The sequence below is a fragment of the Skermanella stibiiresistens SB22 genome (assembly GCF_000576635.1).
Classification (GTDB): domain Bacteria; phylum Pseudomonadota; class Alphaproteobacteria; order Azospirillales; family Azospirillaceae; genus Skermanella; species Skermanella stibiiresistens.
Map to the genome: position 1 here is coordinate 283,080 of NZ_AVFL01000005.1, position 46,238 is coordinate 329,317.

Annotated in this window: 44 protein-coding genes, 1 tRNA gene and 1 riboswitch (1 of these 46 only partly in view); of the genes, 25 read left to right on the forward strand and 20 right to left on the reverse strand. The window is 67.2% G+C overall.

Annotated features, from left to right (window positions below):
• The 4 genes from N825_RS09480 to araD form a co-directional block, all read left to right on the forward strand.
• On the forward strand, positions 1 to 905 hold the 3' end of the coding sequence (locus N825_RS09480; protein WP_051511822.1) for a type I secretion system permease/ATPase. The gene continues 1,270 nt to the left of window position 1, outside the view; only the last 905 of its 2,175 coding nucleotides appear in the window; its start codon lies off the left edge, out of view; its stop codon occupies positions 903 to 905.
• Positions 892 to 2,337 (forward strand): HlyD family type I secretion periplasmic adaptor subunit, encoded by a 1,446-nt coding sequence (locus N825_RS09485; protein WP_037450061.1) that lies wholly within the window; start codon positions 892 to 894, stop codon positions 2,335 to 2,337. The genes N825_RS09480 and N825_RS09485 overlap by 14 nt, the downstream gene beginning before the upstream one ends.
• 116 nt (positions 2,338 to 2,453) lie before the next feature.
• Positions 2,454 to 3,506, forward strand: a complete 1,053-nt coding sequence (locus N825_RS09490; RefSeq protein WP_037450063.1) for a LacI family DNA-binding transcriptional regulator — start codon at positions 2,454 to 2,456, stop codon at positions 3,504 to 3,506.
• 77 nt (positions 3,507 to 3,583) lie between these two features.
• On the forward strand, positions 3,584 to 5,344 hold the full coding sequence (gene araD / locus N825_RS09495) for an L-arabinonate dehydratase (RefSeq protein WP_037450067.1): 1,761 nt from the start codon (positions 3,584 to 3,586) through the stop codon (positions 5,342 to 5,344).
• Positions 5,345 to 5,380: 36 nt separating this feature from the next.
• On the opposite strand, the gene N825_RS09500 is transcribed toward araD, so the two are convergent.
• On the reverse strand, positions 5,381 to 6,283 hold the full coding sequence (locus N825_RS09500) for a LysR family transcriptional regulator (protein ID WP_037450070.1): 903 nt from the start codon (positions 6,281 to 6,283) through the stop codon (positions 5,381 to 5,383).
• A gap of 146 nt (positions 6,284 to 6,429) precedes the next feature.
• Between N825_RS09500 and N825_RS09505 the strand changes: the two genes are divergently transcribed.
• From N825_RS09505 to N825_RS09515, 3 genes are read left to right on the forward strand one after another with little or no spacing between them, the layout of a single operon-like run.
• Positions 6,430 to 7,254 (forward strand): aldo/keto reductase, encoded by an 825-nt coding sequence (locus N825_RS09505; RefSeq protein ID WP_037450072.1) that lies wholly within the window; start codon positions 6,430 to 6,432, stop codon positions 7,252 to 7,254.
• A gap of 35 nt (positions 7,255 to 7,289) precedes the next feature.
• Positions 7,290 to 8,084 (forward strand): SDR family NAD(P)-dependent oxidoreductase, encoded by a 795-nt coding sequence (locus N825_RS09510; RefSeq protein WP_037450075.1) that lies wholly within the window; start codon positions 7,290 to 7,292, stop codon positions 8,082 to 8,084.
• A 10-nt stretch (positions 8,085 to 8,094) separates the two neighbouring features.
• Positions 8,095 to 8,538 (forward strand): PPC domain-containing DNA-binding protein, encoded by a 444-nt coding sequence (locus N825_RS09515; RefSeq protein ID WP_051511824.1) that lies wholly within the window; start codon positions 8,095 to 8,097, stop codon positions 8,536 to 8,538.
• A 17-nt stretch (positions 8,539 to 8,555) separates the two neighbouring features.
• Here the strand turns inward: N825_RS09515 and N825_RS09520 are convergent, their stop codons facing one another.
• Together N825_RS09520 and N825_RS09525 are read right to left on the reverse strand one after the other, a co-directional pair.
• Complete coding sequence (locus tag N825_RS09520; protein WP_198038248.1) at positions 8,556 to 9,194, reverse strand: YitT family protein; 639 nt, start codon at positions 9,192 to 9,194, stop codon at positions 8,556 to 8,558.
• 56 nt (positions 9,195 to 9,250) lie between these two features.
• On the reverse strand, positions 9,251 to 9,463 hold the full coding sequence (locus tag N825_RS09525; RefSeq protein WP_037450078.1) for a hypothetical protein: 213 nt from the start codon (positions 9,461 to 9,463) through the stop codon (positions 9,251 to 9,253).
• Between the two features lie 257 nt (positions 9,464 to 9,720).
• Between N825_RS09525 and N825_RS09530 the strand changes: the two genes are divergently transcribed.
• Complete coding sequence (locus N825_RS09530; protein WP_037450082.1) at positions 9,721 to 10,611, forward strand: LpxL/LpxP family acyltransferase; 891 nt, start codon at positions 9,721 to 9,723, stop codon at positions 10,609 to 10,611.
• Positions 10,612 to 10,814: 203 nt separating this feature from the next.
• Positions 10,815 to 11,582 (forward strand): M48 family metallopeptidase, encoded by a 768-nt coding sequence (locus tag N825_RS09535; RefSeq protein WP_037450085.1) that lies wholly within the window; start codon positions 10,815 to 10,817, stop codon positions 11,580 to 11,582.
• 55 nt (positions 11,583 to 11,637) lie between these two features.
• Here the strand turns inward: N825_RS09535 and N825_RS40765 are convergent, their stop codons facing one another.
• From N825_RS40765 to N825_RS09545, 3 genes are all read right to left on the reverse strand, one after another.
• Positions 11,638 to 11,769, reverse strand: coding sequence for a hypothetical protein (locus tag N825_RS40765; protein WP_281174359.1), 132 nt, complete (start codon positions 11,767 to 11,769; stop codon positions 11,638 to 11,640).
• Positions 11,766 to 11,993, reverse strand: a complete 228-nt coding sequence (locus N825_RS09540) for a hypothetical protein (RefSeq protein ID WP_037450087.1) — start codon at positions 11,991 to 11,993, stop codon at positions 11,766 to 11,768. The genes N825_RS40765 and N825_RS09540 overlap by 4 nt, the downstream gene beginning before the upstream one ends.
• Before the next feature lie 172 nt (positions 11,994 to 12,165).
• A tRNA-Gln gene (locus N825_RS09545) sits at positions 12,166 to 12,240 on the reverse strand.
• A 157-nt stretch (positions 12,241 to 12,397) separates the two neighbouring features.
• Positions 12,398 to 12,473: riboswitch (SAM riboswitch) on the forward strand.
• Positions 12,474 to 12,518: 45 nt separating this feature from the next.
• Here N825_RS09545 and N825_RS09550 point away from each other — a divergent pair.
• From N825_RS09550 to N825_RS09560, 3 genes are read left to right on the forward strand one after another with little or no spacing between them, the layout of a single operon-like run.
• Positions 12,519 to 13,580: a methionine ABC transporter ATP-binding protein gene (locus tag N825_RS09550; RefSeq protein WP_037450089.1), complete on the forward strand. Its 1,062-nt coding sequence runs from the start codon at positions 12,519 to 12,521 to the stop codon at positions 13,578 to 13,580.
• Positions 13,549 to 14,217: a methionine ABC transporter permease gene (locus N825_RS09555; RefSeq protein WP_037450091.1), complete on the forward strand. Its 669-nt coding sequence runs from the start codon at positions 13,549 to 13,551 to the stop codon at positions 14,215 to 14,217. Before N825_RS09550 ends, N825_RS09555 begins: the two co-directional genes overlap by 32 nt.
• Before the next feature lie 53 nt (positions 14,218 to 14,270).
• Complete coding sequence (locus tag N825_RS09560) at positions 14,271 to 15,077, forward strand: MetQ/NlpA family ABC transporter substrate-binding protein (protein WP_037450094.1); 807 nt, start codon at positions 14,271 to 14,273, stop codon at positions 15,075 to 15,077.
• 67 nt (positions 15,078 to 15,144) lie between these two features.
• Here the strand turns inward: N825_RS09560 and N825_RS09565 are convergent, their stop codons facing one another.
• From N825_RS09565 to N825_RS09585, 5 genes are all read right to left on the reverse strand, one after another.
• Positions 15,145 to 15,576, reverse strand: a complete 432-nt coding sequence (locus N825_RS09565; protein ID WP_157619068.1) for a hypothetical protein — start codon at positions 15,574 to 15,576, stop codon at positions 15,145 to 15,147.
• Positions 15,577 to 15,679: 103 nt separating this feature from the next.
• A complete protein-coding gene (locus tag N825_RS09570) occupies positions 15,680 to 16,576 on the reverse strand; it encodes a 4-(cytidine 5'-diphospho)-2-C-methyl-D-erythritol kinase (RefSeq protein WP_037450100.1) in 897 nt (298 codons plus the stop codon).
• A complete protein-coding gene (locus tag N825_RS09575; protein WP_037450103.1) occupies positions 16,573 to 18,321 on the reverse strand; it encodes a tetratricopeptide repeat protein in 1,749 nt (582 codons plus the stop codon). The genes N825_RS09570 and N825_RS09575 overlap by 4 nt, the downstream gene beginning before the upstream one ends.
• 139 nt (positions 18,322 to 18,460) lie before the next feature.
• Positions 18,461 to 19,054, reverse strand: coding sequence for a peptidoglycan L,D-endopeptidase MepK (mepK, locus tag N825_RS09580; RefSeq protein WP_037450106.1), 594 nt, complete (start codon positions 19,052 to 19,054; stop codon positions 18,461 to 18,463).
• A 200-nt stretch (positions 19,055 to 19,254) separates the two neighbouring features.
• A complete protein-coding gene (locus tag N825_RS09585) occupies positions 19,255 to 20,955 on the reverse strand; it encodes a L,D-transpeptidase family protein (protein ID WP_051511827.1) in 1,701 nt (566 codons plus the stop codon).
• Between the two features lie 267 nt (positions 20,956 to 21,222).
• Between N825_RS09585 and N825_RS09590 the strand changes: the two genes are divergently transcribed.
• Positions 21,223 to 22,446: a pentapeptide repeat-containing protein gene (locus tag N825_RS09590; RefSeq protein WP_245613066.1), complete on the forward strand. Its 1,224-nt coding sequence runs from the start codon at positions 21,223 to 21,225 to the stop codon at positions 22,444 to 22,446.
• 149 nt (positions 22,447 to 22,595) lie between these two features.
• Positions 22,596 to 24,575, forward strand: coding sequence for a YjbH domain-containing protein (locus N825_RS09595; protein ID WP_084164590.1), 1,980 nt, complete (start codon positions 22,596 to 22,598; stop codon positions 24,573 to 24,575).
• Positions 24,576 to 24,606: 31 nt separating this feature from the next.
• On the opposite strand, the gene N825_RS09600 is transcribed toward N825_RS09595, so the two are convergent.
• Positions 24,607 to 25,116 (reverse strand): hypothetical protein, encoded by a 510-nt coding sequence (locus tag N825_RS09600; protein ID WP_157619069.1) that lies wholly within the window; start codon positions 25,114 to 25,116, stop codon positions 24,607 to 24,609.
• A 441-nt stretch (positions 25,117 to 25,557) separates the two neighbouring features.
• Between N825_RS09600 and N825_RS09605 the strand changes: the two genes are divergently transcribed.
• The 5 genes from N825_RS09605 to N825_RS09625 all read left to right on the forward strand — a co-directional run bounded on the left by N825_RS09605 (position 25,558) and on the right by N825_RS09625 (position 31,058).
• Positions 25,558 to 25,938, forward strand: coding sequence for a hypothetical protein (locus N825_RS09605; protein WP_037450113.1), 381 nt, complete (start codon positions 25,558 to 25,560; stop codon positions 25,936 to 25,938).
• Positions 25,939 to 26,398: 460 nt separating this feature from the next.
• Positions 26,399 to 27,553, forward strand: a complete 1,155-nt coding sequence (locus N825_RS09610) for an FAD-dependent oxidoreductase (RefSeq protein ID WP_037450405.1) — start codon at positions 26,399 to 26,401, stop codon at positions 27,551 to 27,553.
• A 144-nt stretch (positions 27,554 to 27,697) separates the two neighbouring features.
• Positions 27,698 to 28,588: a transglycosylase SLT domain-containing protein gene (locus N825_RS09615; protein WP_281174360.1), complete on the forward strand. Its 891-nt coding sequence runs from the start codon at positions 27,698 to 27,700 to the stop codon at positions 28,586 to 28,588.
• Positions 28,589 to 28,605: 17 nt separating this feature from the next.
• On the forward strand, positions 28,606 to 29,562 hold the full coding sequence (locus N825_RS09620) for an MBL fold metallo-hydrolase (protein ID WP_037450116.1): 957 nt from the start codon (positions 28,606 to 28,608) through the stop codon (positions 29,560 to 29,562).
• Positions 29,563 to 29,627: 65 nt separating this feature from the next.
• The gene (locus N825_RS09625) at positions 29,628 to 31,058 is read left to right on the forward strand and encodes a M28 family peptidase (RefSeq protein ID WP_198038250.1); all 1,431 of its coding nucleotides are present in this window, start codon (positions 29,628 to 29,630) and stop codon (positions 31,056 to 31,058) included.
• Between the two features lies 1 nt (position 31,059).
• Here the strand turns inward: N825_RS09625 and N825_RS09630 are convergent, their stop codons facing one another.
• Positions 31,060 to 32,118 carry a MaoC family dehydratase gene (locus tag N825_RS09630; protein ID WP_037450415.1) on the reverse strand — a complete coding sequence of 353 codons (1,059 nt, stop codon included), beginning with the start codon at positions 32,116 to 32,118 and terminating at the stop codon, positions 31,060 to 31,062.
• Between the two features lie 56 nt (positions 32,119 to 32,174).
• Entirely contained in the window at positions 32,175 to 33,065 is an 891-nt protein-coding gene (locus N825_RS09635; RefSeq protein ID WP_037450120.1) for an HpcH/HpaI aldolase/citrate lyase family protein, read from the reverse strand.
• Between the two features lie 271 nt (positions 33,066 to 33,336).
• On the opposite strand from N825_RS09635, the gene N825_RS09640 reads away from it, so the two are divergent.
• Together N825_RS09640 and pdxY are read left to right on the forward strand one after the other, a co-directional pair.
• Complete coding sequence (locus N825_RS09640) at positions 33,337 to 34,656, forward strand: GGDEF domain-containing response regulator (RefSeq protein WP_051511834.1); 1,320 nt, start codon at positions 33,337 to 33,339, stop codon at positions 34,654 to 34,656.
• A gap of 70 nt (positions 34,657 to 34,726) precedes the next feature.
• Entirely contained in the window at positions 34,727 to 35,587 is an 861-nt protein-coding gene (pdxY, locus tag N825_RS09645; protein ID WP_037450123.1) for a pyridoxal kinase PdxY, read from the forward strand.
• Between the two features lie 17 nt (positions 35,588 to 35,604).
• Here pdxY and N825_RS09650 read toward each other — a convergent pair whose 3' ends face one another.
• Positions 35,605 to 36,624, reverse strand: coding sequence for an aspartate-semialdehyde dehydrogenase (locus tag N825_RS09650; protein WP_037450428.1), 1,020 nt, complete (start codon positions 36,622 to 36,624; stop codon positions 35,605 to 35,607).
• A gap of 242 nt (positions 36,625 to 36,866) precedes the next feature.
• Here N825_RS09650 and N825_RS09655 point away from each other — a divergent pair, with 242 nt between their 5' ends.
• Positions 36,867 to 37,130, forward strand: coding sequence for a hypothetical protein (locus N825_RS09655; RefSeq protein ID WP_245613063.1), 264 nt, complete (start codon positions 36,867 to 36,869; stop codon positions 37,128 to 37,130).
• Between the two features lie 3 nt (positions 37,131 to 37,133).
• Here the strand turns inward: N825_RS09655 and N825_RS09660 are convergent, their stop codons facing one another.
• From N825_RS09660 to leuC, 4 genes are all read right to left on the reverse strand, one after another.
• On the reverse strand, positions 37,134 to 37,991 hold the full coding sequence (locus tag N825_RS09660) for an RpnC/YadD family protein (RefSeq protein WP_037450126.1): 858 nt from the start codon (positions 37,989 to 37,991) through the stop codon (positions 37,134 to 37,136).
• 125 nt (positions 37,992 to 38,116) lie between these two features.
• Entirely contained in the window at positions 38,117 to 39,232 is a 1,116-nt protein-coding gene (gene leuB, locus N825_RS09665) for a 3-isopropylmalate dehydrogenase (protein WP_037450129.1), read from the reverse strand.
• Positions 39,233 to 39,328: 96 nt separating this feature from the next.
• Positions 39,329 to 39,940, reverse strand: coding sequence for a 3-isopropylmalate dehydratase small subunit (leuD, locus tag N825_RS09670; protein WP_037450132.1), 612 nt, complete (start codon positions 39,938 to 39,940; stop codon positions 39,329 to 39,331).
• Between the two features lie 17 nt (positions 39,941 to 39,957).
• Positions 39,958 to 41,364 (reverse strand): 3-isopropylmalate dehydratase large subunit, encoded by a 1,407-nt coding sequence (leuC, locus tag N825_RS09675; protein ID WP_037450136.1) that lies wholly within the window; start codon positions 41,362 to 41,364, stop codon positions 39,958 to 39,960.
• 247 nt (positions 41,365 to 41,611) lie between these two features.
• On the opposite strand from leuC, the gene N825_RS09680 reads away from it, so the two are divergent.
• Both N825_RS09680 and N825_RS09685 read left to right on the forward strand, forming a co-directional pair.
• Complete coding sequence (locus tag N825_RS09680; RefSeq protein ID WP_051511836.1) at positions 41,612 to 42,001, forward strand: cupin domain-containing protein; 390 nt, start codon at positions 41,612 to 41,614, stop codon at positions 41,999 to 42,001.
• A gap of 103 nt (positions 42,002 to 42,104) precedes the next feature.
• On the forward strand, positions 42,105 to 42,827 hold the full coding sequence (locus N825_RS09685) for a superoxide dismutase (protein ID WP_425423724.1): 723 nt from the start codon (positions 42,105 to 42,107) through the stop codon (positions 42,825 to 42,827).
• A 21-nt stretch (positions 42,828 to 42,848) separates the two neighbouring features.
• Here the strand turns inward: N825_RS09685 and N825_RS09690 are convergent, their stop codons facing one another.
• The gene (locus N825_RS09690) at positions 42,849 to 45,035 is read right to left on the reverse strand and encodes a DNA topoisomerase (protein WP_037450141.1); all 2,187 of its coding nucleotides are present in this window, start codon (positions 45,033 to 45,035) and stop codon (positions 42,849 to 42,851) included.
• Positions 45,036 to 45,230: 195 nt separating this feature from the next.
• On the opposite strand from N825_RS09690, the gene N825_RS09695 reads away from it, so the two are divergent.
• A partial coding sequence (locus tag N825_RS09695) for a hypothetical protein (RefSeq protein ID WP_037450144.1) occupies positions 45,231 to 46,238 on the forward strand: 1,008 nt, incomplete at its 3' end.

Sequence of the window (46,238 nt, forward strand, 5' to 3'; positions counted from 1 at the left end):
TGCTGGCCGGCAGGGTCAGTTCGCCGGTGCTTCGGCTGGCCCAGCTTTGGCAGGATTTCCAGCAGGCCCGCCTGTCGATCGCGCGGCTCGGTGACATCCTGAACACCACGCCGGAGCCGTCGTACAACCCCAGCCGCGCGGCCCTGCCCCCGATCAAGGGCGGCCTGCGCTTCGACCATGTCACCTTCCGCTACCGGATCGACGGGGCTCCCGTGCTGCACGACGTCTCGATCGAGATCCCGGCGGGACAGGTGGTCGGCATCGTCGGTCCATCCGGCTCGGGCAAGAGCACGCTGACCAAGCTGGCGCAACGCCTCCACGTGCCGGAGGGCGGGCGCGTGCTGGTCGACGGCACCGATCTGGCCCTGGTCGATCCGGCGTGGCTGCGCCGCCAGATCGGCGTGGTGCTGCAGGAGAACGTGCTGTTCAACCGCACCATCCGGGACAACATCGCGCTGACCGACCCCGGCATGCCGATGGAGCGGATCATCGAGGCCGCGACCTTGGCGGGAGCCCACGAGTTCATCCTGGAACTGCCGCAAGCCTACGACACCATGGTCGGCGAGCGGGGCAGCACGCTGTCCGGCGGCCAGCGCCAGCGCATCGCCATCGCCCGGGCGCTGGTGACCCAGCCCCGCATCCTGATCCTCGACGAGGCGACCAGCGCGCTGGACTATGAGTCGGAGAGCGCCATCCAGCGCAACATGCGCCGCATCTGCGCCGGCCGCACCGTGCTGATCATCGCCCACCGGCTGGCGGCGGTGCGCGGCGCCGACCGCATCCTGACGATCGAGGCGGGCCGGCTGACCGAGGACGGCAGCCACGCCGACCTGCTGCGGCGGAACGGCCGCTACGCGTCGCTCCATCGCCTTCAAACCGGGGAGGCCCAGCATGCGGCCGGCTGAAGCCCTGACGCGGCCGACGCCCGCTTCCAAGCCAGCCAAATCGGCCAAGCCGTCCAGGCGCAACCGGCACGAGCTGGCGTTCCTGCCGGCGGCGCTGGAGATCGTCGAGACGCCGCCGTCGCCCGCTGGACGCGCCACGGCGCTGGCCCTCTCGGCTTTCGTCGTGGTGGCCCTGGTCTGGGCGTGGTTCGGCCATGTCGATGTCGTGGCGATCGCCGAGGGGAGGATCGTGCCGGACGCGGGCACCCAGCTGATCCAGCCCAAGGAACTAGGCATCGTCCGCGAGATCCGGGTCCGCGATGGCCAGTCCGTGCGGGCCGGCGACGTGCTGATCGAGCTGGACCCGACCGAGAGCGTCGCCGAGCGCGACCGTCTGGCCCGCGAGGTGATGGAGGCCGGGATGGAGGCGGTCCGGCTGCACGCCACGCTGGCCGCCGCCGAGGCCCATGTCACGGCGGCGACCGCCACGCTGGCCGTGCCGGATGGCACCGACCCGACCCTGGCGACGCTCCACCGGGAATTGCTGCGGAGCCGGCTGGGCGAATACCAGTCGAAGATGGCGGCGCTGGGCAACGAATTGGTCCAGCGTCAGGCCGAGCGGTCGGGCATCCTGGCGGAGCAGTCGAAGCTGCGCACCACGCTGCCGCTGATCCGCGAGCGGGTCGAGGCGCTGCAATACCTGGCCCGCAAGGACCTGACGCCCAAGCTGGGGGCCCTGGAACTTCAGCAGCAACTGGTCGAGGCGGAGCAGGACCTGGAGATCCAGAACCACCGCCTGACCCAGGTGGACGCCCAAGTCGTGACGCTCCGCGACAGCCACCGCCAAGCCGAACAGGAGTTCCGCGCCACCACCCTGACCGCCGTGGCCGACGCGGAGCGGAAGCTGGCCGGCTTGCGCCAGGAGTTGATCAAGGCGGAGGACCGACGTCAGCGCCAGCAACTGACGGCGCCGATCGATGGCATCGTGCAGCAGCTCGACGTCCATACCGTCGGCGGCGTGGTCACCCCCGCCCAGAAGCTGATGGTGATCGTGCCGCGCGACGGCAAGCTCCGGATCGAGGCACTGGTGGCGAACCGCGACATCGGCTTCGTCCGCGAGGGCCAGGACGCCGAGATCAAGGTCGAGACCTTCACCTTCACCAAATACGGCCTGCTCCAGGGCAAGGTGCTGCACCTGTCGCGCGACGCGCTCGCCCCGACCCCGTCGGCCAACGCCGCCGATGGCCAGAACCGGCCGCGGGCGCCGGACGGTCCCGTCTATACCGCTTATGTGTCGCTGGAGCGCACCGTCATGATGGTGGATGGCCAGGAGATCCCGCTCGGCCCCGGGATGGCGGTGTCGGTCGAGATCAAGACCGACCAGCGCCGCGTGATCGAATACCTGCTGGCCCCCCTGCTCCGCTACAGGCAGGAGAGCCTGCGCGAACGGTGACGGCGGCCGCGCCGGCTCGGTTGGCTCGGCTGGCGTAATTGGAATGACCGGCTCCGGCTGATACTGTCGGGGCCATCGTCAACCGCCGTCCGTCTTTCCGAGGCCAGCCGCCCGCCGTGTCCCGATCCACCCCCTCCGGCCGCCGCGCGTCCGGCAGCGTCACCCTGAGCGACGTGGCGAAGCTGGCCGGCGTCTCGCCGATTACGGTGTCGCGCGTGCTGAACCGGCCGGAGCTGGTCACCGCCGACACCATCGGGATCGTGCGCGACGCCATCGCCCGCACCGGCTACGTGCCCAACCTGCTGGCGGGCGGGCTGGCGTCGCGCCGCAGCCGGCTGGTCGCCGCGATCTTCCCGACCATCGCCAACTCCATGTTCGCGGAGACGATGGAGGCGCTGGCCGACCGGCTGGGCGAGGCGGGCTATCAGGTGCTGCTGGGCTTGTCGGGCTATCCGGCGGCGCGCGAGGACGATCTGCTGGAGGCGATCCTCAGCCGCCGGCCCGATGGCATCCTGCTGACCGGAATCATCCATTCCCCCGGAACGCGCCAGCGGTTGCTGGCCGCCAAGGTTCCGGTGGTGGAGATCTGGGACTTCACGCCGACACCCATCGACATGCTGGTGGGATTCTCCCACGAGAAGGCCGGAGCCGCCGTGGCGGATCACCTGCACGCCAAGGGCTACCGCCGGTTCGCCATGATCGAGGCCGACGACGACCGCGCGGCGCTGAGGCGGCGGGGGTTTTTGTCGGCCAGCGCGCGACGCGGCGTGACCGGCGTGCCGGTGATCACCGTTCCCGCCCCCGGCCTGTTGCGGACGGGGCGCGAGGCCATGGCACGGCTGCTGGAGCGGTCGCCATTGGACGGGTTTCAACGGCCAGACGCGGTGTTCTGCAGTTCCGACGCGCTGGCGCAGGGCGTCCTGGCCGAGGTCCAGTCGCGCGGCATGGATCTTCCCGGCGATATCGCGGTGATGGGTTTCGGCGACCTGGATTTCGCGGCCCACACCTTTCCCGCCCTGTCCACCGTCCGGATCGACCGCCGCGCGATCGGCACGCTCGCCGCCGACGCCCTGCTGGCGCGGATGGATGGTCTTTCCGGAGCCGGCCCCTCGGCGGGGGGTGGGGTGATCGACATCGGTTTCGAGGTGATCGAGCGCGCCAGCACCTGAGGAAGCGCCGACGGCACCCTTCCCAACGCCTCATGATAGCGCTATCATGATCGGAATGGCGAGGGAGGAAAAACAAGATGACGGACTCGGAAAAGCAGCCCCGGACGCGGAAGAAGCCCGAGGAGCTGCGCAGCCACCGCTGGTACGGGGTCAAGGACCTGCGCTCGTTCGGCCACCGCTCGCGCACCGCGCAGATGGGCTATGACAGGTCGGACTATGCCGGCAAGCCGGTGATCGCGATCGTCAATACCTGGAGCGACATCAACCCCTGCCACACCCACTTCAAGCAGCGGGTCGAGGAGGTCAAGCGCGGTGTCTGGCAGGCGGGCGGCTTCCCGGTCGAGATGCCGGCCATGTCGCTGTCGGAGCCGTTCCAGAAGCCGACCACCATGCTCTACCGCAACTTCCTCGCCATGGAGACGGAGGAGTTGCTGCGGTCGTATCCGGCCGACGGCTGCGTCCTGATGGGCGGCTGCGACAAGACCACGCCGGCCCTGCTGATGGGCGCCTTCTCGATGGACCTGCCGACCGTGTTCATGCCGGCCGGCCCCATGCTGCGGGGCGACTGGGGCGGCGTCGTGCTGGGATCGGGCAGCGACAGCTGGAAATACTGGGCGGAACTGCGCGCCGGCAACATCACCGAGGACGACTGGCAGGGCGTCGAGCAGGGCATCGCCCGCTCCGCCGGCCACTGCATGACGATGGGCACCGCCTCGACCCTGACGGGAGCGGTCGAGGCCCTGGGCTTCACCCTGCCCGGCGCCTCCAGCATCCCGGCCCCGGATTCTCGCCATTCGGCGATGGCGACGCTGACCGGCAAGCTGATCGTCGACATGGTCTGGAACGACATCAAGCCGTCCGACATCGTCAGCCCCGAGGCGTTCGACAACGCGGTGACCACCGTGCTGGCGCTGGGCGGATCGACCAACGCGGTCGTCCACCTGATCGCGATGGCGCGGCGCGCCGGGGTCGACCTGACGCTCGACCGGTTCGACGAACTGGCGCGCCGGACGCCACTGCTCGCCAACATCCGGCCGTCCGGCCAGCACCTGATGGAGGATTTCTACTACGCCGGCGGGCTGCGGGCGATGCTGGCGCGGCTGGGCGACCTGATCCAGCGCGACTGCCTGACCGTCAACGGCTTGACGCTGGGCGCCAACATCGCCGGCTTCAAGGTCTTCGACGACGACGTGATCCGGCCGCTCGACAATCCCGTGGTGGCGTCGGACAGTCTGGCGGTGCTGCGCGGCAACTTGGCGCCCAAGGGCGCCGTGATCAAGCCGCCCGCCGCCGAACCCCACCTGCACCGCCACACGGGCAAGGCCGTGGTGTTCGACGACTACAACGACATGGCGGCCCGGATCGACGATCCCAACCTGGATGTCGACGCCAACTCGGTGCTGGTGCTGCGGAACGCCGGTCCGCTGGGGGCGCCCGGCATGCCGGAATGGGGCCAGTTGCCGATCCCGAAAAAGCTGCTCCAGCAGGGTGTCCGCGACATGCTGCGGATCTCCGACGCGCGGATGAGCGGCACCAGCTATGGCGCCTGCGTCCTGCACGTGGCGCCCGAGGCCTTCGTCGGCGGTCCCTTGGCCCTTGTCAGGGACGGCGACGTGATCGAGTTGGACATTCCCGCCCGCCGGCTGGAGTTGCGCGTCGGCGAGGAGGAACTGGCCCGCCGCCGGGCGGAGTGGAAGGCGCCGCCTCCCCGCTTCGAACGCGGCTACGGCGCCATGTTCTCCCAGTTCGTCAGCCAGGCCGACGAGGGCTGCGACTTCAAGTTCCTGGAGACCGGCGCCACAGCCGCCTCGGCCACCGGCGAGCCGGAAATCCACTGAGCTATCCACGGTGAGCGGGCGACGCCGCGGTCCCGGTCAGGGTCGGAGCGCCGCCCGTAGCCGGGGCGTCATGAAGTCCAGGAAAGCGCGGACACGGGCGGGCGCCCGGTCCCGCCCGACATAGAGCGCGTGGATCTCCTCCTCGTCCGCCACCGCGTCGTCCAGCACCGTCACCAGCGTTCCGGCCCGCAGGTCCTGGGCGACATGGAACTCGGCCAAGCGGGCCAATCCCAGACCGAGCAGCGCCAGATGGCGCACCGACTCGCCATTGTTGGCGATGATCGGGGCGTGGACCTCCCGATCGACCAGCCGCCCGCCCGAGCGCAGCGGCCAGACGGCGGCGGCCCGGCGGAAGTTGAAGCCCAGGCAGTCATGGCGTTCCAGGTCCGCCGGTGTCAGCGGCACGCCGCGCGCCTTCAGATAGTCCGGCGAGGCGACGATCCGCCGCCGCACCGTGCCGAGCCGCACCGCCAGCAATGTCGAATCCTCCAGCCGGCCGACCCGGAAAGCGATATCGACCAGCGCCGCGTGGAGATCGACGACATCGTCGGTGAAGGTCAGGTCCAGCTCGATCCCCGGATACGCGCGCCGGAACTCCGGCACCAATGGCAACAGGCAATGGCGGCCGAACGGCACCGAGACGTTGATCCGCAGCACGCCGGTCGGCTCGGCGGCCCCACCCGAGACCTCCGCGTCCAAGGCATCCAGTTCGGCGAGGATCAATTCGGCCCGGTCGCGGTAGACCTCCCCCTCGCCGGTCAGCCGAAGCCGCCGGGTCGAGCGCTCGATCAGGCGCACGCCCAGCCGCCGCTCGATACGGCTGATCAGCTTGGCGGTGGATGACGGGGTCATGCCAACGGCCCGGCCCGCCGCACTGAAACTGCCCTCCGCCGCCACCCGCAGGAAAACCCGCATCTCCCAGGCGCGCTGATCGCTCATCCCGTTCCCCCTCCGCCGTGACCATCAGCGTCACCTTGTCACCCAATGACAAAGTTTTGTGATTGGAAACGCTATTCCGCGAGGACCGCGGCTCCTCATTTGTGGATTCAGCGAACGCCCCAATCCTCGAGAACTGGACTTCGACAATGAAAACCGTCAGCGCCAATGGCGCCACCATCCCGGCCCTGGGGTTCGGCACGTTCCGGATGCCCGGCGCCGACGTGCTGCGGATGGTGCCGCATGTCCTGGACCTCGGCTACCGGCACATCGACACGGCGCAGATCTATGGCAACGAGACCGAGGTCGGCGACGCCATCGCCGCTTCCGGTGTCGATCGCGGCGACATCTTCCTGACCACCAAGGTCTGGGTCGAAAACTACCGCCGTCCCGCCTTCCTCCGCTCGGTCGATGACAGCCTGACCAAGCTGAGGACCGACCGGGTCGATCTCCTGCTGCTGCATTGGCCCAACGAGGCCGTTCCGCTGGCCGAGCAGATCGGCGCGCTGAACGAGGTCCACGCGGCGGGCAAGGCGCTCCACATCGGCGTCAGCAACTTCAACACCGCCCTGATGGCCGAGGCGATCCGGCTGAGCGACGCGCCGCTCGTGACCAACCAGGTCGAATACCATCCCTATATCGACCAATCCGCCGTGCTGGCCGCCGCGAGGGCCGCCGGGCTCTCCGTCACCGGCTATTACGCCATGGCCGACGGCAAGGTGCTGGCCGATCCCGTCCTGAACGAGATCGCCGGCAACCACGGCAAGACGGTGGCGCAGGTCGTGCTCAACTGGCTGGTCGGGCAGGACGGCGTGATCGCCTTGTCCAAGACGGTCGGCGAGGAGCGGGCCAAAGCGAACATGGAGATCTTCGACTTCGCCCTGACGGAGGACGAGACGAGGGCGGTCCACGCCCTGGCGCGCCCCGATGGCCGGCTGGTCAGCCCCGGCGGCCTGGCCCCCGCCTGGGATTGATCGACCCCATCCAACTTTTCACAGGAGACCGAGACATGGACCTTAAACTGACCGGCAAGACCGCCCTGGTGACCGGCTCGACCGCCGGCATCGGCCTGGAGATCGCCAAGAGCCTCGCCGCCGAGGGAACCAGCGTCGTCATCACCGGACGCTCACAGGCCAAACTGGACGAAGCCGCCGCGATCATCACGCGTGCCGCGCCGGGTGGCGCCATTCGAACCATCCTGGCCGATCCGGTGACGGCGGAAGGTGCGGCGGTCCTGGCGCGCGAGTTGCCGGAGGTGGACATCCTGGTCAACAACCTGGGCATCTACGAATCCAAGGCCTACGCCGACATCACCGACGACGATTGGCGGAAGTTCTTCGAGATCAACGTGCTGAGCGGCGCCAGACTGGCCCGTCAGTATTTTTCCGGCATGCTGGCGCGCGACTGGGGCCGGATCATCTTCATCTCCAGTGAATCCGCCGTGATGATCCCGCCGGACATGATCCATTACGGCATGACCAAGACGGCGCAGCTGGCGATCTCGCGCGGCTTGGCCGCCTTGACCAAGGGAACCGGCGTGACGGTCAACTCGGTCATGCCGGGCACGACGCGGTCGGAAGGCATCGTCGATTTCCTCAAGAGCACCGCCAGCGACCCCAACGCCCCGGCCGCCGAGATCGAGGCCGCGTTCTTCGCCAAGGACCGCCCGACCTCGCTGATCCAGCGGATGATCGAGCCCGAGGAGGTCGCCAGCCTCGTGACCTATCTCGCCAGCCCCCGGTCGGCGGCGACCAATGGCGCGGCGCTGCGCGTCGACGGCGGCATCACCCCGACGGTCGTCTGAGAGGGTGGTCATGACCGACGCCTCCCCGCCGCGCCACATCGAGACACCGACCGGTTATCTGATGGTCCTGCGCCAGGGCGACGACCTGTTCGCCCGCCTGGAGGCGCTGATGCGGGACCGTCAGGTGCCGTCGGCCAGCTTCGTCGGCTTCGGCTTCGCCGGCAAGGTGACCTTCGGGTTCTACGATTTCGATCGCAAGCGGTACGATCCGAAGACCTATCGGAACCTTGAGCTGACCAACATGACCGGGACACTGGCCTGGAAGGACGGCGAACCCTCCGTCCACGCCCATGGCGTGGCGGGCGACAAGACCTTCGCCACGGTCGGCGGCCATCTGCTCGGGCTGACGGTCGGCACCGGATCGCTGGAGATCACGATCACGGTCCACGGTGAAAGGCTGAACCGAGAGGTCGACCCCTCTATCGGGGCCAACGTGCTGTCGCTCTCCCCCTAGGGGAGAGTACTCCCGGCTCAATAGCCGGCGTAGCGGCCGGGCTTGTGGTTGAAGGCCAGGACGAGGTTCATCGTCCCGGCCGTCAGCACCGACAACCCGACCGTGCGGAGGTCGAAGAGGAACAGCGACACCAGCAGGATGACGCAGTCGAACGCCAGTTGGACATAGCCGGCGCGCCAGCCGCGCCGCTCCTGGAGGTACAGGGCCAGGATGCCGATCCCGCCGACGCTGGACCGGTGCCGCGCCAGCGCCAGCAGCCCCATCCCCAGCAGAACGCCGCTGAACAGGGCGCAGAAGATGGGATCGAGCCGCGACAGCGTCATCCACATCGGCAGGAAAGACGCCAGCCAGCCGACCGCCAGCGTCGCGATCAGGGTCTTGACGGCGAAACCCGTGCCCAGCGTGCGCTTGGCGAAATAGAGGAACGGGATGTTGAGCCCGATGAACAGCCATCCCGACGGCAGCGCCGTGACATAGGACAGCAGCAGGGCGACACCCGCCATGCCACCGGTCACCAGCATGCTCTGGCGCAGCAGGTACAATCCGACGCCGCAAAACATCACGCCGATGAACAGCGCGTGCGAGTCGTCCAGCAAGGTGTGCCGGACCTTGTTGTCCGTGATGTCGTTCGTACTGGCATCCATCCGCGCGGCCATGGCGTCTCCTGGTTCGGCACACCTATTGTGCACCGCAACCAAGCGTCCCGCCAGCCTCAACCCTTGGCGGGTTTCTTCCGGGTCCGTCCGCGCCGCCCCTCGGCCTCACCCTCCTTCCGCTGGACGAACAGGCGTCCGGCCTGCATCGCGGCGGCGCGACTAATGTAGTTGCCGCAGTCGAACCGTTGGCCGTCGAACGTCACCACCAGCGTGAACTTCTGGGGACCAGTCTCATCGACCTGGATCGCGGCGGGGGTTTCCGATGGCAAGGGACTTCCTTCCAAAAGCTTAGTCGTCATATGAAACCTGGCTGGTGCCAAGTGGAACCGCACTGACTAATTATAAGGGCACTTTCCTGAGACCGCATTCCCTTCGGGTACGTTGTCCGCACCGAAATGGCGCTTCGCCCCACATCGAAAGCGGCGGCGCACCCTGATGGAGGGAATGGGATGGAGGGAATGGAATGCGTGGTTTGAGAACGATGATCCCCTGCCCCAAACACGAACTTTCGTAGATCGTCACCGTCATGGCGAGAAGAACCGAAACCGCCCGCTGGCTCCGCCGTCACGTGGGTTATCCGCTGGAGGCGATACCGCTCCTCACGATCCACACCCTCTTCAGGCTGCTGCCGCTCGACGTGGCGTCGCGCCTGGGCGGCTGGCTCGGCCGAACCATCGGCCCCCGTCTGGCGGCGTCGCGGAAGGCGCGGCGCAACCTGGAGCGGGCGCTTCCCGAACTGACGCCGGAACGCCGCGAATCGATCCTGGTCGGGATGTGGGATAATCTGGGCCGCGTCTTCGCGGAATACCCGCACCTCGACGAGATCTGGCGCCGCACCGAGGTCGTGGGAGCCGACATCGTCCGCGGCCTCGCCGCCGCCAAGACACCCGCCCTGTTCTTCTCGGCCCATATCGGTAATTGGGAACTGAACCTGATGGGCGCCACGCGGAACGGCCTGCCCGTCACCGCCGTCTACCGCCGCCCCAACAACCCGGCGGCCAGCCGGATGATCGACCGGTCCCGCTCCGTCATTGGAAGCAAGCTGGTGCCGAAGGGCCGCGACGGCGCCAAGGAGGTTCTGGCGACGCTACGGAACCGGGGAGCCGTCTGCATGCTGGTCGACCAGAAGATGAACGACGGCATTCCCGTGCCGTTCTTCGGCCGCGACGCCATGACCGCCCCCGCCATCGCGCAACTGGCCTACCGCTACGATTGCGCGGTCGTGCCGGCGGTCGTGGAGCGGGTCGAGGGCACCCGCTTCCGCCTGACGATCTCACCGCCGCTGGAACTTGGCGGGACCGGCGACAAGGAGGCGGATGTCCGATCTGTGATGTCGCATATCAACGGAATGATCGAGGACTGGGTGCGCGCCCGACCGGAACAGTGGCTCTGGCTACACCGACGCTGGCCGGACTAAGAAAAGGCCATCCAAGATCTGGTGGCGGCTGGAGGCGTCGCTCTCGAAAGGAGCGCGCCGCCTTTCCTTCCGCATATACGCCCGCAGAACATTAACCACTCGACTCGGTAACTTTTATCATGAGATTCGGCTGCGACGCAGGGGCGGTAATGGCGTCGCGCGCACCAATGTACTGAAACTTCCTCGGTTCACGGGAGGATGAAATGCGTTTTCACTGGGTCAATCCCGTGCTCTTGATCTCGGCCGCTGTTCTATTGCCGGCATGCCAAACCGATATGCTAACCAACAGGCTTTCGGATGTGATGAAGATCGGTGACACGGCCGTCAAATCGGCGTCCTTGACCGACAAGGATGTCTCGCGGGAAGCGGCCGCGAGCATCAAGCAAATGGATAAGCAAAACCGCGTCGCCGGCGCCAATGATCCTTATTCGGTCCGCTTGAGGAAGATCACGAAGCCGTTCAAGACGGTCAACGGCGTCCCGCTCGACTTCAAGGTTTACTTGACAGACGATGTCAACGCATTCGCCATGCCTGATGGCAGCGTCCGCGTTTTCAGCGGCCTGATGGACCAGATGGGCGATGACGAACTTCTCTTCGTGATCGGCCATGAAATCGGTCATGTTTACCATGGCCACGCGCTGGAGAAGATGCGCCTAGCCCACGCGACGACCGCCGCGCGCGGTTCACTGACCTTCTTCGAAGGTACGCTTGGCCAACTCGCGGGATCGCAGATGGGGGGCTTGGCCGAGGGATTGATCAACGCCCAATTCTCCCAGGCGGAAGAAAAACAGGCCGATGACTATGGTGCCGAGATGCTGACCAAGACCGGCGCGCCGCGAAGCGCCGCCGTAACCGCCCTGACGAAGCTGAGCAATGGCCAGAGGCTGGGGCCGTTCTCGCAGTTCCTGTCGTCGCACCCGGATCCCTTGGACCGCGCCGAAAGGATAGAGCAAGGGATTGCCGCCAACTGAGGGCCGGATCGATCCGGCGGAGACGGTGGTCCAGCCGGTCTTCCGCCCGTCCGAATCACTCCGCCGACCCAGGGTGCTTGTCGGCGGGGTCGTCGTGATCGAGCCCGTCCCAGCGATAAGCGGCATACCCGAGGGCAACGACGACGATCGGCATCACCACGTAGGCGAAGAACCACATTCCGTTCATTTCATGCCTCCCAGCGTCTTCCGGGCTATCAGGTGAAGCCCCTCCGCCGCCGAGATCCACGCGACACTGCCGAAAGCCAGCGCCAGCCGCGAACCGCTGACTGGGCTTGTACCAAATGGGAAGCCAACGGCGGGGCCGAAAACCCCAACCGTCACGCAGGCGGTCGACGCGCGGTCGAGGGCGTTCGCGATGAGCTTAACCCGCTCATTGTGGATCAGGCTCACGGTCCAACCTGCTATTCGATGGCTTGAAGGCCGCATCGCCGCGCCGTCGCGCGTGGAAGCCTACCCGCTCTATAAAACGCCAAGCAAAAACTTGGCGTTGTGTCGCAACTCTCCTCGACGAGGTGAGTTCCGGAAAAACAACGATTTCCAGGTCCAATTTCATAGGGATAGCTGGTTGGGGCGGGAGGGATCGAACCTCCGAATGGCGGTACCAAAAACCGCTGCCTTACCGCTTGGCGACGCCCCAGCCATGAACGGGGCGGACCATAGCCAGAAATTCCAGTCACCGCAAGCGGTCGGTAAAGCAGATTGTCATGACGCCCTGGCATCGTCCCGTCATGCCTTAACCACATGGGAGACGCGTCGGAGAATCCGTTTGACGCACTGCGGTGTGTTATTATATTGGAATTCACAGCGCCGATTTGAGCACCAGCTTGCGGGCGCTTTATAAATGCGGCTAAAGGCGTGGGGATCCGCCCGGCATGGCTGCTGTTGGCGGGTTTTTTGTTTTTGTGGGGATTGAGGATGATCGAGTTCCAAGGCGTCGAGAAGGTGTTTTCCGGACGGGGCGGCGGACCGGAGGTTCGGGCGCTCGACGGGATCGACCTGTCGATCGGACGCGGCGAGATCTTTGGCATCATCGGCCGCAGCGGTGCCGGCAAGAGCACGCTGATCCGGGTGGTGAACATGCTGGAACGGCCGACCGCCGGAAGCGTCTCCGTCGATGGGGTCGACATGGCGGCCTTGGACGGCGCCGGCCTGCGCGACGCCCGGCGCGCCATTGGCATGATCTTCCAGCACTTCAACCTGCTGTCGTCGCGCACCGTGTACGACAATGTGGCGCTGCCGCTGGAATTGGCCGGGCTGAGGAAATCCGAGATCAAGGCCAAGGTCGAGCCGCTGCTGGAGCTGGTCGGCCTCGGCGACAAGCGTGACCGCTATCCCGCCGAGTTGAGCGGCGGCCAGAAGCAGCGGGTCGGCATCGCCCGCGCCTTGTCGAGCGAGCCCAAGGTGCTGCTGTGCGACGAGGCGACCTCCGCCCTCGACCCGGAGACGACGACCTCGATCCTGCGCCTGCTGGCCGACATCAACGCCAAGCTGGGCCTGACCATCGTGCTGATCACCCACGAGATGGCGGTGATCAAGGAGATCTGCCACCGCGTCGCGGTGATGGAATCCGGCACGATCATCGAGCGCGGCGATGTCTTCGACGTGTTCACGGCGCCGCGCCACGCGACCACCCGGAGCTTCGTCTCCTCCGTCGTCGGGGCGGAACTGCCGGAGACGCTGAGCGAGCGGCTGGTCGCGGAGCCGGTCGCCGGCGGCAACGCGGTGCTGCGCATCACCTTCAAGGGTGCCATGGCCAACACGCCGATCATCAGCCAGCTGACCCGCCGCTTCGGGCTCGACCTCAACATCCTGCACGGCAGGATCGACCACATCCAGGACGCTCCGTTCGGCGTGCTGGTGGTCGAAGCGGTCGGAGCCGCCGACGCTGTGCAGTCCGCCATCTCATTCATCAACGCCAACAACCTATCGGTGGAGGTCCTGGGCCATGTCCCCGCAAATCTTCGAGCTGCTGGTTAACGCCACCGTCGAAACGCTCTACATGGTCGGTCTGGCGGCGCTGCTCGGGACCCTGCTGGGGTTGCCGCTCGGCGTGCTGCTGGCGACCACCGGCCGGGGCGAACTGCTCCAGAACGTCGCGTTCAACCGGATCGCCGGGGTGATCGTCAACGCCACCCGCTCCACCCCGTTCATCATCCTGGTGGTGGCGATCATCCCGTTCACCCGGCTGGTCGCCGGCACCTCGATCGGGACCTCGGCGGCGATCGTGCCGCTGACGGTGGCCGCCATCCCCTTCATCGCCCGGCTGATCGAAGGCGCCATCCGCGAGGTCGACCGCGGCCTGATCGAGGCGGCGGAGGCGATGGGCGCCACGCCGCTCCAGATCATCGCCAAGTTCCTGCTGCCCGAGGCGCTGCCCGGCATCGTGCTGGGCCTGACCTTGGCCGTCGTCAGCCTGATCGGCTACTCGGCCATGGTCGGCGCGGTCGGCGGCGGCGGATTGGGCGATTTGGGCATCCGCTACGGTTATCAGCGCTTCCTGCCGGAAGTCATGGCCGCCGTCGTGCTGGTGCTGATCGTCCTGGTCCAGATCGTCCAAAGCCTGGGCGACCTGATCGCCCGCCGGGTCAACAAGCGCGCCATCGGCGGCCGGTAAGTCCGGCAAATCAATCGCAAGCAGTCAGACCAACCTGAGAGAGTCCGACCATCATGAAGATCCTGTCCACCAAGGCGCTGTCGGCCTTGGCCGCCGCCACGCTGTTCGGCGCCACCCTCGGCGTGTCGGGCGCGGCTTCGGCCGAAACCATCCGGATCGGCGTCTCGGCCGGTCCGCACGCCCAGATCCTGGACGCGGTCAAGCCGATCGCCGCCAAACAGGGACTCGATATCAAGATCATCGAGTTCACCGACTACGTCATCCCCAACGCGGCGCTGGCGGCGGGTGAGATCGAGGCAAACTCGTTCCAGCACCAGCCCTACCTGGATAATCAGGTGCGCGACCGCGGGCTGAAGCTGGTGTCGGTCGGCAAGACCGTGGTGTTCCCGATGGGGATATACTCGAACAAGGTGAAGAGCCTGGCCGAGCTGCCGAACGGCGCCTCCGTCGCGGTCCCGAACGACCCGACCAATGGCGGCCGCGCCCTGCTGCTGCTCCAGGCCGAGGGGCTGATCAAGCTGTCGGACGGCGCCGGGCTCAAGGCGACGCCGATCGACATCGTCGAGAACCCCAGGAAGATCAAGATCGTCGAGCTGGACGCCGCCCAGCTGCCCCGCTCGCTCGGCGACGTGACCGCCGCCGCCGTCAACACCAACTACGCGCTGGAGTCCGGGCTCAACCCGCTGACCGACGCCATCGCCCGCGAGAGCACCGCCTCCCCCTACACCAACATCATCGCGGTGCGCGAGCAGGACAAGGACAAGCCGTGGGTCCAGCAACTGCTGGCCGCGTACCATACGCCCGAGGTCAAGCGGTTCGTCGAGGAGAAGTTCAAGGGGTCCGTCGTCACCAGCTGGTGACGTCTTCAAGCGTCACCAGCTGGTGACGTCTTCAAGCGTCACCAGCTGGTGACCCTGCGATGGGGCGTCAGCTTGGCCGGGTCATGGCCTTGACGATATAGACGGCGTTGATCGCCTTGGCGCCGACCATCTCGCGCAGCAGGGCCAGGATGCTGGCCTTCATCTCGGTCAGGGTCTCGGCGGAAACGCCGCTGCCGCCAGGGATCGGAGCCGGCGTCACCCGCGTCAGGATCTGATCCCGGATGCGGGGAAGCTGCTCCTCGATCTTGGCCACCGCCTCGGCGTCCGCCGCCTGCACCTCCAGCACCAGATCCATGCGCCCGACCATCCGGCGGTCCTCGAGAAGGAGCGGCAGGGTCAGGTTGGTGATCGGCACGCTGAGTGAAACCGGTCCCTCCTTCTTCTCGTTCGCCAGCGAGGGCGTGATGAGGGCGGGAACGGCGGCCATGACGGCGGCCAAAAGCAGCCCCACCTGGAGGATCTTCGGAAATTCGCTCATGGTGTCCTGGATGCGGTGGATGGGAAAAGACTTCGCCATCCATACACCAGCGCCCCCTTACCAACAATGAACACGCCCTAATTAGGTATGTTCGAGGTGACGGCTAGGCCAACAACCGCCCCGCCCTGATCCACCATCCGGGATGCCGGACCGTCAATCCAGCCGCCGCGGTGGTGGCTTCGGCATCGTCGCCATAGAGACCGAAGCAGGTGGCGCCGCTGCCCGACAGCCGGGCCAGCAGACATCCCGGCGTCCCGGCCAGCGCGTCCAGCACGTCGCCAATCCCAGGCACCAGCGCGGTGGCGGCGGCTGTTAGATCGTTGCCCCGGCCCGCCAGCGCCGCCGCCAGATCCGCGGCGGTCGCCAGCGGCGCCCCGTCGAACCGCGCGGCGGTGGAGAAGCCCCCGCTCCGCGCCTTGAACACCGACGGCGTGGACAGTGGCGTGCCTGGATTGACCAGCACGACCGCGCAGGGCGGCAATCGGGGTGCCGGATCGATGATGTCGCCGATACCGCCGAAATAGGCGGCCGTGCTGGTCAGGCAGACCGGCACGTCGGCCCCGAGCCGCGCCGCGAGGGGAAACAGCCGCGGGTCCGCCGGGGAGATCCCCCACAGCCGGGCGAGCGCCCGCAGGCAGGCGGCGGCGTCGGCCGATCCGCCGCCGATCCCAGAGGCGACCGGCAGCCGCTTGGTCAGGGTGATCGCGGCGCCGGCTCCACCCCGTGCCATATCCCTGTCCAAAGCCTCCGCCAGCAGCACGGCGGCGCGGCTGACCAGATTGTCGTCGGAGGGCTCGCCCTCCAGGGCGACGGCGAACGGGCCGTCGAGGGTCAGCGTCAGGCCGTCGGCCGGGCGCGCGGTCACGGTGTCGTGGATGTCCGCGAAGGCGATCAGGCTATCCAGCTCGTGATAGCCATCGGCCCGCCGCCCCAGCACATGAAGATACAGGTTCAGCTTGGCGGGAGCGGACTCCACCACAGTCTGGTCCGGAACGGTCATTTGACGGTGGGCAACCCGGCGGCGGTCTGGTGGCGCGGCAGGCCGGTCTCCAGCTTGGCGCGGATCGTCGCGGCCAAGTCGTCCGCCTCGGCGTGGAGCAGCGCCCGGCGCCACTGGAACCGGGCCTCCACCTCGCGGCCGACCCGCCAATAGGCGTCGCCCAAGTGGTCGTTGATGGTGGGGTCCAGCGGCTTCAGCTCGACCGCGCGTTCCAGGTGGGTGACGGCGCCGGGGTAGTCCTCCATCCGGTAGAGCGCCCAGCCCAGGCTGTCGATGATGTAGCCGTCGGTCGGCCGCAGCTCGACCGCCCGCTGGATCATCGCCTTGCCGCGCTCCAGGTTGATGCCCCGGTCGATCCAGGAATAACCCAGGTAATTGAGCACCAGCGGCTGCTCCGGCGCCAGTTCCAGCGCCCGCTGGAGGTCGCGTTCTGCCTCGTCCCAGCGTTTGAGGTGGTCGAGCGACAGGGCACGCGTGTAGTGGATCAGCCAATGGCGCGGCTGCGGCGGGCCGATCCTCGCCAGCGCCGCGTCATAGGCCGCGATCGCCTGCCCGTGGCGCTCGGCGCCGCGGTGGACGTCGCCAAGCTCGACCAGCGCGTCGATCCGGTCCGGCTGTTCGGCCGCCATGGCGTCGAGCAGCGTCACCGCCTCATCGGCCCGGCCCAGCTTCTCCAGCATGCCGGCGCTTCGGAGGCGCGCGGTCCAGGCCAGCGCGCCGTCGCGTCCGGCGGCGGCGTACTCGTCCAGGGCCGGCTGAAAGCGGGAGCGCTGGGCGAGGATGTCGCCCAGCATCATGTGGGCCAGCCCATGGTCGTCGCGCAGATGGACGGCGACGCGGCCATACATCAGCGCCAGCTCGCCGGCACCTTCCTGTTGCAGGGCGCTGGCGATGTCGAACAGGGCCTCGGCGATGCCCTGGCGGGGAGCCTCCACGATCGCGATCGGCTTTTCGCCGCGCGCCAGCCGGTCCAGCTCGGGTTGCAGCAGCAGCGTGCCGGGATTGTCGTCGCGGAATCGCTGGTAGAGCGCCCGCGCCTCGTCCGCCTTGCCGGTCCGTTCGAAAAAGCCGCCGACCGCCTGGACGATGCGCAGCGGCGCGCCGGCGGTGACGGCCTTGCGGTACCACTCCTCGGCGGTGACGGCGTCGCCGGCGTGATCCGCGATCAGGCCGGCGTGGAAATGGTGCAGCACCGCGAAGCCCTGGGCGTTCGCCAGCGGTTCCAGCGCGGTCCAGGCATCGGCGATATCGTCGCGGGCCACCGCGATCCAGGCCAGCACGATCGGCTCGACATAGCGGGAAAGCCCCTCGTCGGCGCCTCCGGCGTAGCGCGCCCGCGCCTCGTCCAGACGGCCGGCGATGATGTCGTCCGCCAGCAGCAGGGTTTCCGCCAGATGGTTGCCCGGCTCCACCGCAACCAGTCGCCGCGCCAGGGCGGCGGCGTCATCGTACCGGGCGTCGCCAAGCTGAAGCAGGTATGTGCGGCGCAGCAGCGCCAAGTTGTCGGGATCGCTGGCCAGGGCCCTGCCCATGAAGTCGGCGGCGGCCGGCCAGTCGTCGACCTGCTGGGCGTGCCGGCCGGCCAGATAGCTGCCGGTCACCGTGGCGGCCTCGATGATCGCCTCGTCGGCCAGCGGGTCGGGGGCCAGCGGACCGGGAGTCGCCGCCTCAGGGGCGACCGCGGCGGCGGCGAGGATCGTGCCGGCCAGAAGGCCGCGCTTCAGAGCGTCGAAGAGAAAATCCATGCCATCCCATCCTGCCCCGACCAAGCCGGTCCACCGTTCTGGAAAACAATACCGTAGCGGTCAACTCCTTAAACCAACAATAAGCACGTCGCGCCGCAACCACCTTACGCAGCCCGGGCGGCCTCGCGGCCGATTCGGCTCACCAGGTGCGGATCGGGCCGACATCCATGTGGACGAAGTCGCTCGACGGATAGAAGCCGACGCCGCCGGCCCGCAGCCGCAGGGCGGCCCGATGCACCATGCGGGTATCGACGCCCGGAGCCCGGATGTCGATCGCCATGCCGCGCATGTGGAAGCTGCCGCGGGCGACACCGCCGCCGCCGGTTTCCCGCAGCAGCTCGTTCGATGCGGGCGAGCGGTAGCCCGAGATGACGTGCAGCGGCGCCCGCACGCCCAGCTTGACCTGGAGCGCGTGGACGGTGTCCAGCAGTTCGGGGGCGATCGGATGGACCAGATCGGTGCGGTGGTCTCGCAGGACGTTGTCGATCGCGCGTAGCGCGTCCCGCTGATAGCGGCCGCGGCTCCAATATTCCGCCGTCAGGCGCTCGCCGGTGTGGGTGTTGAGGAAGGACACCCTGCGGGGTGGCGCCACGCGCGCCGCCGCCATGGCGTCCAGGGGATCGAACAGGACCGCGGCGGAGACGGCCCCCATGCCGAGCCTCAGGCTGGATCGAAGGAATGAACGGCGCGCCGCCTTAGTCGCATGATGGCTCTCCGCACATTCATCCCGCATCTTCCCGCCCCCTGCGAAAACCAGCAAAAAGTCCCAATGCCACCGGACGACGGTTTTATTATTTCGTCTCGGCGGCCCCAGCATTGCCGGGTCGGGTTAAGCAAAGGTTTACATACACGGGAGAACGTGTTGATACCGCTGTATTCATCGGTCTGGCGGGTGACCTTTTCGAGACATGGGCACCCGCCCCGCGGCGAGGCTCACTCGGCCGCCTGGGCCACCGTCTGCTGGACCGGCAAACGCTTGGCCAGCGCGGCGGTGAAAGCGGCGTCGCGGTCGTAGATGTCCTCGCGGAACTGGACCTTGCCGGCCTCGTCGACGAAGACGGTCTGGTAGGTCAGATGGACCGGGACCGATTGCCGCAGCCACACGGTTTTGGTCTCGCCACCGTCCAGCACCAACTGGCGGCGCTCCACCGGCCAATCCTCCATCCCCGCCATCAGGTAATCGGCGAGGGCGGCGGGGTCGCCGACCCGGACGCAACCGGACGACAAGCCCCGTGCGGTGCGGCTGAACTTGTCGCGCGCCGGCGTGTCGTGCAGGTAGACGTCGAATTCGTTGGGGAACATGAACTTGATCCGCCCCAGCGAGTTCTTCGGGCCGGGGTCCTGCCGCATGCGGTAGCGGGTGATCCGCGACCCGACCGAGCGCCAGTCGATCCGCCGCGCGTCCAGTGTCCTGGCGCCGGCCGCCCAACTGTCGAACAGGGTGATGTCGTGGTCCTTGAGATAGCCCGGATCGCGCAGCAGCTTGGGGAGGATGTCGTTGCGCGCCACCGTCGGCGGGATCGTCCAGGTCGGGTTGAACACCAGATGGGTGATGCGGTGGCTGAACACCGGCGTCGCCCGCTCGGTCGTGCCGACGATGACCGGCATGCGCAGGGGGGCGGCACCCGGCGTCACCGCCTTGAGCGTGTAGCCGGGAATGTTGACCATGACGTGCCGCTCGCCCAGGTCGTCCTCCATCCAGCGCCAGCGCTCCATGTTGGCGATGATCTGGTCGACGCGACCGGCGGCGGGGATGTTGAGCGCCAAGCGGGTGGAAACGCCGACGACGCCGTCGGGACCCAGCCCGGTTTGGGATTGGAACTGCTTGACCGCGACTTCCAGCGGGGCGTCGTAAAGCGTCGAGGAGAGGTCCTTGCCATTATCCTTGACGCTGTATTCGCCGGTCGCCGCCAGCCTGCGGCGCAGCGCCGGCACACCGGCGTCCCGCATGCCGGGCTTCAGCACGGCACCCTCCCCGACCACCGGCCAGCCTCCCGCCGAGGTTACGACGCGGTATCGCTTCAAGGCGTCGCGAAGCGCCGCGTATTGCGGGTGCGGCGGCGTGAAGCCTTTCAGGAAAGCCGGCAAGTCCGGTGCGGCCATGGCGTTCTTGACGATCTCGATCGCGTCCAGCTTCGGCGGGGTCGCCGCCATTTCCGGGGCGAGCGTCCGAGGCGGCAGGCGGCCGGTCCGAAGATCGCCCGTGTACTCCATGATCGCGTCGGTGATCAGCAGGTCCAGTTCGGCTTGGCCACCCACATCGGCGGCACCCAGGCGCCGTTCGATCGCGTCGGGATGATAGTGCCGCGGCTCCAGCCCTTCCAGGTCGGCCAGACGGACCAGCGCCACCAAACCGGGAGCGGCGGCGGCTTGGCCCGTCTGGTCGGTCCAGACGGGGTCGAAGCCGCGCTCGGCGTAGAAGCGGCGCAACGCGTCGAGATTGCGCAGCCGCTGGCCGTCGAGCGCCAGCGGGCCGCCCTTGCTCAGCCGGCGGGCGATGGCGACGTCGGTTTCGGTGGCCGGGGCCAGCACCGGAAGCGGTGGCTCGCCGGTTTGCCCCCGCGCCGGAATGGCATCCAGCGCGCCCCCGGCGAGAACGCAGACGATCAGAACGTTATGGAAGAAGGCTCTCATCGGGTTCCCACCACTATACTTTGGGTTCGATCATACACCTAAATGAAGTGGTAGATAGGTTGGTTCCAAATTTGTCCCGAACTGTTGCTTGTTAACCACGTCCAAGGGAACGGGAGCTAACCGATTAATCCAATACGGCTTTATTGTTCCGTAAGCAATTCGCCTCAAACTCGCGGGCAAAGCATGTGCGGACACCTGGGTGCTCGCCTGCCGCGCCGACGGAAGACGATGACGCCTGAATCCCCGCAACCCGAGTCTCTGCAGGATGTGTTGGACAAACACGCGCGCTGGATCAAGGGTCTGGCGGGAGGAGCCTGCGCCAACCTGTCCCTCGTCAACCTCGAGGGGCTGGATCTCCGGCATGTGGATCTGCGCGGCGCCCTGCTCGGTGGCGCCAAGCTCGCGCGGTCGCATCTGACGGGCGCGCGGCTGGCGGGGGCCGACCTGTTCCGCGCCGACCTGCGGCACTGCGACCTGCGCGCCGCCGACCTGTCCAACACCGACCTGCGCGGCGCCAGGCTCCACTCCGCCGACTGCGCCGACGCCAATCTGCGGAACGCCGACCTGCGAGAGGGCAAGATCGACGCGTCCGGCGCGGGTGGGGCACCAAACCTGTCGACGATGCCGCGCGAGCCCGGGAGGGCCGGAACCAGCTTCGCGGCGGCGCTCGCGACGGTGGCGCGGCGCCCGGGCGCCGTGTGCTCGCGCACCGACCTGACCTCGGCGTCGCTCCGCCGGGTCGACCTCGGCGGGGCGGACCTCACGGGCTGCAATCTCCAGAACGCCGACCTGAGCGACGCCAACCTGACGGACACCAACCTGTCGGAAAGCCGGTTATGCGGCGCCAACCTGGACGGCGCCGCCTTGACCGGCACCCGCTTCCACAACGCCGATCTGGTCGGGACCCGCCTGTCCGGCTGCGACCTGTCGAAGGCCGATCTGGCCGGAGCGCATTTCACCAAGATGCTCGACACGCTGGGATTGGAGATCCAGCGGGTGATCAACAACCACGAACGCTGGATCGAGAGCGGCGGCGCCCGAGGTGCCCGCGCCGAGTTGGATGGCGCCGACCTCAACCGGGTCGATCTGCGGAACGTCAACCTGAGCGGCGCCACCTTGCGCGGCGCCTCGCTGGTCAAGGCGCTGCTGGCGGGCGCCAAACTGATCATGGCCGACCTGTCCGGCGCCGATCTGGAGGGGGCGAACCTCAGCGGCGCCGACCTGTCCGGCGCCAACCTCAGCTACGCGCGCCTGATTGGCGCCGACCTGCACGACGCGCTGCTGTGCCCGGCCCAGATTCTGGACGGTTTTGGCAAGCCAAGTGGGAAGATCTGGGCGACCAGCCTGCTGGGAGCGGACCTGCGCCACGCCCATCTGGTCGGCGCCCTGCTGTCCTCGGCCAACCTCAGCGACGCCAACCTCGATCTGGCGGATCTGGATGGCGCCGACCTGACCGGCGCCAAACTGACGGGATTACCCTATCAACGGTAGGATACTCCGCATCGTGCGACATCACGCCGGTTGCGTTTGTATGCGCCATACATCCAGATACGACATTTAAGCCAAGGCCATGATGGCAAAAGCGCGTGTCGGTCTCCCGGTCATCCTCAGGCGTCGATCAAGGAACGCTCCTCCGCCCGATGGTTCGGAGAGCCGTCGGCGCAGCCATGCTGGCACTCGTCGGGCTCTGCCAAACCGCCATCCCAGCCCCGGCGGCGCCGACGACGGCGAATACCGGCGGCACCGGCCTGCTCCAGGTTCCCAGCGCCCGCCTGGCCGCACCCGACACGCTGGCGGCGGGCCATACCTGGACGCCGCTCCACCGGCACGACTTCCTCACCCTGCAAGCCCTTCCAGGTGTCGAGGCGACGATGCGCCGGACCACCACCACCGGCACCGGCGTTCCGCCGTCCGACGGGCTCGATCTCAAACTGAGGCTGCTGCGGGAGGATGCCGACCAGCCGGAGCTTTCCATCGGCGTCCGCGGCCTGTTCCGATCCGGCGGACAAGCGGCCCAATACCTCGTCATGAGCCGTCGCTGGTTCGACACCGACTGGACGCTCGGTTTCGGCTGGGGCCGGTTCGCCCAGGACGGCGCGTTCGGCCTGCCGGTGGCGCTGATCGGCGGTGTCGAGATCGGGACGCCGATCGACGGCTTGTCGCTCAAGATCGACCACACCGGCGACCTGTACCGCGCCGAACGCGCCGCCAATCCCCGCCTGTCGCGTCCCTTCCCGGTCAATGCCGGCTTGGCTTGGCGGCCGCTGTCCTGGCTCGAACTGGGGGCCGGCATCGAGCGGGGCGACACCGCCATGCTGAGCGCCGTCGTCACGCTCGGCGCGCGGGCGCTGGACGAGGCGGTCTCCGGCGAACCGTCGGACAAGGCGGGATCGGGCGCCACCACGACCCCGCTGGGTCCGCGTCCGGCGCGATCCTCGGCGCGGGCGGCGGAACGGAGCATCCAGGCGGTCGCGCGATCCCAAGGTTTCGCGGTTCGGGCGGTGACCATCGATGACATCGAGGCGACGGCCTGGCTCGACGCGGTTCCCGACGGGCCGCCCGCCCGGGCGGTCGGCCGCCTCGCCCTGATCATGGCCAGAAGGGCTCCGGCCGAGGTGGAGCGGTTGACGGTCGTGCTCGGTCCGGCGGAGCTGAATGGGACGGCGGTCTCCCTCGCGAGGACCGACCTGGAGCGGGCCAGCCGGCACGCCGGCTCGCCCAGCGAGATCTGGCGCACGACGGAGTTGAGGCCCGCCGCCCTGCTGGAGGCGCCGCCCCGCCGCGCCGGCGAGAGCTGGACCTATCGGGTGACGCCCCGGCTCGAAATCGATCCCGCCGGCCGCTCCGGCTCACGGGCCTACCGCGCGGCTCTCGACGCTTCCGTCGTCGGTGGCCTCGCCGGTGGACTGGTCACCGGAGGCGGCCTGCGGTTCAACCTTGATGACAATTTGGCAAGCCGGCTCGGCGAGCGCGACCAGCGCCTGCCCGTGGTTCGAAGCGATCTGGCTCGATACGCCGATGGTGTGTCCGTCACCGCCGACCACCTCTACACCGCTTGGCTGTGGACGCCCTTCCCCGATTGGCATGTCCGCGCCGAGATCGGACATCTGGACGAGATGTTCGGGGGCTGGGAGGGAGAGGTGCTGTACCGCCCGTTCGGCGCCCGCTGGGCGGTGGGACTGGACGCCGACTGGGTGTCGAAACGCGTTCCGGGCAACCTGATCCATTTCGAGGATCAGGATTACGCCTCGACCCTCGCCAGTTTCCATTACGAGAGTGGCGACGGCTTGACCCATGGCACGCTGCGCGCCGGCCGCTATCTGGCCGGCGATATCGGCGCCACCCTCGAACTGAGCCGCACTTTCGGGAATGGGGTGAGCATCGCCGCCCACGCCACCGTCACCAACGCCGGTGCGGAATCGCTGGACCAGGGCATCAGCCTGCGGATACCCCTGGGGCCGATACCCGCCATACGGCGTGTGCTGGCGCCGGAGTTCGCCGTCCGGACGCTGGGCCGGGACGCCGGCCAGCGGGTCGACCAGCCGCTACGCCTTTATGACGTGACCGGGCGTTCCAGCGTCGGCCGGGTGATCGGCGGCTGGGACCATCTGCTGGACTGATCCCGGCACCAGGATCGGGCTCCCCGGAAGCTCACTGCTGGACGGTCACGGCTCCCGTCACTGGATCGATCAGGACATTGACCCAGATACCCTCGACGGTGCGGACCTCGGCCGCGTAGTTCTCGCCGAGCTTGCGGAAGTTCCGCATCTCGGCGAAGCCCATGCCGCCGAACCGGTTGAGCAGGCTGGTCTGGACCAGTTCCATCTCGCGCTGGTCCTTGCCACGGCGGTCGTCGACCGACGGCTTGCCTTGTTCCAGGCTGAGCTGGGTCCCGGTCGACGAACCGGACATCCGCGCCGCCGACGGGGTCAGCGGCGCCTGGACCTGCCCGGAGGACGCCCCGTTGGTCAGTCCACTGGGCTGCATCTGGCGATTGGGGGTCGCCGTCACGCCGGGAGTGGCGCCGGGGGTGTTGGGCTGGGCATAGGACGAACCGGACTGGGCGGTGGCCGGAGTGGCGCCGACGAAGGTGCCGACCAGGGCCAAGATGGCCGTGAGGGCCGTTGAGAGGGCGATGACCGGGACGGTGATCTTCTTCATGGTGGATTCCTCGTTTTCCAAATGTCTAGACTTCTCGATCACGCGGACCAAGCCTTTTCAAGCCGTGCCCCGACGACCTCGTGTTCGCGATCTGGACATCCGCCGGCATCGAAACCAGCGCGACCTTAGCATTGTCACGAATACCAGCGGAAGTCCCGTCGCCCCACCGTCACCCGGTTGGCCGATCTTTCCCACGATCGACCGGATCGCCGGGCGTCCGACGTCCCGCGCCGAATACTTCGAACGGGCAATCTATCGCGCGGGACTGAAATCAAATAAGTTAACCACGATGCGGCATGACCGTTGCCGGGAGCCTGGAACACGTCGTGAGCATTTCCACGATTTCAGCGAGTCTTTCGGGGAACACCGGAACCACGCTGCCGTTGTATCGCGGAGTGGGCAGGATAGCCCTGTCCGGGCGGACATTGAGGAGCCTCACAGATGAGCACCATCGAACGTGCCGAGATCCATCGCATGGCCACGAAGATCGCCCTTTCATACGCGCGGTCCCACAACGAGACCTTCGAAGCCTTTCCGTCACTTTTCAAGACAGCCTATCACGGCCTCCTCTCCTGTTCCCATCCCGCGGCGGAGCCCGTCAAACCGCCCCGGCACCCCGCTCCACCATCCAAGCCCACCGCCAAGCCCATCTCCAGTTCCACCCTGAAGCCGGCCGCGCCGCCCAAGCCCGTCGTCCAGGCGAAACCAGCGCCCACCCCCCGAAGCCCCGCCGTCCGCGCCAAGACCGCGCCCAGCCGCGGCCGGCCGACCTGGACCGCGGCCAACGCGCTGGGCAAGCCAAAGTCGGACACCGAACGCTGACCTCGCGGGACACTTTGAAAAAATCTAGGGCGTCGAAGGGAACACCCAGCGATCCTCAATGTTGATGATGTGATACTTCGATGATGACCGCGAGATACCAAGGATAGCCCTGAATTCGCCGCCACCTATAACGGCGGCGCCCAAGGGAAACCTCTTGGTCCTCCTTGAGACCGACAGCCGGTTCGAACGAAGTGGGGTTCGAACCTTCGACCCAACCCCATACGTACCTGATGCCTCTCGATGTTTAGCCTCGCACTCGCGGGCGGCGTCCCTCCAACGGGTCGCCGCCCTCTTTCTTTGGCGGGCCCCCCACCCCTCCCTTCGAAGCGTTCGTACGAGCCATGGACGCGTCCATGCAGGCGCGGCATAGTGGCCGCACGTTTGAATTGAGCGATCCGCCGGCGAATTGATCGATCCGCCGGAACGCGGGGATCGATCCGATGCGGTCAGTCAGGTGATCATGAGCGAAGAACAGCCGAACCAAACCTTGGAACGGGTCGATTGCGTGGTGATTGGCGCCGGGGTCATCGGCTTGGCGGTGGCCCGCCAATTGGCGCTGGCCGGACGCGACGTCATCGTGCTGGAGGGTGCCGACTGCATCGGCAGCGGCACCAGCTCGCGCAACAGCGAGGTGATCCACGCCGGCCTATACTACCCCAAGGGCAGCCTGAAGGCGCGGCTCTGCGTCCGCGGCCGCGACGCGCTGTACGCCTATTGCGCCGACCGCGGCGTTCCCCATCGCAATTGCGGCAAGCTGCTGGTCGCGACCGACGAGGGCCAGCGCGCCAAGCTGTCCGAGATCGACGCCAAGGCGCGTGCCAATGGCGTGACCGACCTGGAATGGCTGAGCGCCGCCGACGTGGCCGCCCTGGAACCCGCTCTGACCACGGTCGGCGCCCTCAACTCACCCTCGACCGGCATCATCGACACCCACGCGCTGATGCTGGCCTATCAGGGCGAGTTGGAGGACCACGGCGGCATGGTCGCCTTCAACAGCCCGATCACCGGCGGACGCGTCACCGGCGACGGCATCATCATCGAAACGGGCGGGAAGGAGCCGTTCCGCCTGCTCGCCAACCTTGTGGTCAACGCCGCCGGTTTGCACGCCCAGGAAATCTCCCACTCGATCCAGGGCATTCCCGCGGCCTCGATCCCACCGATCTACCTGGCCAAGGGCAATTACTTCTCCCTGGCGAAGCGGGCGCCGTTCAGCCGGCTGATCTATCCCGTGCCGCAGCAGGGCGGGCTGGGCGTCCACCTGACGCTCGACTTGGCGGGTCAGGCCCGGTTCGGCCCCGACGTGGAGTGGATCGACAAGATCAACTACGACGTCGACATCCGCCGGGCCGACAAGTTCTACGGCGCCATCCGCCAATACTGGCCGGACCTGCCCGACGGCGCGCTCCAGCCCGGCTACGCGGGTATCCGGCCCAAGCTGGTGCCCGTCGGCGTGGCCGACGCGGATTTCATGATCCAGGGACCGCGCGACCATGGCGTGCCCGGCCTGCTCAACCTGTACGGCATAGAATCCCCCGGCATCACAGCGTCGCTCGCCATCGCGGCGGAAGCGGAAGCCGTGCTGTTCCAACGGGAGCCGGTCGCGGCCCTCGGGTAAAAGGATTGGGCTGAGAGGTCGCGGCCGAAGGATAATCGGGGGAACCGGATGGGCCGGTGGATAGCCTAAAGGTCCTCTTGGGCTGGCGTGGAGGCTGTGTTACTTCAAACAAGTCAGTCTTAATTAATGGAAAGTCGCTCGGCGATGAAGGTAATCCGACAATCCTTGTTTATCATAGGCCTTTGTGTCGGACCTGTTCATTCATACGCGGCGGAACCTGATCGAACTGTACTTGCGCTTGAAACCTTCGCGAAGTCCGGAAGTACCAGAGCTCAGTTCGAACTGGGACGACGTTTTGAAAGTGGTATTGGAACCAAGCTCGATTACACCAAAGCCTTCAATCTTTATTGTCAAGCCGCCGCCAAGAGGCACCCGGAAGCCTCCTACCGGCTGGCCCGCCTGTATCTCTCGGGAAAGGGAGCCCCGCGCGACACGGTGATGGCGGCGTCCTGGATCAAGCGCGCGATCGAGTTGGGCGAGACCGAGGCGCGCGAGTTGCTGCCCCAGGTGAAGAGCGTCAAGCAGGTCCAGGAGCCCGGCTGCTTCGTTCCCGGCGTCAGGGGCGCCGGACACCTGCCGCCACCCGCCAAGATCGAGAAGATGGTCCGCCAGATGGCTCCCGATTTCAGCCTGGATCCGGATTTCGTGCTGGCGATCATGCAAATCGAATCTGGATACCGCGCCGACGCGGTCTCGCCGCGCAACGCCCAGGGCCTGATGCAGTTGATCCCGGACACGGCCGACCGCTTCGGGGTCAAGGACCCGTTCGACCCCCAGGACAACATCCGCGGCGGCATGCGCTACCTGCGCTGGCTGATGGCTTACTTCCGCGGCGACGTGACCCTGGTCGCCGCCGCCTACAACGCCGGTGAAGGCGCCGTCGAACGCTATCGCGGTGTTCCGCCCTATCGTGAGACCGAAGCCTATGTGCTAAAGCTGAAGGGCGTCTATCCGCGCAAGCGCCATCCGTTCGAACCCAGCGTCGCCAAGGCGTCGGACGCCTTCGCTTCGGCCGAGGTCGCGGAACTGGAATGACAGCCGAGGCCTGACGATTGCGCTTTCCGGTAACCGACCACTGCGACGGCGAACGCTTCTTCAACGTCCATGACCGGACGGACCACTCATTCGCCGACGTGCTGCGCTGGCTGCGCTCGCGCGAGCGGACGCCCTGGCCCGACGCCGTCGTCGATCCGCCGCATCCGCCGCCCACCGCGGCCGACCGGGAGACGCTGGCCGTCACCTTCATCGGACACTCGACCTTCCTGATACAGGTCGGCGGCATGCGGTTCCTGACCGACCCGATCTACGCCCAACGCGCCAGCCCGTTCTCCTTCGTCGGACCGAAGCGGGCGCGGCCCCCCGGCCAGCCGCTCGAAACCCTGCCCAAGGTCGACGTCACCCTGGTCAGCCACAACCACTACGACCATCTCGACCCCGTGGCCTTGCGCGAGGTGGCGGCGCGCTGGTCATCCCGCGCGGTCACGGGTCTGGGCAACGCCGCCCTGCTGGACCGCATCGGCCTGAAGGACACGGTCGAGCTGGACTGGTGGGGCTCGGTCGAGATCGGAGGCGCCCGGATCACCTATGTCCCGGCCCAGCATTTCTCGGCCCGAACACCCTTCGACCGCAACCGAACCCTGTGGGGCGGCTTCGTCATCGAGGCGGGTGGCCGCACCGTCCTTTTCGCGGCGGACAGCGGCTACTGCCCGCATTTCGCCGAGATCGCCCAGCGGTTCCCCCGGATCGACCTGGCCCTGCTCCCGATCGGCGCCTATGAGCCGCGGTGGTTCATGGGTGTCGTCCACATGAACCCGGAAGACGCCGTCAAGGCCCATCGCGACCTTGGCGCCCACCGCAGCGTCGGCATGCATTTCGGCACCTTCGCCCTGACCGACGAGGGGATCGACGCTCCCGTGACGGCGTTGCGGCGGGCCAGAGCGGCGGCTGGCCTGGACGAGGGCGACTTCACGACGCTGGAATTTGGCGAAACCAAGGTATTTCCCGCCTAAAGCGGAAAACCGCCCTCGCCGCTCCACCTATGTTGGCATGTCCTCGCGAACCGGGAGCGTGTCCTATGCCTAAGGGAATGGCCCATTGGGGCGCCACCGCGCGCCATGCCGCGCTGGCTGGCGCCTTGTGCCTTTCGGCGCTTCCAGGACTCGCCGCGGATTTGAAGTCGACCGACCTGGACTCGACGGCGGCTCTCCGCGAGGCCGTGACGATCGACGGCGTCATGGACCACCTGAGGGCTTTCCAAGCCATCGCCGACGCCAACGGCGGCAACCGCGCCGCCGGCCGGCCGGGCTACGACCGCTCGGCTGACCATGTCGCGGCGCTGCTGGAGCGGGCCGGCTACACCGTCACCCTGGAACCGTTCGATTTTCCCTTCTTCGAGGAGGTGGCGCCACCGATCCTGACCGCGATTGGTGTCGAGATCGATCGGGGTCAGGTCATCACCCTGCCCAACTCCGCCAGTGGCGACGTGACCGCCCCGCTGATCCCGCCCTCGGGGTCGGCGCTGGGATGCGAGGCCAAGGACTTCCAAGGCTTCATCCGGGGCGCCATCGCCCTGATCCAGCGCGGCACCTGCACCTTCCAGGCGAAGGTCGACAACGCGGTGGCCGCCGGAGCCGCCGGCGTGGTGATCCACAACGAGGGCGGTCCCGGCCGCACGGACGCGTTCCGCGGCCGCCTGCGCGACCCGGCCCCCGTTCCCGTGGTTGGCATCCCATCCGATTTGGGCGCCCGGCTGCGTGAGGGCCGGCCGGACACCCGGCTGGCGGTGGAGGCGCGGAGCGGCACTCGGTCAAGCGTCAACGTGCTGGCCGATGGACCGGAGGGCACCACCGGCGACACCATCCTGGTCGGCGCCCATCTCGACGGCGTGCCGGAAGGCCCCGGGATCAACGACAACGGCAGCGGCGCCGCCGTGATCCTGGAGACGGCGTTGCGCATGGCCGAACTGGCGGGCGACCCAGGCGGCGGGCGGCCGGCCAACCGGGTCCGCTTCGCCTTCTGGGGCGCGGAGGAGATCGGTCTGGTCGGCTCCCGCCACCATGTGGCGCGGCTGTCGGAACAGGAGCGCGGACGGCTCGCCGCCGTCCTCAACTTCGACATGCTGGGTTCGCCCAATCCCGGCCGCTTCGTCTACGACGGTCCGGTCGAGATCCAGCGGGTGTTCACCGGGTATTTCCGCGCCATGGGATTGGACATGGGCACGACGCCGATGCGGGGCGGCTCGGATCATGCCCCCTTCGCGGCGGTCGGCATCCCCACCGGCGGCCTCTACACCGGCGCTGGCGAGACCAAGTCGGACACCTCGGCGACCCGGTTCGGCGGCGTGGCGGGCCGTCCGTTCGATCCGTGCTACCATCAAGCCTGCGACGACATCGATAACATCGACCGCGCCATTCTGGACCAGATGGCCGACGCCGCCGCCCACGCCATCCTCACCCTGTCGCGCGCCCCCCATGGCGGCAGGGTCGGAGGCGGAGCGGCGCTATGAGTCAGGACACACGGCGTGGCATCAGCACGGTGTAGTCCAGGTCGAGCACGACGGATGGATCGGTCTTGCCATCCGCTCCCGTCATGGGGAAGTCGGCGCAAGCCCTGTCCTTGACCGCGATGGTCCGCAGACGCAGCACGCCGATGTCGCGGCGGCCCGGCAACTCGTGCTTCTCCAGCACCTCGGACCAGGCGTAGATCGTATCGCCCGCGAAGGTCGGGGCGACGTGGCGGCCGCCATTGATCGCCACGATTCGGACGGCGTTGGCCAAGCCGTTGAAGCTGAGCGCTCGGGCGAGGCTGATGATATGGCCGCCATAGATCAGCCGGCGCCCGAACCGGCCTTCCTTCTCGGTGTGCTGGTTGAAGTGGACGCGCGCCGTGTTCTGGTACAGGCGGGTCGCCATGGCGTGCTCAGCCTCCTCGATGGTCATGCCATCGACGTGGTCGATCCGCTCGCCCTCCTTGTAGTCCTCCCACAGGTGGGGCGATCCGGCGGCCGTGGTGTCGTAGACCCCGAAGTCGGCGCCATCCGGGACGATCAGGTCGTGGACCGCCACCGCGTCGGGCAGTTCCGGAACCACAGGATCGGGCGCAGGGGCCGACTCGTCGCGCTTCCGGACCATCACCCAGCGGCAATAGTCCAGCACCATCTCGCCCCGCTGGTTGACGCCGATCGAGCGGACATAGACCGTGCCGGTCTTGCCGTTCGAGTTCTCCTTCAGCCCGATCACCTGCGAGACCGAGGACAGCGTGTCGCCGGGATAGACCGGCTCGCCGAAACGGCAGGCGGCGTATCCGAGATTGGCGACCGCGTTCAGCGAAACGTCGGGAACCGTCTTGCCGAACACGACGTGGAACGCCAGCGCGTCGTCGACCGTCGCCCCCTCGAAGCCGAGATCCTGCGCGAAGGTGTCGGCCGAGTGCAGCGGGAACCGCGAGCCGGTCAGCGCCACGTACAGCGCCATGTCGCCTTCCGTCACGGTGCGCGGGGTTGCGTGGATGATCTCCTGGCCCAGACGGAAATCCTCGAAGTAGTTACCGGGGTTGGTCTTGGTCATCGCCATGGCTCTTTCCTGCCCAAAATTCCTGCCGCTGGTTCTTGGAGTTGTCCGGTTCAGGCGGAGGCCGCGCCGCTGGACATCGCCTCGATCGCCTCGGCCAAGGCCACCAGACGGCGCGCGTTCTCGACGTGCAGGTTCTCGACCAGCTTGCCGTCGACCACCACCACGCCCTTGCCCTCGGCGCTGGCCGCCTGGAAAGCCTCGATGAAGCGGCGCGACTGGGCGACCTCCTCCGCCGAGGGGCCGAACGCCGCGTTGGCGGCGGCCAGCGTCTTGGGATGGATCAGCGTCTTGCCGTCGAAGCCCAGCTCCACGCCCTGCCGGCAGGACGCCGCGAAGCCCTCGTCGTCGTTGAGATCGAGATAGACGCCGTCCAGGATCGCCAGCCCGTAGGCGCGCGCCGCCAGCAGGCACAGTCCCAGGCTGGTGATCATCGGCAGGCGGTCGCGCGTGTGGGCGGCGTGGAGGTCCTTGGCGAGGTCGGAGGTGCCCATGACCAGCCCGCCGAGCCGGGGGGTGGCGCCCGCGATCTCCTTGACGTTGAGCATCGCCAGCGGCGTCTCCATCATGCACCAGATCTTGAGGCCGGCGGGGGCGCCCGACGCCACCAGGATCTGTTCCGCCTGACGGACCGCGTCGGCCGACTCGACCTTGGGCAATAGCACCGCGTCGGCGCCCGAATTCGCGGCGAACACCAGATCCTCATAGCCCCAGGGCGTGTTGAGCCCGTTGGTGCGGACGATCAGTTCGCGCTGGCCATAGCCGCCACCCTGGATCGCGGCGCCGATCTGGCCGCGCGCGGCGGCCTTGGCGTCGGGAGCGACCGCGTCCTCCAAGTCCAGGATCAGCCCGTCGGCTGGCAGGGTCTTGCCCTTCTCCATCGCGCGCGGGTTGGACCCCGGCATGTACAGAACGCCGCGGCGGGGGCGGACAGTCATCGCCATTCGGAAACTCCCTGCTCTTGGATGGATTGATGCGTCGCGTAGGCTTTTCGGGTTCGGTTCGATCCGGTTGGCCGGACCTTACAGCGCGGCCGCGGCAAAGGGCAATCGGGGACACGCCGGGCGCTGCTGCACAATGACGCGCCGCGCCCAGGTGGTGGAATTCATGGAATGATTCTCGCCTCATTTGATATCATACGGTGATTTCAACCGATGAATCGCCTGATGCCCAACGAGCCGTGGACCCGCCGGGCGGGTGACGGGTCACTTCAAGATGCCCACTCCAGCACAGCCAATTCCCATCATCAACGTCCTGCTGGTCGAGGATCAGCCGGGCGACGCCGATCTCGTGACGCGCGCGCTGCGTTCGCGGCGAGGGCGGTTCAAGGTGGCTTCCGTCGACCGTCTGGCGGCCGCGCTGCCAGTGCTGGAGGCGGGGACGGTGGACGTGATCCTGCTCGACCTGACCCTGCCGGACAGCCAGGGCTTCGCCACCATCACCGCCATCCGCGACGCCGCCCCCACCGTCCCGCTGATCGTCCTGACGGGTCTCAGCGACAATGAACTGGCGATGGCGGCGGTCCAAGCCGGCGCGCAGGACTTCCTGGTCAAGGGCGAGTTCGAGGACGCGATGATCGAGCGCGCGATCCGCCACGCCATCGCGCGCGGCCATCTGGAGGAGCGGCTGAGACGATCGGAGGCGCGGCTGAAGAACGTGCTGGACCTCGCCCACGACGCCGTGGTCTCGGTCGATGCCGATCAGCGCATCGTCCTGTTCAATCCGGCGGCGGAGCGGATGTTCGGCTACCAGAGCGACGAGATCCTGGGCGAGCCGATGTCGGTGCTGATCCCCGACCGGCTGCGGTCGGTCCACACCGATCATTTCAACGGGTTCCTGCGCCACGCGGTCGTCTCGCGCGACATGGCCGACCGGCCGGAGGTCAACGGGCGCCACCGCGACGGCACCGGCTTCCCAATCGAGGTCTCGCTGTCGCGTTCCGAGGGGCCGGACGGCCCCATCGTGACCGCGATGATCCGCGGCATCACCGAACGCAAGCGGGCGGAAGCGCGGCTGGTCCTGCTGGCGACCACCGATCCGCTGACGGGCATCGCCAACCGGCGCCATCTGCTCGATCTCGCGGAGCGCGAGTTGGCCCGCCTGTGGCGATATGGAACGCCGTTCAGCCTGATCATGATGGATGTCGACCACTTCAAGCGGATCAACGACACCCACGGCCACGCGATGGGCGACGAGGCCTTGCGGCGGCTCGCCGCGGTCTGCGCGGAGACGCTGCGCCAGAGCGACCTGCTGGGTCGCATGGGCGGCGAGGAGTTCGCCATCCTGCTGCCCGAAGCGGGAGAGGTGGAGGCCATGGCCGTGGCCGAACGCGTCCGGCTGCGAGCGTCGCGACTGCGCGTGGCATCCGGAGACGGCGCGGAATTGCGCCTGACCGTGAGCCTGGGCATCGCGGAGTGCCGCCGCGATGATCTCAGGATCGAGCAACCCCTGGCGCGGGCCGATCTGGCGCTCTACCAAGCCAAGGCCAGCGGACGCGACCGGGTCGTTCCCGCCAGCGCCGTGGCCCCGGCCTAGCTGCCCCGCGCGGAAATCCCGCACAAGATTGCTGCGCCGCGTCCATCCTTGTGGCACGGTTGGTCCCGCCATGAAACAGATCCTCACCATCCAGTCCCACGTCGCCTTCGGCTATGTCGGGAACCGTGCGGCCGTGTTCCCGCTCCAGCGTCTCGGGTTCGACGCGATGGCGGTCAACACGGTCCAATTCTCCAACCACACCGGTTATGGGTCGTGGACCGGACAGGTCTTCTCGCCCGAGCACATCGCCGAGGTGATCGATGGCATCGGCCAGCGTGGCGGGCTCGACCACTGCGATGCCATCCTGTCCGGCTATATGGGCGGAGCCGCCCTGGGTCAGGTGATCGTCGAGACGGTCCGCCGGGTCGAGACCGCCAACCCGGCGGCGCTCTACTGCTGCGATCCGGTGATGGGCGATGTCGGGCGCGGCTTCTTCGTCAACCAGGACATCCGCGACTTCATGCGGGCCCACGCCGTCCCCGCGGCCGACATCATCACGCCGAACCAGTTCGAGCTGGAGTTCCTGACCGGCACGGAAATCCGGTCGATGGACGACGCGCTGGCCGCGACCGCGGCCGCCCGTGGCTTAGGGCCGAAGCTGGTGCTGCTGACCAGCCTGACCCGCGCCGAGGCCGATCCCGACAGCATCGAGATGCTACTGGACTCGCCGGACGGCGCCTTCCTGGTGACCACGCCCCGGTTGCCGTTCGACAAGCCGCCGAATGGGGCGGGTGACTGCGTCGCCGCCGTGTTCCTGGCCAAGTACCTTGAGAGCGGCGACGCCGCCGGCGCGCTGGGCCACGCGGCCGCCGCCATCTACGCGGTGTTCGCCGCGACGCTGAAGGCCGGCACGCGCGAGCTTCAGCTGATCGCGGCGCAGGACGAGCTGGTCCGCCCATCCCGCCTGTTCGAGGTCCGCCCGGTACGCTGAGAAGGGGTACGCTAAGGCTACTTTTTCAAGTAGTCGCGGACGAGCAGTTCCGCGATCTGCACCGCGTTGAGGGCGGCGCCCTTCCGCAGGTTGTCGGCGACGACCCAAAGGTTGAGGCCGTTCTCGATCGAGAAGTCCTCGCGGATGCGCGAGATGAAGACGGGATCGTCACCGGCGCATTCGACCGGCGTGACGAACCCTTCGTCGGTGCGGTGATCGATCACGGTGATGCCGGGGGCTTGGCGCAGCGCCTCGGTCGCGTCCTCGGCGCTGATCGGGCGCTCGAACTCGACGTTGATCGCCTCGGCGTGGCCTATGAAGACCGGAACCCGCACGCAGGTGGCGGCCACGGTGATCTTGGAGCCCAGGATCTTCTTGGTCTCCACCATCATCTTCCACTCCTCGCGGGTCGAGCCGTCCTCCATGAACGTGTCGATGTGGGGAATGACGTTGAAGGCGATCTGCTTGTCGAAGACCTTCTTCTCGATCGGATCATTGACGTAGATGGCGCGGGTCTGGTTGAACAGCTCATCCATGGCGTCGCGCCCCGCACCCGACACCGACTGGTATGTCGCGACGACGATCCGCTTGACCTGGGCCAGATCGTGCAGCGGCTTCAGCGCCACCACCATCTGGATGGTCGAGCAGTTCGGGTTGGCGATGATGTTGCGCTTGGTGTAGCCGGCCAGCGCCTCGGGATTGACCTCGGGCACGATCAGCGGCACGTCGGGGTCCATCCGGAAATGCGACGTGTTGTCGATCACCACGCAGCCCGCCGCGGCGGCCTTGGGCGAGAACTGCGCCGAAACGGCGCCGCTGGGCGAGGACAGCGCGATGTCCCAGCCGCGGAAGTCGAATTTCGCCAAATCCTGGACGTCCAGGACCGATTTGTCGCCGAACGAGATCTGACTGCCGATCGACTTTTCCGACGCGAGGGCGACCACGTCGTCGACCGGGAAATCACGTTCGGCCAGAGTGGTCAGCATCTCCCGCCCGACATTGCCGGTGGCGCCGATGACCGCGACCTTGTAGCCCATGATTGAGTTCCTGCTTTTTTGTTCGAGGGTCTCTCGCCCAACCGTTTCCGGTGGCGCGGCGATTTCGCCCATCCGTCGAGGGGACTTGAATTATGCAAGCGGCGGCCCGTTTGCAAGGGGATCACGCGGCTTCGAACGGCAGGGGACGGTGCCGCCGTCATCGGGGCATGGCCTTTGCCCTGGTTTTTGGTGGTGGATTTCCTCATCCTTCCAAGGGATGACACCTCCAGACTGGAACCGGCGTGAGCAGCAATCTCTTGCGTGACACCATCGCCCTCGCGATCAAGGACGCGGACAGATCGTTCTTCAACGAGGACTACGTCAAGCAGGCCACGGCGGTGATCATCGCCCTGCGGAAGGCCGGGTTCGAGATCGTGCCGACCAAGGCGTCGGACGGGCTGGTCGATTTCGCCTGCGACAACCTGCCGTTCGGCCGGCTGAAGCAGCAGGACTTCATCAAGGAACTCTACGTCCTGCTGGTCGAGAACAGCCGCAAGTTCCCTTGATCCTCAGTTCGGCCGTCCGGCCAGGATCACGTCGAGGTCGCCGACGCTCAGGGACCGGGCGTCGGCGATGATGTCGAACCAGCGGTCGATATCCTCGACGGAAGCGTCACGCACGCGTTCCATGACGGGAACGGGAACCGGACCGGCCCGGCGCTCCATCAACCGGAGCAACGCCGAGATCTTGCCCTTCACCTCGCCCTCGACCTTGCCCTTCATCTCGCCCTTGGCGAATGCCTCGTCGTAGAGCGGGTATTCCTCCAGTGTGAATCGCACTGCCATGTTCTTGACCTCCTCCACCACGACAGGCGCGGCCTTCCTCAGTTTCGACAGCGTCAGGAGCCGGTTCGCGGCGTCGTTCCTGTCCCGCCTGTCGAGCATCGCGAGGCGCTCCAGGATGGCGCGCACGCGTTTCCTAATATCGTCGCATTCGCATAGGATCGCCAGCACCGCGTCATCTGGCGACGGACTGTCGAGCAAGGGGCCGGCGTCGAAGTCGGCGATGTGCCGCACCTCGTATCGGAAGCTCAGGTTGGGATGGAAGATGCCACCGGGCTCGCCGCTCCGGCGCTCGCCCAGCCGCAGCACGAGCTGTGTGACGGGAGCGTCGCCGTAGCATTCGGAGACGAGGCCGTAATACTCGTACATCCGCCACCGCATGGCGGCGGAGACACCCGATTCCAACTCCAGGTGGAAGACGGTACCACCTTCCAGTTCGGCCACCATGTCGGGGCGACGCAGGCGGACGCGGGCGAACTCGGTCGGCACGAAGCGCTCGACGCGCAGGCCGGTCAACATGCGCAGCAGGGCCGGCGTGCCGGTCCACACCATCTCCTTGATCGTCGCGTCGTAGTCGTGACCCATCCACCGCCCCATGCATACCATCGCATGTGGCTCATGAGGGTTTCACGCGCGTGGGGCTATGTGGCGCGATGACGCTGGGAGGTGGGCCAGGGACGGGAGCGGCATCGGCCGCTCCCGCGTTCCCCTTACGAGGCGGCGATCTTGTCCAGCACGCGGACGATCGAATCGCCCATGACCGAGGTCGAGCAGCGGGCCATGCCCGGCGCCATGATGTCGGACGTGCGGGTGCCGCCGTTCAGCACGGTCTGCACCGCCTTCTCGATCAGGTCGGCGTCCTCGTTCATGTCGAACGAGTAGCGCAGCATCATGGCGAAGCTGAGCAGCGTCGCGATCGGGTTGGCGAGGTCGCGGCCGGCGATGTCCGGGGCGGAGCCATGCACCGGCTCGTACAGCGCGCGGCGGCGGCCGCTCTCGTCCGGAGCGCCCAGCGAGGCGGACGGCAGCATGCCGAGCGAGCCCGTCATCATCGCCGCCTCGTCCGACAGCATGTCACCGAACAGGTTGTCGGTGACGATGACGTCGAACTGCTTGGGGTTCTTGATCAGCTGCATGGCGCAGTTGTCGGCGTACATGTGGGTCAGCTCGACATCGGCGTATTCGGCCTGATGCAGCTTGGTCACCTCCTGCCGCCACAGCAGGCCGGATTCCATCACGTTGGCCTTTTCGACCGAGCACAGCTTGTTCTGCCGCTTGCGCGCCAGTTCGAAGGCGACGCGCGCGACGCGGTGGATCTCGGAGGTGGTGTAGACCTGGGTGTTGACGCCGCGGCGCTGGCCATCGGGCAACTCCTCGATGCCGCGCGGCTCACCGAAATAGACGCCGCCGGTCAACTCGCGGACGATCATCAGGTCGAGGCCGCGGACGATGTCCGGCTTGAGGGTCGAGGCGTCGACCAGCGCGTCGAACACGATCGCCGGGCGCAGGTTGGCGAACAGCCCCAACTCCTTGCGGAGGCGCAGCAGGCCGGCTTCCGGCCGCTTGTCGAAGCTGACGTTATCCCACTTGGGGCCACCGACCGCGCCGAGCAGAACGGCGTCGACACCCATCGCGTCGGCCATGGTCTCGTCGGACAGGGGCACGCCGTGGTGGTCGATGGCGATGCCGCCGACCAGTCCTTCCTGGACGTCGAAGGTCACACGCCGTTTGCGATCCATCCAGTCGATAACACGCCGCACCTGGCGCATCACTTCCGGGCCGATACCATCACCGGGCAGTATCAGCAGCTTCTTGTTGGCGGGCATCGCGTGTTTTCTCCATGGATTATCTGTTGGGGAGCTTTGTAGTGCGCAAACACGCTCCTGAAAAGCTCCCCTATCGTGAAAAGCTCCCGGGGCGCGTCATGCCCACAACCACGGTTGCGTACCGCGCTGCGATGTCTCGTAGGTGTCGATCGACGGAGCGTGTTCCAGCGTCAGGCCAATGTCGTCCAGTCCGTTCAGCAGGCAGTGCTTCCGGAAGGGGTCGACGTCGAAGGTGATCTTGCCGCCGTCGGGACCGGTGATCTCCTGCTTCTCCAGGTCGACCGTGACGACCGCGTTGGAGCCGCGCTCCGCGTCGTCCATCAGCAGATCGACCTGCTCCTGCGGCAGCACGATCGGCAGGATGCCGTTCTTGAAGCAGTTGTTGAAGAAGATGTCGGCGAAACTGGTCGCGATGACACAGCGGATGCCGAAGTCGGCAAGCGCCCAGGGGGCGTGTTCCCGGCTCGACCCGCAGCCGAAGTTGTCGCCAGCGACCAGGATCTTCGCTTGGCGATAGGCCGGCTTGTTCAGCACGAAGTCGGGCTTCTCCTCGCCCTCCGCCGTGTAGCGCATCTCGTCGAACAGGTGCTTGCCCAAGCCGGTGCGCTTGATCGTCTTGAGGAACTGCTTTGGGATCAGCATGTCGGTGTCGACGTTGATGATCGGCAACGGGGCCGCGACCCCGGTCAGCGTGGTGAACTTTTCCATGATATCGGAGACGCTCCTCAGACGAGTTCGCGGATGTCGGTCAGGTGGCCGGTCACGGCGGCGGCCACCGCCATCGCCGGGCTGACCAGATGGGTACGGCCGCCGCGGCCCTGCCTGCCTTCGAAATTACGGTTGGAGGTCGAGGCGCAGCGCTCGCCGGGGCTGAGCTTGTCCGCGTTCATGGCGAGGCACATGGAGCAGCCGGGCTCGCGCCAGTCGAAGCCGGCCTCCTTGAAGACGACGTCCAGCCCTTCCTCCTCGGCCTGTTCCTTGACCAGGCCGGAGCCGGGAACGATCATCGCGTAGACGCCGTCGGCCACCTTGCGGCCGCGCGCCACGGTCGCGGCGGCGCGCAGGTCCTCGATCCTGCCATTGGTGCAGGAGCCGATGAAGACCTTGTCGACCTTGACCTGGCTCAGCGGCGTTCCGGGGGTCAGGCCCATGTATTCAAGCGCCCGCTCCACGGCGGCCCGCTTGGCCTTGTCGGCGACATCGGCGGGATTGGGTACGACGGCGGTGATCGGCAGCACGTCCTGCGGGCTGGTGCCCCAAGTGACCTGCGGCACGATATCCTCGGCCTTCAGCGTGACCTCCTTGTCATAGACGGCGCCCTCGTCGCTCGGCAGCGTCCGCCAATAGGCGACGGCCTGCTCGTAGGCGCCCGCCTTCGGAGCGTAGGGGCGGCCCATCAGGTACTTGAAGGTGGTCTCGTCCGGCGCGATCAGGCCAGCGCGGGCGCCCGCCTCGATCGACATGTTGCAGACGGTCATGCGGCCTTCCATGGATAGGTCGCGGATCGCCTTGCCGGCGTATTCGATGACATGGCCGGTGCCGCCGGCGGTGCCGATCACGCCGATGACGGCCAGGATCAGGTCCTTGGCGGTGACGCCGACCGGCAGGTCGCCATCGACGGTGATCCGCATGTTCTTGGCCGGCCGCTGCTGCAGCGTCTGGGTCGCCAGCACGTGCTCGACCTCGGACGTGCCGATGCCGAAGGCCAACGCCCCGAAGGCCCCATGGGTGGCCGTGTGGCTGTCGCCGCACACGATGGTCATGCCCGGCTGGGTCAGTCCCTGCTCCGGTCCGATGATGTGGACGATGCCCTGCCGGATGTCGTCCATCGCGAAATAGGGCACGCCGAAATCGACCGCGTTCTTCTCCAGCGTCTCGACCTGGATGCGGCTCTCCTCATCGGCGATCCCCTCGCCGCGGTCGCTGGTCGGAACATTGTGGTCGGCGACGGCCAGCGTGGCGTCCGGGCGGCGGACCTTGCGGCCCGCGAGGCGTAGTCCTTCGAAAGCCTGGGGACTGGTCACCTCATGGACCAGATGACGGTCGATATAGAGGACGCAGGTGCCGTCCTCCTGACGATGGACGACGTGGCTGTCCCAGATCTTGTCGAAGAGCGTACGTGGCTTTGCCATTTGTTTGATTCTCTGATTCACGTTCCAGCGGGGTGACCCGAACCGTCCGGCGTGTCGCCCGCGGCCGGTTTCCCCTTGATATCACCTGACATCACCGGCGATCCGACCGGCGGGCGAGCCGGGCTTACCTCTGTATGTCAACATAACCCCTGCCCCTCGCCGCCTCAAGGGACTAGACTTCAATGCAATACAGCCAATGCGTTTTGGCGCGCCTTAGGTACGCCCAAGCCGAAAAAAAGGAAATTTCATGTCGAAACGCATCTCCGACCTCGCCGTGATTGGGGAAACGACGTCCGAGGAGTACGCCATTCGTCCGGATGACGGGCGCATCCTGGCGGGCTCCCCCGATCAATTGGCGTGGAACCACTTCACCGACACAACCGGCCAGTTCTCCGCCGGAATTTGGGAAGGCGCTCCGGGCGTGTGGAAAGTCAACTTCACGGAGAACGAGTTCTGCCACCTGCTATCCGGCATCGTCGTGGTCCGCGACGAGGCGGGCGCCGAGCGCGCCTTCAAGGCCGGCGACGCCTTCGTCATGCCGGCCGGCTTCGTCGGCACCTGGGAAGTGGTGGAGCGCGCCCGGAAGCTCTACGCCACGTTCGAGGCGGCGGGGTCGGTCCAAGTGGCCGATGGCTGACGTCAGGGCTCGCGGAACCGGTTTCGACACCTAAGTACTTGATCGGCCGCGTCGGCGGCGGACTTTCATATCAATGATCCCAGGGAGGGGCGAAGCGATGTTGATGATGGGGCGCAGGGGTTTCCTCGCGGCGGCGGGGGCGGTTTCCGTGGTGACGATGATGGATCGGGGTATCGGGCGGGCGTGGGCCCAGGCGACGGGGCCGTTCAAGCTCGATCCTCTCGGCTACGCCACCTCGGCGCTGGAGCCGCATATCGACGCCAAGACGATGGAGATCCACCACGACAAGCATCACGCGACCTATGTCACCAATCTCAACGCGGCGGTGAAGGACCATTCCCAGGTGGCCTCGATGCCGCTCCAGGACATTCTCGCCAAGCTGGGTGAGATGCCGGATGCGGTCAGGACCACGATCCGCAACAGCGGCGGCGGACACGCCAACCACACCATGTTCTGGCAGATCATGGGTCCTGGTGGCGGCGCTCCGACCGGCGACCTCAAGGCTGCGATCGATCGCGATCTTGGGGGTGTGGACGCCATGAAAGAGACGTTCAACGGCGCCGGCGCCAGGGTGTTCGGATCGGGCTGGGTGTTCGTCACGGTCGACAAGCAGGGCAAGCTGGCGCTGGAGAGCAAGCCCAACCAGGATACGCCGCTGATGGAAGGCAAGCGCGTCCTGATGGGCAACGACGTGTGGGAACACGCCTATTACCTGACCTACCAGAACCGCCGCCCGGATTACCTGAAGGCGTGGTGGAACACCGTCGACTGGTCCAAGGTCGGCGAACGCTACGCCGCCGCCAAGGCCGGCACGCTGACGATCTGACCTGATCCCCCGGCACGCCGCTCAGGACGGTGTCCGGGCGGAGTGCTGGTCGAGAAACTGGCGGCAGGCGTCGAAATCGGACCGAACCTCGCCGGGCACCTCGATGCCCTTGCGGGTCGCCAAGCTGGTGGCGAATGCCAGCATCCGCTCCGTCGGTGGGTTGCCGCGGGACTTGGCCGGCAGGGGGGTCTCCGCGGCCCGCTCCGGTGGGGCCGCGGTCGTCTTGCGCCGCCGCTTCACCGGTGCCGCAACGTCGTCGCCGGTCGCCGCGGCGGCGGTCTTGCGCTTCCTTAGCACCGCCGGCTTGGCACCCGCGGCGCGGCGCTTGATCGCCGCCCGTTTGACCGGGGGCGCCGGAGCGCCCAAGTCGACCTTGGTTCCGCCACCGGATTTGAGAGCCGCGATCAGCCGCTCCGCCTCGGTCGCGATACCGTCGATGACGCCGCGGAACTCGGCGCGGCCGGTGACGATGTCATCCAACCGCATTTCCCATACGGCGGTCGTGCCCGGATCGACCAGCACCGGCGCCGATTTCCGCAGCAGATCGAACAGATGGAGCCCGGCGGGCGTCGGCACCACCAGCTTGCCGTCAGCCGCCAGCATGTTCTGCCGCTTCAGCCCCTTGATCACCTCGGCGCGGGTGGCGGGCGTGCCGATACCCTTCGCCTCCTTCAGCCGGTCGCGTAGCGTCGGATCCTCGACGAAGCGCCACGCGTTCTGCATGGCGTCGATCAGCGTGCCCTCGTTGTAGCGTGGCGGCGGCTGGGTCCGCTTGGCCTCCACCTTGGCGTCGGACAGGGCAGCACGGTCGCCGTTGGATATCGGAGGCAGCGTCTGCTCGTTCTCGGCCTCCGGTGGTGCTCCGGGATCGTTGCCGGTGTAGACCTCCTTCCAGCCGAGCTTGATCGGAACGCGCCCGATCGTGCGGAACTCGACCGGCTTGCCGTCCGGCATCGGGACCGGCAAGGTCACCGTCGTCTGGCGGTATTCATAATCCGGCATCACGATCGCCAGATATGAGCGGCAGATCAGGGCGAACAGGCGCTTTTCGTCATCGTTCAGCCGGGCCAGCCGGGGTTCCAGGTCATTCAGGACGTTGACGTTTGGCACGATGGCGTGGTGCGACACGCCCTCCAGCGACTTGTCGTGGAAATGGCCGGACTTGCCCTTGCGGATGACGGGGCGGGAGATGTCCAGATGGGCGAAGCCGCGCAGGCCCGTCAGCGCGCGGACGATCGCCGGCACGTCGTCGATCTGGTTCTCCGACAGGTAGCGCGCCTCGGCGCGCGGATAGGTGATCAGCTTCTTGCCGTCGCCGTCGTAAAGCTCCTGGGCGACCGACAGGGTCTTGTCGGCGTTCCAGCCCCAGCGCTGGCCACAGGTCTTCTGCAAGGCCGGCAGGTCGAACAGGCGCGGCGGTCCCTGGCGCTTCTCCTCGACCGTGACCGCCAGATCACCCGCGTGGCCCTCGGCGGCCGCGGCGATCGCCTCCGCGCGCTTCCGGTCCTTGATGCGATCCTTGGGCGGTGGCGCGTGGCGCATCAGGAAGGTGCCGGTCGCCACGGTCGCGGTCGCGGTGACCTCGAAGTAGTCCTCCGGCTTGAAGTCCAGGATCTCCAGCTCGCGCAGGCAGACGATCGCCAGGGTCGGCGTCTTGACCCGTCCGATGCCGATAACGCCCTTGACGCCCGGCGCCAGCAGCGTGGTCGTCGCGGTGCGCGTCAGGGACAGGTTGAAGATCTGGTCGGCCTGCTGGCGCGCCACCGCGGCCTCGTAGACCGGACGCAGCTCAGCGTTGGGCTTCAACCGATCGAAGGCGTCGCGGATCGTCTTGGGATCCTGGGCGGTGAAGATGGCACGCATCACCGAACCCCGGAACCCGACATGCTCCAGGATCTCCTGCCCGATCAACTGGCCCTCGCGGTCGCAGTCGGTCGCCAGGATCACCCGGTCGCAACCCTTCAGCGCGCTGGCGATGGCCTGGAACTTGGCCGGCTTGTTGCCATTCGGGTCTGGCCTGGTCGGATAGAGCCCGTCCGGCTTGAGCAGGGCCGAGGACCAGCGCTTCCAGGCGGGGTTGACCTCGTCCGGTTCCGCCAGCCGCAGCAGGTGACCCTCCGCCGGCAGGATGCGGCCGAACCGGTCACCCAGCGCCACGCGCAGGTCTTTCGCCTGACTGGATTTCTCCGTGATGATGACGGTCGCCATGGCTCGCCGGGTTGAAGGTATCGATGCCCGGACGTTAGAACGGGAGAGCAAACGAATCAAGAACATCCTTGATGGGTTGCGGACACGCCTGACGGGACACACGCTTCGATGGCACTTCCTCAAAAATTTATATGTTTTTATATAAATGGATCATAATGAGGGGACCCGCGGGTTGACCATTTTCGGAGACGGTTCGTGACGGACACCACAATCGACGGCGCGCCAGCCGGAGCGGCCACGACCGCCTCATCCGGGGCGGCGGAGCCGGGGGTCACGCTGACCCGGCGCGTGGCGCTGGAATGCGACGCCATGGCGCGCCACGCGCTGGGGACGGGGTTGAAGCTGCCCGATTCGTTGACAACCTCGCTGGAACTGATCGAACTGGCCCTGGCCGGCGGCGCGGTTCCGCTCGCGACACTCGCCACCATCCACAGCCAGTTGGCGGACGTCGTGGCGCCGGCCGCTCCCCGAACGATCTACCTGCTCCAGGTCGATCAAGCGAACCAGAACTGGAAATCCTGCCTCGGTCCGCTGCCGTCGATCCGCCGGCTGGTCATCGGCGCGGCCTTCTTCACGTCCCTGTTCGTGCTGAGCAGCCTGTCCGGCGCGATCAACCACGCCAACCTCGCTTCCGACATCTACTCGCTGGACGGCATCAAGGCCTTGTTGGTGCTGATCTTCCTGATGAGCGCCGCCGCGATGGGCGGCTGCTTCCACGCGCTGTTCATCGCCCATGGCTTCATCGGTGCCGGCACCTACGATCCAAACCTGGAATCCTCATATTGGATCAGGATCGGCATGGGATTGATCGCCGGTCTGGTGCTGTCCCAAATGATCCCGCTCGGGCCCGAGGTCAATCCCGCCTCCGGTACGGCCCCCGCCGCCTCGTCCGCCGAAACCTTCAGCAAGCCCCTGCTGGCCCTGCTGGGAGGCTTCTCGGCGACGCTGGTCTACACCATCCTCCAGCGGCTGGTTGAGACGGTGGAGTCGCTGTTCAAGGTAAAGACGGAAGCGGCGGCGCCATCGGCCATCAAAGCGCCGGCCACCGCGGTTGTCCCGCCGACCGTGCTCCCGGACGCGAACGCGGCGCGGCTGGCCCTGCCGGCACCAGCATCCGACGCCACTCCCGCGCCGTCTTCCGCATCATCGGCCGCGACCACCGCCACGGTCGCCGCCTTGGCCGCGGCAACGACGGCGGCGGCC

What these genes read in the sequence shown, in the direction of transcription:
- N825_RS09485 (WP_037450061.1), top strand. Translation starts at nt 892, where the DNA reads ATGCGGCCGGCTGAAGCCCTGACGCGGCCGACGCCCGCTTCCAAGCCA.
- araD (WP_037450067.1), top strand. Translation starts at nt 3,584, where the DNA reads ATGACGGACTCGGAAAAGCAGCCCCGGACGCGGAAGAAGCCCGAGGAG.
- N825_RS09500 (WP_037450070.1), bottom strand. Translation starts at nt 6,283, where the DNA reads ATGAGCGATCAGCGCGCCTGGGAGATGCGGGTTTTCCTGCGGGTGGCG.
- N825_RS09505 (WP_037450072.1), top strand. Translation starts at nt 6,430, where the DNA reads ATGAAAACCGTCAGCGCCAATGGCGCCACCATCCCGGCCCTGGGGTTC.
- N825_RS09510 (WP_037450075.1), top strand. Translation starts at nt 7,290, where the DNA reads ATGGACCTTAAACTGACCGGCAAGACCGCCCTGGTGACCGGCTCGACC.
- N825_RS09515 (WP_051511824.1), top strand. Translation starts at nt 8,095, where the DNA reads ATGACCGACGCCTCCCCGCCGCGCCACATCGAGACACCGACCGGTTAT.
- N825_RS09520 (WP_198038248.1), bottom strand. Translation starts at nt 9,194, where the DNA reads ATGGCCGCGCGGATGGATGCCAGTACGAACGACATCACGGACAACAAG.
- N825_RS09530 (WP_037450082.1), top strand. Translation starts at nt 9,721, where the DNA reads ATGGCGAGAAGAACCGAAACCGCCCGCTGGCTCCGCCGTCACGTGGGT.
- N825_RS09535 (WP_037450085.1), top strand. Translation starts at nt 10,815, where the DNA reads ATGCGTTTTCACTGGGTCAATCCCGTGCTCTTGATCTCGGCCGCTGTT.
- N825_RS40765 (WP_281174359.1), bottom strand. Translation starts at nt 11,769, where the DNA reads ATGAACGGAATGTGGTTCTTCGCCTACGTGGTGATGCCGATCGTCGTC.
- N825_RS09550 (WP_037450089.1), top strand. Translation starts at nt 12,519, where the DNA reads ATGATCGAGTTCCAAGGCGTCGAGAAGGTGTTTTCCGGACGGGGCGGC.
- N825_RS09555 (WP_037450091.1), top strand. Translation starts at nt 13,549, where the DNA reads ATGTCCCCGCAAATCTTCGAGCTGCTGGTTAACGCCACCGTCGAAACG.
- N825_RS09560 (WP_037450094.1), top strand. Translation starts at nt 14,271, where the DNA reads ATGAAGATCCTGTCCACCAAGGCGCTGTCGGCCTTGGCCGCCGCCACG.
- N825_RS09565 (WP_157619068.1), bottom strand. Translation starts at nt 15,576, where the DNA reads ATGAGCGAATTTCCGAAGATCCTCCAGGTGGGGCTGCTTTTGGCCGCC.
- N825_RS09570 (WP_037450100.1), bottom strand. Translation starts at nt 16,576, where the DNA reads ATGACCGTTCCGGACCAGACTGTGGTGGAGTCCGCTCCCGCCAAGCTG.
- N825_RS09575 (WP_037450103.1), bottom strand. Translation starts at nt 18,321, where the DNA reads ATGGATTTTCTCTTCGACGCTCTGAAGCGCGGCCTTCTGGCCGGCACG.
- mepK (WP_037450106.1), bottom strand. Translation starts at nt 19,054, where the DNA reads ATGCGGGATGAATGTGCGGAGAGCCATCATGCGACTAAGGCGGCGCGC.
- N825_RS09585 (WP_051511827.1), bottom strand. Translation starts at nt 20,955, where the DNA reads ATGAGAGCCTTCTTCCATAACGTTCTGATCGTCTGCGTTCTCGCCGGG.
- N825_RS09595 (WP_084164590.1), top strand. Translation starts at nt 22,596, where the DNA reads ATGGTTCGGAGAGCCGTCGGCGCAGCCATGCTGGCACTCGTCGGGCTC.
- N825_RS09600 (WP_157619069.1), bottom strand. Translation starts at nt 25,116, where the DNA reads ATGAAGAAGATCACCGTCCCGGTCATCGCCCTCTCAACGGCCCTCACG.
- N825_RS09605 (WP_037450113.1), top strand. Translation starts at nt 25,558, where the DNA reads ATGAGCACCATCGAACGTGCCGAGATCCATCGCATGGCCACGAAGATC.
- N825_RS09610 (WP_037450405.1), top strand. Translation starts at nt 26,399, where the DNA reads ATGAGCGAAGAACAGCCGAACCAAACCTTGGAACGGGTCGATTGCGTG.
- N825_RS09615 (WP_281174360.1), top strand. Translation starts at nt 27,698, where the DNA reads ATGAAGGTAATCCGACAATCCTTGTTTATCATAGGCCTTTGTGTCGGA.
- N825_RS09625 (WP_198038250.1), top strand. Translation starts at nt 29,628, where the DNA reads ATGCCTAAGGGAATGGCCCATTGGGGCGCCACCGCGCGCCATGCCGCG.
- N825_RS09630 (WP_037450415.1), bottom strand. Translation starts at nt 32,118, where the DNA reads ATGACCAAGACCAACCCCGGTAACTACTTCGAGGATTTCCGTCTGGGC.
- N825_RS09635 (WP_037450120.1), bottom strand. Translation starts at nt 33,065, where the DNA reads ATGGCGATGACTGTCCGCCCCCGCCGCGGCGTTCTGTACATGCCGGGG.
- N825_RS09640 (WP_051511834.1), top strand. Translation starts at nt 33,337, where the DNA reads ATGCCCACTCCAGCACAGCCAATTCCCATCATCAACGTCCTGCTGGTC.
- pdxY (WP_037450123.1), top strand. Translation starts at nt 34,727, where the DNA reads ATGAAACAGATCCTCACCATCCAGTCCCACGTCGCCTTCGGCTATGTC.
- N825_RS09650 (WP_037450428.1), bottom strand. Translation starts at nt 36,624, where the DNA reads ATGGGCTACAAGGTCGCGGTCATCGGCGCCACCGGCAATGTCGGGCGG.
- N825_RS09660 (WP_037450126.1), bottom strand. Translation starts at nt 37,991, where the DNA reads ATGGGTCACGACTACGACGCGACGATCAAGGAGATGGTGTGGACCGGC.
- leuB (WP_037450129.1), bottom strand. Translation starts at nt 39,232, where the DNA reads ATGCCCGCCAACAAGAAGCTGCTGATACTGCCCGGTGATGGTATCGGC.
- leuD (WP_037450132.1), bottom strand. Translation starts at nt 39,940, where the DNA reads ATGGAAAAGTTCACCACGCTGACCGGGGTCGCGGCCCCGTTGCCGATC.
- leuC (WP_037450136.1), bottom strand. Translation starts at nt 41,364, where the DNA reads ATGGCAAAGCCACGTACGCTCTTCGACAAGATCTGGGACAGCCACGTC.
- N825_RS09680 (WP_051511836.1), top strand. Translation starts at nt 41,612, where the DNA reads ATGTCGAAACGCATCTCCGACCTCGCCGTGATTGGGGAAACGACGTCC.
- N825_RS09685 (WP_425423724.1), top strand. Translation starts at nt 42,105, where the DNA reads ATGATGGGGCGCAGGGGTTTCCTCGCGGCGGCGGGGGCGGTTTCCGTG.
- N825_RS09690 (WP_037450141.1), bottom strand. Translation starts at nt 45,035, where the DNA reads ATGGCGACCGTCATCATCACGGAGAAATCCAGTCAGGCGAAAGACCTG.